Consider the following 57,671-nt stretch of genomic DNA (forward strand, 5'->3'; position numbering starts at 1 on the left):
TGACTTCGCAAATGTTTTGGTCTTGATTTAAAATCAAGACGCCCAGCACATTTGTTTAATCGAAATTTTGTTCAGTTTTCAAAGGTCTACCTTATTGTCTCAAACGCTTTGCAACGCCTTTTGACAACTATTTAAATATATCACCTTTTGATCTGTTCGTCAACTACTTTTTATTATTAATTTTACGAGCAATTGATGAAGCGAAGTAACTTGATCATTTGGCGCATGTATTAATATACCAACTCAATATACATAGGTCAACCTTTTTTTAATATTTTTTCCTGGCTATACTCACAATATAGCTATCATCATTGATATTACAACATTTATTTGAGCTATTTTATATAACACTAACAACTAGCATTCATTCATATTTTAATAAATATAAAAGTCACTCATTACTATAGAACATTGATAAACATCTAAAAATAACCTAATTTTTTATAAAGCTACTACTAGTTGGTCTATTGTTAATGTATTATGGGGTTACTTATATAGAGAAAGGAACTATTAATTTGGGAACTCTTATCGATTTTATTTTGCACATAGATCAACATCTAGTTAATATTGTAAACACATTTGGCAATTGGTCATACTTAATTTTATTCGCCATTATTTTTATAGAAACCGGCGCCGTTATCATGCCATTTCTTCCTGGCGATTCACTTTTGTTTGCAGCAGCAGCTTTATCTGCTAATCCAACCTATCATCTAGATATTTGGATTTTCATTGCTATCTTCTTAATTGCTTCAATCGCCGGAGATTCATTAAACTTCTTCTTTGGTCATAAATTAGGAAATGTATTAACTACTAATAAGTTTTTTGGTAAATTCATTAAAGAAAGTGATTTGAACAAAGCCCGGGGCTTCTTTGATAAGTATGGGGCCATGGCTATCTTCTTGGCCCGCTTTATGCCAATCATTAGAACCTTTGTCCCGTTCGTTGCAGCAACAAGTAATTTTTCATATTCTAAGTTTGTTCGTTATAATATTTCCGCTTGTATCACTTGGGTATTCATTTGCTGTGGCGCTGGTTACTTCTTCGGAAATATTCCATTTGTTAAAGAACACTTCTCACTGGTAATTATCGGCATCATCGTCATTTCATTGATTCCAGCTGTAGTTGGCTTTATTAAAGGTAAGTTAACTCCGAGTGGCGAAAAAACTAAGTAATTATTTTACAATTACCATTTTATTGGTATAATGAGAAAGGATTAAATTGGAGAGTTGGCAGAGTGGTAATGCACCGGACTCGAAATCCGGCGAACCGGTTAGTTCCGGCGCGCAGGTTCAAATCCTGTACTCTCCTTACTTTCTCAAATAAGAAACATTTCAAAATAACCTCAATCCTGTTATATCAAGGGTTGAGGTTATTTTTTTGTTTGCAGAAAGAATAAGGACACAAAAAGTACTTGCACATTAAAAATAAAAGCCCTCAACCATTTTCGGCTGAGAGCTTTTTATATTAATAATTAAGTAAACTCAAAACATCATAGTCCTTAAGCTTATCGCGACCATGTAACTCATCTAATTCCACAATAAAGGCACAGCCAACAACAACGCCGCCCAATTGTTCCACTAGTTTAATAGTAGCTTCAATAGTACCACCCGTTGCCAACAAATCATCAGTAACTAATACTCTTTGACCAGGTTTAACCGCATTTTTACGTAAAGATAATGATGACTGACCGTATTCCAAATCATAGGTTACAGTTTCAGTCTCACCTGGTAACTTACCTTCTTTACGGGCTGGAGAAAAGCCAGTACCTAATTCATAGGCCACTGGACATCCAACGATAAATCCCCGGGCTTCGGGTCCAACAACCATATCAACATCCCGTTGTCGAGCAAATTCAGCAATTTCATTAGTTGCCTGGGCATATGCTTCTCCGTCCTCTAATAATGGTGAGATATCACGAAATAATACTCCTGGTTCTGGATAATCATCATAAGTAGCAATATATTTGGACAAGTCTAATGACATATTTATCTTCCTTTCATCAATTGGCAATATTATTACTAATAAAGTCAATTAATTCCTTTGTGTCAGTATTTAATAACTCATTTTCCGTTTCAATTTGATGTAAACGCAGTTGATAACTGGGCGCCGACTCTAATTGTTGTTTTTGATAGCTTGGATTAACATTAACTATTTTATCATTTATAGTAATAAAGTTCAGTTCCCAAAATACTTGAATGATAAAAATTAATATGTTTTCTGAAATTTGTAACTGTTTGGCCAAAACGACTAAATCAGTCGTTAAGTTAATGTTTTGATGAGTTTTAATGAACTTAAACAGTGTAGCATACTGATTTCTATCTGGCATCCCTATCTTTGAAACTAATGTTTTTTTATAAAGATAAAAAGTTATTTGTTCGGGTTTATGATTATTTAAAACCATAGTTAAATCAGCAATAGTATCAGGACAATCTACCAAATATATCTGCGTATCATCCATTTCATGATCAAATTGATCAAACATAACGGCCGTAGAATGAGTATTAACATATGGCAGTAACTGCTTTTTAATCTTTTCATGGAAAAACACATAGGTACCGTTGGCCTGAAACATTTGTTGATGTAAACCACTTGTACGCAAATCAATCACAGGTGACTTAGTTTGCATAATATCTGTAATCATCAACTGCAGATTAGTTTTACCACGCCACGTATTAGTCCCTAATTGTCCTACTACTCTAGTTTGAAGCTTGCTATCTGTTAATTCACTAATAATATTACCTGTACCAAAATCGAGAGCACTGATAGTGCGATGTTGCCCTTTTAAATTAAATTTTAAATGATTTTTAGTCTTACCAATTAATTGCACGTCACTCATACCTTGGTAAATGATTTCTAAGTATGGTTTGGGATTATCTTCACCAAACGGCGCTAATCGTTGCAAATCATTGTAAAATTCAACAGTTAATTCATCAACGCTAACTTGAGCCGCAATTTGCAATTGGGGTTTAAGCAATAAATTAACCTGTTGTTCTTTTATTGCTTGATCCAGTTGTTGTTGCAAATGTTCAATTTGATCTACCTTAACAGACAATCCAACAGCAGAATGGTGTCCCCCAAAAGCAACCAAGTCATCACGAATTGGATCGATACCTTTAAATAAATCAAACTGTTCAATACTACGACCAGAACCCTTTGCAACGGCTTCGCCACTAGCATAACTCAAAACAACTACTGGTCGTTGATACCGTTCAACTAATCGACTGGCAGCAATACCTAACACCCCAGGATGCCAATCTTGTCCTACCACTACTAATACCTTATGGTTAGCGAACTGTTCGTTAGTGTTCACCGTTTCAATGGCTTGTTGAGTAACCTGATCAACTAATTCTTTACGTTGATCATTGGCGGCCTCCGTACTTTTAGCCAGTTGTTTAGCTTGATCTTCATCTAAAGTAGTTAATAATTCCACTCCAGGAGTAGCTTCATCCATCCTACCTAGTGAGTTTAGGCGAGGTGCAATCGTAAAACCAATATCTTCTTCATCTAAATTATCAATGTTGAGCTTAGCTTGTTTAAATAAAGCTAATAATCCTGGTCGTATCGTCTGGCGCAAGTATTGAATTCCCGCCTTAACGATGGCTCGATTTTCGCCAGTTAAGGACACAATATCAGCAACTGTTCCAATTGCCGCTAATTCAATTAGTTCCGCTGGAAACTCTTCAGTTAAAGCCCATACTAATTTAAAGGCTACCCCGGCCCCTGACAAGTAAGGGAAATGATAGCTATCACCAATTCTTGGATGAACTAACGCATAAGCCTCTGGTAACACCTCTGGCATTTCATGGTGATCCGTAACTATTACATCCACTCCTTGCGATTGAGCTAACTCAATCGATGAGTTACCGGCAATACCATTATCTACCGTAACAATTAACTTAGTACCTGCATCAATTAACTTCTGAAACGCTGCCTCATTGGGGCCATAACCTTCAGTAAAACGGTTGGGAATATAATAATTAACATTAGCCCCAATTGCACTTAGAGTTTCATAAACTATGGTTGTACTAGTGATACCATCCGCATCATAATCGCCATAGACTGTAATCAGTTCTTCTTGCATTACAGCGGTTTGAATACGTTCCACTGCCTTATCCATATCGTGCATCAACGTTGGATCGTTAAAGGCAGTCTCATCCGGATTTAAAAAAGCTTGAATATCTTCGTCATTATCGTAGCCGCGTTTAATTAAAATCTCAGCAACTAATGGACTGATATTAAATTGTTGTGAAATGGTTACGGCCTGCTCAGAGTATTTCTTTATCCCTGATTGCCAATCGTAACTTGAATTTATCATAGTTCGCCCCTTCGTTTCCCGGCTCAACTGTTGAATCCATTTTTTTAATTTTAAAAATCATGATTTAACGACATCATTTTTTAAAAGGAATATCGATAACATCAAAATCCTTTACTACTTTAGTATTAGCAAATACTTGTTTAGCTTGTTTTTCTAACTCGTAAGCCAACTTACCAGTGTAACGCGCTGAAATATGATTTAACAATAATAGTCCTACCTGAGCTTGATCAGCAATTTCAGCAGCTTGAATATTAGTACTATGATAATAATTACGAGCCAGTTTGTTTTCCCCCTTAGCGAAGGTACTTTCATGAACTAAAACATCGGCTCCTTTAGCTAAAGTTAAGGCGTTAGCCGTTCTACGAGAATCACCTAAAATAGTCACAATGCGACCTTTTTGGGCGGTACCAATAAAGTCTTGACCATTAATAACACGACCATCATTTAAGGTTACAGTTTCACCTGCTTTAATTTTGCCGTAAACTGGTCCTGATGGAATCTTCATTTCTCGTAATTTATCAACTTGTAATTCACCAGGATGATCATGTTCGGTTACCCGGTAGCCAAAACTTGCAATACGATGTTCTAGAGGCATAACTTCCACTGAGAAGGTATTATCTTCAAAAATTTTGCCAGCAAATTTAGGCTCAAATTCATGAAACCGAATTTTATAAGCTAGTCTAGTTTCTGAAACCTTCAAGCTGACATTCACAAAGTCTCGAATACCTCTTGGTCCATAAATGTCTAACGGTTCAGTTCCACCTTGAAACGAACGACTGCTTAATAAACCCGGTAATCCAAAGATATGATCACCATGTAAGTGAGTAATAAAAATTTTTTCGATTTTTCTGGGCCGAATGGTAGAACTTAAAATTTGATGTTGTGTACCCTCGCCTACATCAAATAACCAAACGGAATTTCGTTCATCTAGCAAGCGTAATGCTAAACTAGAAACGTTCCGAAATTTACCAGGAGAACCAGCTCCAGTACCTAAAAATTCAATTTGCATATTGCATCGTTTCCTAACTATTATATTTATCGTTCTAAAAAGACACTTATTAATTGTAGCATATTTGATAACAATTATCAGAAAGGAGTCACTATGAACATCGGTCAGTTTCGTGAGGCGACCATTGACTTATCCCCTAATTTATTGCTCTTATTACCTCAAAAAAATTACTTTATTCCCATCACCAATTTGAGGTTCAGTGAGAATAATTTAACTATGTTCAAAAGTGCCACCGCCAATCGTTCTCTATCATTACAACAATTTTTTAAACTTACTGAAAATCTGCCGCAAGTAACTAATCTTTTTATTCAACTAGATCAGTCGTCACCACCGCAACTAATGTTTGGTTTTCGCATGTTAGATCATGCCATTGTACCATATTAAAAAAGCAGCTGAAATTTCAGCTGCCTTTTTATTATTCCACATAAGTAAATGAGAAATCTAAAATAGTTACTGTGTCGCCATCTTTAGCTCCGGCATCCCGTAAAGCTTGGTCGACGCCCATGCCTCGCATTTGTCGAGCAAAGCGTAACATGCTTTGGTCATGAGTGGTATCCGTCATCTTGAAGAGTTTTTCAATTTGATTACCAGATAATACCCAACTTTGCCATTCTTCATCATAAGAAACAGTGAATGGTGCTTCTGTAGTATCGTCGAATTTATATTCTTGTTTACTATCTGAAACATTAGTATTTTCTAGTTCATTTCGTTTAGCTTCTGCCAATTTATTAGCAGTTTCATTAACTAGTTGATTTAAATTATCGTGAGTAACTGCAGATACAGCAATCACTTCTGGCGCATGATCCCCTAATTCTTTAGCCAAGTCCAACTTAAATTGTTCCAAGTTAGCAGCTGAATTAGGTAGATCCATTTTAGTAGCAACCACAATTTGTGGACGATTTAATAGCTCTGGATCATACTTTTTCAATTCATTATTAATAGTAACAAAATCATCATAAGGAACTCGGCCTTCTTCACCAGAAACATCCACAATATGAAGAATTACCCGTGTCCGTTCAACGTGTCTCAAGAATTGAATTCCTAATCCAACACCTTCAGACGCACCTTCAATCAATCCAGGTAAATCGGCCATTACAAAATCACGACCGTCATCCAAACGAACCATACCTAAGTTAGGAACCAAAGTAGTAAAGTGATAACCAGCTACTTTGGGTTTAGCACTAGTTAAGGTTGCCAACAATGTTGACTTTCCAGCTGATGGAAAGCCAACTAATCCGACGTCTGCTAAAACTTTCAATTCCAATTGCAAGGCGAATTCTTCACCAGGTTCGCCGTTTTCAGCGATTTCCGGAGCTGGATTAGTAGGGCTGGCAAAATGAATATTACCACGTCCACCGCGACCACCTTTAGCAACGACGTATTCTTCATCAGCATCCACCAAATCAGCCATAATTTCTCCGGTTTCACTATTATAAATAGTGGTTCCTTCAGGAACTGGAATAATCAAATCTTCAGCACTTCGGCCGGTCATTTGCTTACTTCCTCCATTACCACCATTGTCTGCCTTAAATTTACGATGGTAACGAAAATCCATTAAAGTATTCATCCCAGAATCTACTTTAAAAACAACGTTGGCACCACGACCACCATCCCCACCGGCTGGACCACCATTGGGAACGTACTTTTCACGTCTAAAGGCCACCATTCCGTTACCACCAGTACCAGCTTTGACATTAATTTTAACTTGATCTACAAACATATTATTATCACCATTTCAATTCTTTATTATTGACTATCATCTTAGTGCAGTATAACGGGGATTTTAACTGGGGTCAAAATAATTTCTAACTTTGAGTCCCATTACGCTTTGATTTGGTTCTATCTTTCTTCTCTGCTTCTATTTTACTCAACGACAACTTAATAGTTTGCGCCACTGTTTTAGAAACCCCCAATGCCTGTAATTCATCAATGGAAGCTTGACTAATTTTAGTAATTGAACCAAATTTGCGCAGTAACTTATTTCTAGTTTTAGGACCAACGCCCTTAATATCATCTAACCGGGAGCTTAATGAATTTTTAGCATGGACTTGCCGATGAAATGTAATTGCAAATCGATGTACTTCATCTTGAATTCGCTGTAATAAATAAAATCCCTGACTTTTAGGATCTAGGTACAAGTGTTCATCACTATCCCCAAACATTAAATCGGCCGTTTGGTGATGATCATTTTTAACCATACCGGCAACTGGAATATCCAATCCTAATTCATTTTCCAATACGTCCTTGGCCGCATCCATCTGAATAAAACCACCGTCCATTAAAATCAGGTCCGGTAATTCAGCATGTTCTTTTAATAATCGGGTATACCGGCGACGAATGACTTCTTTTGTACTAGCAACTTCATCAGCATGATCCACTGTCTTTAATTTGTATTTACGATATAAATTTTTATTAGGTTGACCATCCACAAAAACTACCATTGCCGATACCAAATCGGCCCCTTGGATGTGGGAATGGTCAAAAGCCTCAATTTTATTCCCTGGTGCTATTCCCATAGCATCAGTTAGTTCTTTCATTGCTCCGGTAGTTTTACGTTCATCTAGTTCCAACAGTCTGAACTTTTCTTCCAATACTAATTGTGCGTTTTTGCCAGCCATATTTAATAAATCCCGTTTAGTTCCACGCACCGGCGTTCTTACCGGTGTATTATCAGCTAACTGACTAATCAAATCGGTGGGTAACGACTTAGGAACTAAAATTTCTTTAGGTAAAATTTGATTTTTTTGTTGATAAAATTGGGCAATAAAACTTACCATTTCTTCTTCAGCATCATTAATAATGGGAAAAAGTCGTTTTTCTCGCTTAATTAATCGAGATTGCCGGATAAAAAAGATCTGAATGGATAACCAACCTTTATCAAGGTAATAATTAAAAATATCACGTGGTGTATTATCATTAGAAATAATTTTCTGTTTTTCTACCGTCATTTCAATGTACTTAATTTGATCGCGAATTTCGGCAGCTCGCTCATATTCCATCTGATCAGCCGCTTCATTCATTCGCTTGGTTAACATTTTTTTAGCAGCGGCAACGTTCCCATTTAAAAACGACTTAATATGGCGAATCTGTTTTTCGTACTCACTAGCAGGTACCTCTTTGAAACAAGCCCCCAAACACTGACCCATATGATAATAAAGACACGGGCGTCCCTGATATCCATTACAACGTCTAAGCGGATATACTTTTTGCAAAAAATTCACCGTTTCATCAGCAGCATAAACATTAGGGTATGGTCCAAAATAATAAGCACCATCTTTAGAAATCGTATTCACAATTTTAATTCGGGGATCTCGCTCTTTAGTAATTTTAATATAAGGATAACCACCATTACCCTGCTTTAACCGAATATTAAAATAAGGGCGATGTTTTTGAATCATCGTAATTTCAAGCAAGAAAGCTTCTTTATCGGTTGAAGTGATAATAGTTTCAAAATCAGCAATCGTTGAAACTAATTTAGCAGTTTTACCTTCATGACTACTCTTAAAATAAGAGCGCACTCGATTTTTTAAATTTTTGGCCTTACCAACATAAATAATTTTACCATTGATATCTTTCATCAAGTAAATACCTGGTAAATCTGGTAATAAGCTTAACTTATGTTCAATATATTCTGATGCCATCTTTTTCCCCCACTCGTTTGAAAAATGCTGCTATGATTATATACCGAATATGCGTTCGTTTCAATTTATTACTTCTAAACAACCCACTTCATAAAAAACACTAAGAAATGACAATAAGTTGGTTTTTTGCTAATATTAACGTGAGAGCTTAATAAGGAGATGAAAAACGTGGGCCTAACTGTTAAACGTAAAGACGATTTAAGCGCATCTTTCGGTAAATTTGCCGAAATGGATCCAATTGATAACCAACGAGATAAGTTTTTAAAACGTGACGACAAAAACAACAAGAAGAAGCCAGATAAAAAGAAAAAACATTCTTTTTTTGGCCGTAAAAAATAAATTTCCAATAAAAAAGAGGTTGATGCAAAACATTGTTTTGTTTCAACCTCTTTTTAGCTAATTTAATTAGATGGATAACGGACATTTAAACGATTAATATTATCATCGGCAACTTCATTAAGCGGAATATCAGCCCATTCAGCAACTTGAGATAAATACCACAAAACATCGCCCAACTCTTTAGTTAATTGATCTCGGTCCAACTTGTCGCCTTCAAACGTATAACGGCGAACTAAATTAGCAACCTCACCAGCTTCACAACTTAAGCCTAAGGCACAGTTAGTTAAAACTTGTTCTTCACCCATTAAAGTTCGATTAGCAGCCTTTTGATACTTGTTTAAGTCCATTATCTTATCCTTTCTTCAATCCAATGCCAAACATCATCTTTACCAGCTTTAGTTTCTGATGAAAATAAAACTAATGAATTATCATCAATGTCTAAAGCTTCTTTAATCACTTTAGCTTGATGGCTCCACTTACTTTTAGCAATTTTATCCATCTTGGTAGCTACTACTAACATATCAATATCATAATATTTTAGCCATTCGTGCATCGCAATATCATCTTCCGTGGGTTTATGCCGTCCATCCACTAGAGTAATCACACCTTTAAGTTGATCACGACTACTCAAATAGGTTTCGATCATTTTGCCCCATTTTTCACGTTCTGCTCTAGAAACCTTTGCATATCCATAACCAGGTACATCTACAAAATAGAGCTGATCTTCAATTTTATAAAAATTAAGTGTTTGGGTTTTACCAGGCTGACTAGACGTTCTAGCAAAACTACGTCGATTAATCAAAGTATTCGTTAGTGATGACTTACCAACATTTGAACGACCAACCAGAGCAATTTCAGGTAAATTGCCGGTGGGATACTGTTTAGGAGCAACAGCGCTTATAGTTAATTCTACGTTATGAACGTCCACTTTATCACCTTTTCTTTCATTTATAATACTAAATTACTATACCATATTCAGGAACCAAAAAAGAAGCCAATTAACCAATTACTTGATTAATCAGCTTCTTACATATTAATCTTTTTTCATGACTAGTTCTGGATCCGTTTGATCAGTTACTGTTTGTGGGGTAATAATAACCTTTTCCACATCACTGCGGCTAGGTAAATCAAACATAATATCTCGCATAACATCTTCAATGATCGAACGTAATCCCCGGGCACCAGTTTTACGAGCAATGGCCAATTTAGCCATTTCAGTTAGTGCATCCGGTTCAAACTCTAGTTGCACACCATCCAATGATAGTAATTTAGTATATTGCTTAACAAGAGCATTTTTAGGTTCCGTTAAAATTCTTACCAAATCAGCTTCAGTTAACTTATCTAAAGCCGTTAAAATTGGTAAACGACCGATAAATTCTGGAATTAAACCAAACTGAAGCAAATCTTCTGGTACTACTGATTGCATGATACTATCGTCATCCAAATCAGAGGTAGTATTAGAATCAGTGCCAAAACCGATTGTCTTGTCACCTAATCGATTTTTTACAATTCCTTCAATACCATCAAAGGCCCCACCAACGATAAATAAAATATTGGTGGTATCAATTTGAATTAATTCCTGTTGGGGATGCTTTCTTCCGCCCTGTGGTGGCACGCTGGCAACTGTTCCTTCTAGGATTTTCAGTAACGCCTGTTGAACGCCTTCACCAGAAACATCTCTAGTAATAGAAACGTTTTCTGCTTTTTTGGCGATTTTATCGATTTCGTCGATATACACAATTCCCTTTTGTGCACGTTCAACATCAAAATCAGCACTTTGAAGAAGTTTCAACAAAATATTTTCGACATCTTCACCAACATATCCAGCTTCAGTTAAGGTAGTAGCATCCGCAATGGCAAATGGTACGTTTAAAATCTTTGCAAGTGTTTGAGCCAAATACGTTTTACCAGAACCCGTAGGTCCAATCAAAGCGATATTACTCTTTTGTAACTCGACGTCACCATCTGCTTGCTCTGACATTTCGTTGACTCGTTTGTAGTGATTGTAAACAGCCACGGCTAAAGTTCTTTTAGCATTATTTTGACCAATAACAAATTGATCTAATTCTGCCAAAATTTCAGCTGGTGTTGGCACTACTAATGGAGCAACACTGTCTTTTCGTTCGTCAACTAATTCTTCATCAATAATTTCTTTGCAGAGATCGATACATTCATTACAAATATAGACCCCCGGTCCTGCAACAATTTTTTTAACTTGGTCCTGTGTTTTACCACAGAACGAACAAGTGATTGGACCATTCGTTTCATTATCTTCAAACACTTGGTTTTCCTCCATCTTTAAAAATCAGCATTAAACGCGATCTGCTTAATTGACTAGAGGTAACTCTATCACATTCGGAAACAAAAGCAACTATTAGGCTTAATCGCAAAAAGATCCGTTAATAATAACGGATCTTTTTGGAAAAATTAAAAATTACTTCTTGTCAGAGTCTTCTTTTGCCTTAGCATCTTGTTTTGCTGAATCATCAATAATATCAAGAGCCTTCTTAATAGCAATATCATGTTTCAACATGTCATCAGTTAAAGCATTGCGAATGGCAGTTTCTTCCATACCGTATTCTTGAGCAAGACCTTTAACTTCTTCAGCAACATCATCTTCTGAAGGTTCGATCTTTTCTGCTTCAACGATTGCTTCCAAAACAAGGTTAGTCTTAACTCGACGTTCTGCACCATCAACAAATTGCTTCTTCAAATCTTCTTCTGAAGTACCAGTTAATTGGTAGTACATGTCAGCATTGATCCCTTGTTGTTGCATACCGGCAAGGTATTGATCCATTTGACGTTGAACATCATCATCAAGCATTGCTTGTGGAATGTCTTTAACTTCGGCATTGTCGACTGCTTGAGTCAAGGCAGCATCTTCGATGGCATCATGAGCAGCGGCCTTTTTGTCTTCTTTAAGTTGTTCTTTGATTTTATCTTTTAATTCGTCAAGAGTGTCAACATCTTCATCAACATCCTTAGCGAAATCATCATCTAATTCTGGTAATTCTTTAGATTTAACTTCGTGGATTTGTACCTTGAAAGTAGCATCCTTACCAGCTAATTCCTTAGCTTGATAATCTTCTGGGAATGTAACCTTAACATCTACATCATCACCAGCTTTATGACCAACTAATTGATCTTCAAAACCAGGAATGAATGAACCAGAACCTAATTCAAGTGAGTAGTTATCAGCTTTACCACCGTCAAATTGATCACCATCAACGTAGCCATCAAAATCGATAACTACAGTGTCGCCATTTTCAGCAGCTTTGTCTTCTTTAAGAACTAATTCAGCTTGTTGTTCACGTTTCTTATCTAATTCAGCTTCAATATCTTTTTGGTAAACACGGGTATTTTGTTTTGGTACACTAAGACCCTTGTAATCACCAAGTTTGACTTCCGGTTTAACAGAAACAACTGCTTTGATTACCCATGGGTGATCTTTAGCCATTGATTCAACGTTAATTTCTGGTTGATCAACTGGTTCAATTGCAGCTTCTTGAATGGCACTTGAGTATGCTTCTGGAAGCAAGATGTTTAAAGCATCTTGATATAATGATTCTTCACCGTACATTTTGTTAAATACAGCTCGTGAAACTTTTCCTTTACGGAAACCTGGTACGTTAATATTCTTCTTTTGACGATTAAAGGCTTGATCTAGCCCTTCGTTAATTTTATCGGTACTGATTTCAAAAGTTAATTCTCCATCATTAGTACCTTTTTTTTCCCATTTTACAGACATTTTGTTCCCTCCGAGACGAAAAGATTATTTTGTACAATACTTGATTGCATAACAGTATTAGTTTAACGTAACCAGCGGTAAAAGTAAAATAATTATCAACTTTTCCGTTAAAAAAGCCCGTTTTACCATAAAAAAAAGAAGCAAGCCTTTAAGCCTGCTTCTTTTTAAAGAGTATTTAAAATTAGTCGTCGATTTCGCTAACGATACCGGCACCAACAGTGTGACCACCTTCACGGATAGTGAACTTAGTACCCTTTTCAATGGCAACTGGTTTTGATAATTCAACGTTAAATGTAACGTTATCACCAGGCATAACCATTTCAACACCTTCTGGCAATTCAATCACACCAGTAACATCGGTAGTGTGGAAGTAGAATTGTGGACGGTAGTTTGAGAAGAATGGAGTATGACGTCCACCTTCTTCTTTGCTCAAGATATAAACTTGACCAGAGAATTTTTCGTGAGTTTGAATTGAACCTGGTGCAGCAAGAACTTGACCACGAACAACTTGATCACGATCAACACCACGAAGAAGTACACCAACGTTATCGCCGGCTTGACCTTCGTCAAGTGTTTTACGGAACATTTCCAAACCAGTAACAGTAGTCTTAGTTGTGTCTTCAACAAGACCAACGATTTCTACTTCGTCACCGACTTTAACAACACCACGTTCGATACGACCAGATGCAACAGTACCACGACCAGTGATAGTGAAGACATCTTCAACAGGCATCATGAATGGCTTGCTGTCATCACGTTCTGGAGTTGGGATGTATTCATCAACAATATCCATCAAGTGAAGGATAACTTCTTCTTGTTCCTTGTCGCCTTCAAGAGCCTTGAGAGCTGAACCACGAACAACAGGAATATCATCTCCAGGATAATCGTATTCTGAAAGTAATTCACGAACTTCCATTTCAACCAAGTCAGTCAATTCATCATCATCAACTAAATCAGTCTTGTTCAAGAATACAACAATGTAGTCAACACCAACTTGGTGAGCAAGAAGGATATGTTCACGAGTTTGTGGCATAGGACCATCAGTTGCGGCAACAACCAAGATAGCACCGTCCATTTGAGCAGCACCAGTGATCATGTTCTTGATGTAATCAGCATGTCCTGGGGCATCGATATGAGCGTAGTGACGGTTTTCAGTTTCGTATTCAACGTGGGCAGTGTTGATAGTAATACCACGTTCACGTTCTTCTGGGGCTGCATCGATATCTGCATAATCTTCAGCTTTAGCTAAACCTTTGTCAGATAAAACTTTAGTGATTGCAGCAGTTAAAGTAGTCTTCCCATGATCGATATGGCCAATAGTACCAATGTTTACATGGGGTTTTGTTCTTTCATAATGTTCTTTTGCCATTAATGAAACCTCCTGTTATTTTCAAGAATTACACCAATTGACTCGATGCATTTCTATTTAAGATTATACTACATCTTCTCAAAAAGACCAAACGAAAGACTAAACGTTAGTCGTTTCCATTCGAAGAATTCCTACATATTATATTCAATATAAATGGGTTTGTAAACAATTTATTGAATATTTCCTTATATTATTTTTAATCATTAAAGATCATTAGTTATTACTTGATCTAATTTTTTAATTAGTGGAAGCATATCAGCACCGCCATCTACTTCAGCAATAACGTCTTGATCATCCATCCCATTCAAATGAGACAGTAAAACATGAGCAAATTTAATTGGGTTATCTATTTTTTTATCAATAAATGGATACAAGTAAACAGCGTACATCATAATGGTTTGTTGTAGCATTTGTAATTGAATAGGATCTTGATTACCGACTGCATTATAAACTTCTTTAAAAATAGTATTAACTGTATCGGTAACTGGATTAGGTGGCAATTCTCCCAAATTTAATTCATAACTACGATTATAAAGATCTTGGAAGTGAATTATCTCAGTTTCCCCAATTCCCTTTAAAGTCATTAACAATTCCGTTTTAATTAATTTTATAACGTCCGGATCTTGAAGTACTAATTTAGCACTGGTGACATAGCTATCCAAAGGCAAGCTATTAGCTTTTACCAACTCACCTGGTTGTAACTCGTGCTTTTTACCACCTAAATGAGCAAATGCTTTAGCAGTTTTAGCGATAGTATCAGCATGGCTAATAGTGTAATCAGCTTCCCGTTGGGTTAATTGATGCCAAACTTGAGTCATCTCTTCTCTAGGATCAATCAAATACAAAATTTTCCTAGCAGAAATAAAATCATCTCTATCTTGAGCTGCCTTTACCAAATCAACTGTCATTGCCTCATTTTGTTGATATTGCTCTGGATAATCTGACAAATATGAAATAACTGCTAAATAGTCTCCCGTTTCGGAAGCAGCGTGAACTAATAATCGATTAACCTCTTTGTTGGGATAATCTTCATAAAGTTCTGCGGCCATTTTTTGAGCTAATTCCGGTTCATTAGTTTTAATATTTTCCTGAATACGATCCAGTTTTTCGTAATATTTGTTGTTATATTTCATTACCATTAAATTACCCACTTTTTTAAAAACGGGCTCTTCATTTTTGAAGGGCCCGTGATCATTAATTTTTAGCCGGCTTATTTGCCTTAGCTTTATTGTTTTTTCGTTTTGGTGAACGCTTATGATGCTGATTAACTTCCATAATAACTGGCAGAATTACCGGACGACGCTTAGTTTGTTCATATAGATAATCGCTTAAACTATCACGAACATCTTGCTTTAAGTCGCCCCAATCAAATTCTTTGTTATTTAAATTATCAGTTACTGCTTTTTCAATAATATCTGATGCTTCCATCATCAGATCCTTGTTAGCTTTAACGTACACAAATCCTCGAGAAGTTAATTTGGGTTTGGCAATAATTTTTTTCTTCTTACGATCAATCGTAATCACCGCAACAAAGATGCCATCTTCAGAAAGGACCTTACGATCACGAAGAACGATATTACCAATATCGCCAACTCCAATTCCATCAATCATGGTATCAGATGCTGGTGCACTGCCAGAAACGTTCATATTATCATCGTTAATAGAAATGATGTCTCCCTTAGCAGGAATATAAACTTGTTCTGTCGTAAGGCCTACTTGATATGCCAAATTAGCATGTGCATCTAGTAAACGATATTCACCTTGAACCGGAATTAAATATTTAGGCTTTAATAGGTTCATTAATAATTGTAAGTCGCTTTGACTAGCATCTCCAGAAGAATTCATTTCGTCAGCAATCATTCGTACCTCTGCCCCTACTCGATAAATAATATCTCGAGTTTTAGCCACATTAGTTTCCATTGCTGTAGAAGGTGTTGTGGTGATAAAGACTAAATCATTTTCTTCAATATTGATATCAGCCTGTTCTTTGTTAGCCATTCGTTGTAAAGCTTTAATTGGTTCACCCATTTTACCGGTTTGAACAATTACAATTTTATCATGATCCATTTTCTTGAGTTCTTGTTTGGATTCAATCAAAAGATCTTCAGCAGGTAATGTTAGTGCGCCTAATCGAATAGAAGTACGCACAATTTTTTCTAAATCATGGCCAGCCAAGAATACTTTTCGATCAGTTTTAGCTGCTGCATCAAATACTTCTTGCATACGAGCAATATTAGATGCAACACTAGCCACGATGATACGACTATGATGATACTTGAAGGTATCGTAAATGTATTCACCAATCGTCTTTTCAGTAACACTTGGGGCCGTATTTTCGGCATTGCTAGAATCGCTTAAAAGAACTAAGACTCCCTCATCCCCCAACTTAGTAAGAGCAGAGTAATCTGTTTGATATGCTGGTAAGGCAGTTTGATCAAACTTAAAGTCTCCAGTATAAACAATTGCGCCATCAGCAGTATGAATAGCAATTCCCATCGAACCCGGAATCAAATGGGTCGTTTTGAAGAAGGTTACGCTAACATCATCAAAATCAATTTCACTTTGATCACTAATTTCGTGGAAATCATCATAATCAGCCACTTCACTACTATCAGCCACACTGATTTTGGCCAATTCAATCGTCATTTCAGAACCAAATACTGGAACATTAAATTCACTTAAAAAGTATGGTAAGGCTCCAATAGCATCAGCATGACCGTGGGTTAGAAATACCCCCACAATGCGATCTTTGTTTTCTTTTAAATAAGCAAAGTCGGGAATAACAACGTCAATTCCCAGTAGTTCATTTTCAGGATATTTTAAGCCGCAATCTAAGATATAGATACTGCCATTAATATCTGCAGCGTACATGTTCATTCCGTTTTCACGGACGCCACCTAAAGTAATTAATTTAATTTCGTCTTTCATGATTCACCTCAAAAAATGGTTTTCTTTTTTCCGATCATATTCAGCTCCTTACAGTGTACCATAGTTTGATTATTGTTCGAAAGTTTTCAACCAAATATCAGTGTAAAATAAAAAAGAACTGACAAAATGTCAGTTCTTTTTTTATAAATATTAACGACGAAGACCTAAGCTTTGGATAAGTTCACGGTAACGTTGAACGTCTTCACGACGTAAGTAAGCCAACAAGTTACGCCGGTGACCAATCTTCTTCATCAATCCACGTTGTGAATGGAAATCTTTTTTATGAGTACGCATATGTTCGTTAATTTCGTTAATGTCTGCAGTCAAAACAGCGATTTGAACTTCTGCTGAACCAGTATCGCCTTCGTGACGTGCATATTTTTTGATAATTTCATTTTTCTTTGTCTTTGTAAGAGCCATGATATAACCACCTTATTTTTTATTCTCCATTACTGAGTCAGCGGTAGTGGTATAAACCGACAAACTAAGTAATGGGATGTGCACAACGGCACTTTTATTATTATAGCCAATTACTATTTAAAATACAAGAACTAATTCAGGAGCCACCGGGATTTCTCTTGCAAACTATTCTTTCATTCTGTATAATAATGTTTGTTGAATTTTAATTTGTATTTGTAATACATCTTCGGGAGGTGAAATAAATGCCAATCATCAAATCAGCCATTGAACGGGTTAAGACTAACGAAAAAGCAAACGCACGTAACACTGCCGAAATGAGCACTATGCGTACTGCCATTAAGAAGTTTGAAAAAGCTGCTGATAATGGTGCCAGTGATGCTAACGAACTTTTCCGTGAAGCAGTTAGTGCCATTGATCACGCTAAATCAAAAGGATTAATCAAAACTAACAAAGCCAACCGTGATAAGTCACGTTTAAGCGCCAAGTTAGCTAAATAATAATGATGCAGTCGTTTTTAACGGCTGTTTTTATTTGTCTAAAAAAGCACTGTTATCTGAGATAACGGTGCTTTTTTAGACTTTTATTTGATTATTAACAAAATTAAGCAAGAATCGTTCAAACATAAACTCCGGATCTTCCTTAGTTGATTTAAGTTTTTGTTCTAATTCCACTAATCCCAAATATGCGGTTCGTAAATCTTCATATTCAAATTGATTAACTGATTGTAATGCTAATTTAATTCGATATGGATGTACCTTTAAACTAGCAGCTAAGTTACCTTGAGAATAGCCGTGACCTTTTAAAATAGCCACTTGTAATAATAAACGAAATTGTTGAATTAATACCGCATTTATTTTTAATGGCTCTTCACCATTTAACAAAAGTGTTTTATACAATTCAATTGCCTCTGTCACACGCCTTTTTAGAACGATATTGACCAAATCAAACACATTTTGCTCAATGGACTTACTAACCAAACTATCAATAGTTGTCGCCTCAATTTTTTTAGTATCTTGATAGTACAAAAACAATTTGGTTAATCCATTAACAATCAGAGTTAAGTTCCCGCCAGTTTGCTCAATGATTTGATTTACCGTAGTAGATTGTATTTGATAACCCTTTTCCTTAACAATCGTCATAATCAATTGCCGAATTTGAGATTCTGAAGGACGATTAATATCTATCAATTCAGCTGCCTTCTTTAAGGATTTAACTACCTTTTTTCGTGAATCAGTTTTTTCATAGGGAGCTAAAAAAACGACTATACTAGACGGTTCTGGATTTTCTGCATAGCTAATTAGATCATTCAAATCATGATCTACTTTAACTCGACTTTTTTGACCGGTTAAAAAATACGGTCGTTTAATCAATATTAACCGACGTTCACCAAAAAAAGGAATGGAACGAGCATCATCTAACGCCACACTAATGGGAGTTTCCTCCATATCATAGATACCAACATTCATTTCTCTTTCTTCTGCAGGAATTAGTTTTAAAAATTGACTCCTAATATTATCAATAAGATAGTCTTGATCTCCTAGTACTAAATAAATGGGTGCTGGTTGTGTTTGGTCAAACGTTTGGCTAAATTCTAAATAATTCATGTTTTGTTCCTTTCAAACCACCAATCTTAGTTTTAACGATTGTGATTCGTTCATCAGTATATTTAAATCTTACCATGCCCATGGTTTGCGTATTAAAATTTTTAATATTTTTGGTACTCAATATTTGCATTATTTCGGGGTTAGGATGTCCGTAATGATTATTTCTTCCCGCTGATATCAATGCATAAGACGGTTTCAAGCTCTCAATAAACTCTAACGCTGAAGCCGTCTTACTACCATGATGACCTATTTTTAAAATATCAGCCTGTAAATTAGGATACTTTTTGATTACCTGACATTCACTATTCCGATCTAGGTCACCGGTAAATAACCAATTTAGACCACCAAATTTGCCCCCTAAAACCAGGGAATCTTCATTCTTTCCTGATCCTACTTTAAAAGGATGATAGATTTGCAGTGGTAATTGTTTGATTTCATGAGCGTCAGTTACTGGTTGAATAATAGTATTAGAAATATTGGTTAGCCGCCGTTGAAAGTTAGGATTAATTTGAACGCCGTCGCCCACGACTACCATCTTAATGTTCATACTTTTTAGATAAGCTGGTAAGTCACCACAGTGGTCCGCATCTTGATGGCTGATACATAAATAGTCAATTGTTTTTATGCCCTGACTTTTTAAATAATTAATAGCTATTCTGTCGGCTTGATACTTACGTTGACGTTGTTGCCAATTTTGTGGACGGCCAAATTGAACCTTACCTCCCGTATCAATCAATGTGACTGAATGATTGTAAGGTTCCCTAATCAAAAAACTATCTCCCTGGCCAACATCAAACATAGCTATTTCACCCTCACGTGGTAAATGTATCTGAAAATAACTAAAACTATAAATAAATATTAGCCCACTAATCATCAAACGACGTCCTAAACGTTTTTTGGTAATGTATAAAAAGAGCACTAAGCCAAACATTATCATGCAACTCAACATACCTGGTTTACCAAAAGTTATCATCCCTGGTAAATTACCAAGGAGATTGATTAAATCATTAAAAATTTGTAGAACTAAATTTATCAAATTTCCCAGCTTTTTAGTAACTGGATAAATTAGCACTCCTAGAATCACCAAAGGAAAAACTATAATACTAAAAATAGGTAATAAAAGCAGATTAGCTAACAAACTTAAAAAATGCCATTCGTAAAAATGATATAAAATAATCGGTAAACTAATAAAATTTAACCCCAGCGTTCGCCGCCAGGCCGGAATTTTATTTAATAATACTAAACCAAACGATAATCCATAGCTTAGTTGACACGCCATTAAAAATAGACTGGCCGGAAATATCATTAAATTAAGTATTAAGCATAAGCTCCAACAATCTAGCCCAGATAGCTGCCGATCATTTAATCGTGCTAACAACCCCAAACTAGCAGCAATTATAGCGCGTAATAAACCTGCTGTTGCTCCAGCAAAAATAAAATAAAGCAATAACCAAATTAACTCTATGAATATTTTAATTTTGGTTGGTAACCAACCTAAACACCAGTCCAATATCCCTAAAAAATAATAAACGTGCATCCCAGAAATACTAAACAAGTGAAGTAATCCCAATTTACTTACTCCAGGGGTTAATTGATAAAAGCTATCATCTCGGTAACCACTAATTAATCCTAAAGCATATACTTTTAAATGCTTAGGTAATTGCTGACAATATTGATTAAATTTTGCTCGATACCAATGAATTCTATCTACTAACGTCATTTGCTTAACTGACTTAATACTGGTTACCGATTTAATCATTAATTGATTAGAAATCTTTTGACAACGATAATATTGCCTTAAATCAAATTGATTAAAATTGGTGGGACGTTCAATAGCGGCAACTTCACCTTGGACTGTCAGTTTTTGCGGTACCTTAATTTGCCGAAAGTGTATTTGTGCACCTTCATTAGGTAATCGATACAAAAATATCATTTTTTGGTTAGTAGCAGCTACGGTCGCAATACCACTTAAAGTATCACCATTAATCTTAACTTCATCTGCTTGAATTCTAATTACCGTATTTATGGATCTATTTACTTGTTTTTGTTGCTGTAAAGTGCAAACAAAATACCAACTAGCAACTGTAAATAACATCATAATAAACAAGCTAAGTACAATTATTCGTCGATTTTTAGTTAATAAAATTCGAATTATCCAAATAGATAAGCATATGGTACCTAACCAAAACGAACCAAAAAATACAATACTTCCTAAAGCAACCATAATTGCTGGAAACACCATCAAATTTTTAATCTAAATCAGTTAAATAGGATTGAAACTTAGCGTTGGTCAAATCTTCGGTCGATACTTTAACCTGATTGACCTCAACTTCCTTTAATTTCAATAATTTTTGAGCATAATCATCATTATGATAATTTCTTAAATAATTAATTTTGGTAATACCAGCTTGCAATAACATCTTAGTACACTGTAAACATGGAAAATCAGTTACATAAATTTCCGCACCATTAGTAGCCTCACCAAATTTAGCACACTGTAAAATGGCATTCATTTCAGCATGAATAGTGCGAACACAATGACCATCAACAATATAACAGCCTTCGTCGATACAATGCACATCACCTGCTACCGAACCATTGTATCCACCTGCAATAATTCGCTTATCTCGAACTAAGACAGCTCCCACTGATAAGCGGGTACAAGTACTTCTGGCGGCTAACAAAATAGCCTGTAACATAAAATATTGATCCCATTGAATTCTGCTATTCATTAGATTTGCTCCTTTTGATTGATTGAATATTATCATAGCGCAATTTAAAAATCATAGCTAGACACAAATGGAGTCCTTTAAATTTTGAAAAGTTTTCTCACCAAAACCCGAAACTTCTTGTAAATCTTCAATTTTCTTAAAATCGCCATGTTCTTGACGATAAGCAATTATTTGATCAGCCTTTTTGTCGCCAATTCCGTTTAGTTCTTGTAACTTAGCTTTATCAGCCGTGTTCAAATTGATTTGTTCACCATTATCGGTGGAGTCACTCTGTTTCTTATTAGTATTAGCCGTATCATTATTAGTAGCATTCTCAATTGACGCCGGTTCTTGCGGTGTCATTCCTTTGTCACTAATATTCCCCTTGATCTCACCTCTAATTGGCACATAAATGACTCCTTGATCCGCTACCCGTTGCGCTAAATTAATTTGCTTTTTATCTGCTGAGTTATTAAATCCTCCAGCCAGATTAATAGCATCTATAAATCGCATATCTGGATTTACTTGATAGACTCCCGGATGCTTAACTGCTCCCTTGACATCTACATATAGTTGACCATTAGCTACATTCACTTTTTTATCAGAACTGGAACTAGTATGGTCTGCTTTGGGCTTTTCAAGCTTAGAACTTAGCGCAATATCCTTGCTACCTTTATTAACAGATTGAGTCTTAAATGAAATACCTAAGGTTCCGATTAAACATATAATTATTACTGCCATGCCTAACAATACCTTATAGAGATTATCCTCAATGAAATTAAATATCCTATTCACCTGCTTACCTCCCTTCTTACTTTTAAATACGCAAAAAAAGACTGATAAATTCAGTCTTTTTGATTTTGTAGATATTTAATTGCCTGATTGAAATCACTAATTGGAACAACTTTCAAATTAGGTGCATATTTCTTAGCCGTTTGCTTGGCTAATTGGTAGTTAGTAATGTGATCTGGTTCATATCTTAAAACTGTTTTGGTAGGTTTGACATAGGGAGCTAAAAAGATGGTTGCTCCACTTTTTTTAGCAGCAATGATTTTTTTATCAATCCCCCCAATTTCGCCAACCTGACCATTATCATTAATAGTCCCCGTTCCGGCAATTTTTTTACCATGACGGATGTCTTGTTTAATCAACTGGCTATAAATTTGCAAAGAAAACATCAATCCACCAGATGGTCCCCCGACATCACCAGGATTAACTTTAATAGAAATTTCAGTTTTAACGGTCATATTATCCGTTAAAGTAATACCAATTCCTGCTCGATGCTTATCAATCTGCATAAGGGGCGCCGTTACTTGATGTCGCTTACCATTTCTAAGATATGTGACTTCAACTTGATCATTCTTTTTTTTACCTTGAATGTACTTTACAAAATTGTCTGACCGTTTAAAAGGATGACCGTCAATTTCAGTCACCACATCGCCCACCTTTAACTTATCCTTAAACTTAGATTGAGGCTGAACTTGGAGAACGTAAATACCATTATCAATCAGTTTAACTTGTTGATGAGCTGCTTTATACGCTGTATAGGTAGCTTGACTAATAGAACTACGCATATAAAAATCTTGGACTTTTTCATATTCTGTCATATTCTGTCCGCTAGTGACTGCTTCAGGATTTTCAATCGTATAGTACGGGAAAAATTTAGCTAGCAAATAAGTAACTGGACGTGCTTGCGTAATACCTACTGACGTTAGCATGAAATAGCCAGAATATTTATCAGGATGATTTTTAATTTTAACAAACTGATTAATAGCCGATGCTTCACCAGGGCCTTCTATATATTTTGGCAATGGCCAAAACAGGACAAAAGCAACTGTTGCCACAGCAACAATTAATAATAGCCATTGCTTGAATTCAGAGCGCTTTTTCATTAATATTACTTATCCCCTATTCCTCACTAAATTTGCTATGTAAGGCCTCAGCAACATTCATAGGCACAAACTTAGAAACATCTCCTCCAACTTTAGCAATTTCTTTAATCATGCTAGAAGAAATAGCCTGTGTTTCACCTGTTGCCGGAATAAGAATGGTATGAACTGCCTCTGCCATTGCATGGTTTAAATTAGCCATCGCCATTTCCATATCTAAATCACTACTGCCACGTACACCACGCACCAAAAAATTCGCCTGTAATTCTTGTGCCGTTTTAATCGTTAATGCATCAGAAGTAATAACTTCAACATTATAATAGTCTTTCAACGCAGTCTTGGCCAATGTTGCTCTTTCGGCTGGGGTAAATAATCCGGACTTATTAGAGTTATAGCTGATAACAACATATAATTTATTAAACAAGTGATGTGATTGTTTAATAATATCAATATGCCCAAGGGTAATTGGATCAAAGCTTCCTGCATACAAACCGTTTTCCATTATTTACCATTTCCCCCTTCCAACCGATAAACCCAAACAACGGTTAAACCATACTCTTTATGCTTTAATTGTTGATAAGAATTTAATTCTGCTGGTAACGAAACCGTATTATCAGTTTCACAAACGACGATTGCATCGTCATTTAATAAATTCAGTTCCAACAACTGGGCCATCGTTTCCATCATTTTTTGTTGCTTATATGGCGGATCTAGAAATACCATATCGAACTTAGCTTGATCTGCAGCTAGTTTCAATAAAACTTTTTCAGCAGAGCCTTTAATTACTGTGAATTGATTTGCAGCATTCACCTTAGCTACATTATCTTTAATAGTTTTAATAGCTTGAAATTGGCGATCTACTAAGGTAGCAGCATCAAAGCCACGTGAAACAGCTTCAATTCCTACTGCTCCTGAACCCGCAAATAAATCTAGAAAATTACCACCATCAAAATATTGACCCAGCATACTGAACAACGATTCCTTAACTTTGTCCGTTGTTGGCCTAGTCTTATCACTTTTAACTGATTCTAATCGTAATCCACCAAATTTACCAGAAATCACTCTCATGGTTGTTCCTCTTCTTCATTTACTATTTCTAAATCATTAACTTCATTTTTAACTTTTAATTGAGCTTGTAATACATTTAATTTAGATTTGACCACTTCTTTGACAAAGTTAAGATTTTCTAACTTAGTAATACTTTCATCCGCTGTGTTTTCATCAACATACATTACTGCATACCGCATTTTTTTGGAAAAATAATAAACTGTGCCATATTGTCGCAAGGTTTTTAATTGTCGCAAGGAATGTAAATAAACAACTAATCCTAATCGTTTAGTTTCTTCCATAGGTTTACTCCTTTATCGCTAGTTTTTGACCAGCTCGTTCTTTTCGTTGTTTGTCACTGATATTCAAAATAATACCAATACATAGTGATAACGTCATCGTACTAGAACCACCATAACTGATAAAAGGAAATGTTACCCCAGTGATAGGCAAAATACCCACAACTCCACCAATATTAAACAACGACTGTACGGTCAAATATGTGGCTACCCCGTAACATACTAGACTCTGATAAGTACTATTACTACGAGTACCCAGTAAAATACATCTGGTTACAATCACCATTAATAAAAATAAAATAAAGATGACCATAATAACTCCTAGTTCCTCACTCACAATTGCCATAATAAAATCTGTATTGGGCTCTGGTAAATATCCCGTTTTTTGAATACTGTTACCCAGGCCGGAGCCAAAGAGGCCACCATTACTAATGGCATAGTATGAATTAACTAGTTGTTGACCAGAACCGGTTGCGTGACCAAATGGATCAACAAAGGCTACAAATCGTTGAATTCGGTAAGAAGATTGTACCCAAGGTAAATGAGATAATGGCTCAACAGCAAATTTCAATACTAGTAAAATTACGGCAATAAATCCACCCAAAATGGTGATTGATTTTTTCCAAGAAATTCCACTAGCTAAGAGCATTACCATCACAATCATAAAATTAATGGCAAATCCCCCAGAATCCGGTTGCAATAAAACTAGCAGGAGCAAAATACCATTTTTAATCAACGTGACTTTCATAGTTGACCACCAATTTTCGGGAATGGCTAGCTCATCTTGACGTTCATCAATAATATTAGCCGTACGAATAATTAAAAAGAACTTTAAAAATTCAGCCGGTTGAATACTAATAGGTCCCAAATGAATCCAGCCTGATGCACCATTAACTGATTGACCAAAAAACAGTAATCCCGTTAAAACAATAAAAAAGCCTACTCCTACAATATTTAAAAATCGTTTATCACGTAATTTTTTTAAATTCAAAAACATCATAAAACCAACAATAAATAAACTAAGTACCACAAAAATCGATTGCCGAATCAAATAACTGGTTGGACTACCACCATTTTGCGTACCAATATTAGCACTAGCAGAATAAACCATAATAATTCCAATAATCGACATCACGAGGTACGGAAATACAATGAAATAATCCAATTTTTTCAAACGTTTCATTTTCCCACTCCAACTTGTGACTTACATAAAAAACAATCTAATTATATCATAGACACTTACTGTGATTTAACCAATAAAAAACGGAGAACTTAATAAAAAGTTCTCCGTTTAATAGTTTATTAACTTATTAGTTCTTTTTACGTTTTTTAGCTTCTTTTTCACGTGTATTCGTGTCAAGAGTCTTCTTACGAAGACGAACAAAGTGAGGAGTTACTTCACACAATTCATCTTCATTAAGGAATTCAAGTGATTCTTCAAGTGTCAAATGAGCTGGAGTTTTAATTTTGGCCATTTCATCTGAACCAGAAGCACGAACGTTAGTAAGGTTTTTACCTTTAGTGATATTAACCGTAATATCGTTTTCACGACTGTTTTCACCAACAATCATTCCTTCGTACACTTCTGTACCTGGATCAATCATCAATGTACCACGACTTTCGATTCCCATCATCGCATAGGTAGTAGCTTTACCAGCATTCATTGAAACTAAGGTACCCTTTTGACGACCAGGGTTCCAGTTTTTAATAACTGGCATGTACTTTTCGTAAGTATGGTTCATAATTCCGTAACCACGAGTAATTGAAAGGAATTCAGTTGAATAACCAATCAAACCACGTGATGGAGCGATAAATGTCAAACGAGTTTGACCGTTACCAACACTTTCCATATTTTGCATTTCTGCCTTACGACGTGACAAAGTATCAATGATTGAACCAGTATATTCATCAGGTGTATCAATTTGAACTGATTCAAATGGTTCACTCTTAACACCATCAATATCACGATAAATAACTTCTGGACGAGAAGCTTGTAATTCATAGCCTTCCCGACGAAGGTTTTCGATCAAGATTGACAAATGTAATTCACCACGACCAGAAACAGTCCAGGCACCTGGATCGTCAGTATCTTCAACTCGAAGAGAAACATCAGTATGAAGTTCATGCTTCAAACGATCTTCTAATTGACGAGATGTAACGAATTTACCATCTTGACCAGCAAATGGTGAAGTATTAGTTGCAAAAGTCATTTGCAAGGTTGGTTCATCAATTCGCAAAATTGGAAGTGGTTCTGGGTGTTGTGGGTCAGTAACCGTTTCCCCAACACTAATTTCTTCCATTCCAGAAACCGCAATTAAATCTCCGGCTTTAGCTGATTCGATATCGAGCTTCTTCAAACCGAAGAATCCCATCAATTTAGTAACTCGGAAGTTCTTCTTAGATCCATCAAGTTTAAGAACAGAAACGCTGTCACCAACTTTGATAGTACCACGGAACACACGACCAATTCCGATACGACCAACGAAATCATTATAATCTAATAAGGCCACTTGGAATTGAAGTGGTTCGTCAGAATTGTCGATTGGAGCAGGAATAGTCTCAACAATAGTATCAAAGATTGGTTTCATAGTATGTTCTTGAGTAGCTAAGTCAGAATCATAGCTTGAAGTGCCATTCATTGCGGATGCGTATACAACTGGGAAGTCCAATTGAGCTTCGTCAGCACCTAATTCGATAAATAGGTCAAGCACTTCATCAACAACTTCTTCTGGACGAGCACCTGGACGGTCAACCTTGTTAATAACAACGATTGGAGTCAAGTGTTGGTCTAAAGCTTTTTTCAAAACGAAACGAGTTTGTGGCATAGTACCTTCAAAGGCATCAACTACCAACAAAACACCGTCGACCATTCGCATGATACGTTCCACTTCACCACCGAAATCGGCATGTCCTGGGGTATCCAAAATGTTAATTTGACGGTCGCCATAACGAACGGCAGTGTTTTTTGACAAGATCGTGATTCCACGTTCTTTTTCAATTGCATTGGTATCCATCGCACGATCTTCAATTTGAACGTGTTCATCAAGGGTATCAGATTGCTTCAATAATTCATTAACTAACGTTGTCTTACCATGATCGACATGGGCGATAATGGCAATGTTTCTAATGTCATCTCTTGTTTTCAAGTTAATTGCTTCCTTCCAGCTATTATAAATTTGGATAGCTTTTCCAATAAAAAAGCTGTGACAGCCGTCACAGCATAACTATTGACTTACTATTGTAAGAATGTCTTTATGCGCACTTTTCGTTGCTATCAACACTATGCCTGATGATAGCATACCTAAGGGTTGTCCGTCAATAGTTGTGAATGACAATCCTATGGTATCTGCTAAAACTTTCCCCGCACCAAAGTCCCAAGGTCTCAAATAAGAAATATATCCAATAAGTTCCCCCGTTAAGACAGCCAGTATATCGATACCGGCACTACCATATATGCGAACACCTAAAGCCTCTTCTCCAATTGTTAACATCTGATGATCGTTACGAATTAATAACGGTCCGCTTAACCCAATTAACCCATCTCTAAGACCAGTATTATCTGGGGCCGAAATAGGATTACCATTTTCTGTAATTCCAATTTGTGGACCGCCTGAAATTAGTTGATTTTTCATAACATCTAAAATGTAACCCAGTACTGGTTGGCCATCATCATAAAGTCCGATCATTACTGCAAAATGTTCATGCTGCTTTACAAAATTCATCGTACCATCAATGGGATCGACTATCCAAACACGACCAGCTGTATCTTTAACACTGTCACCCAATCCCTCCTCACCTAAAATGCGATTATTAGGACCTAGGGATCTAATTTTATTAACTAAAAATTGTTCACTTTGTTTATCAACATTAGTAACTAAGTCTTTACGACTGTTTTTAGTATGCACCGTTAGTTGTGAATTTAATTCATTTAAAATTAATTGGCGATCTTCTTTTAACCATGTTTTAATTTGTTGATCTATTAATATTAATTCAGATTTATCAATCATGTTACATCACTACCCGACTATTTTTAGTTTCCTTGGCTTTTTTAAAAACTTGATAAGTATCATAAGAAGAACTTTTTTTAAACTCCCGTTCTAATTGTTTTTGTTCCATTTTACTTGGAACAATTTGAGTATACTGTCGATATAAATCCATAAATTGTTGTCGATTAACCCCGTCCTTCTTTTCATAAGCTTCTTCAACTGATTGAAAAAAGGTAATAACCGATATAATTTCTGATTGACTCCAAGAATCCATTAAAGGATAAGAATAATTATCACTCATTTGTAACTCCTCATTTTAGTTCCAGTATAATAGAAAAAAGAATTAAAAAAACAAAAAAGACGAATTAATTCGTCTTTTTTTAATGTGGCAATGTAATTTATTAAATATGCGTTGGGAATCCAAGCGCAATATCAGCAGCTTCTTGAATTGGTTCACTGAGCGTTGGGTGTGGATGAATAGTTAAAGCAATATCTTCTACATTCATTCTGCCATTAACTGCCAAACTTAATTCAGCAATCAAATCACTGGCACCAGGTCCCACAACTTCTCCACCAAGAATGGTTTTATCATCTTTAGTATAAATTAGCCGAACAAAACCTTCTGCTTCATCCAATGAAACCGCTCTAGCATTTCCGGCAAATGGGAATTTAGAAGTAGCAACTTCTAATCCTTGTTCCTTAGCTTGAGCTTCAGTCAAACCAACCGTTGCCAACTCTGGATCAGAGAAACAAACAGCAGGAACACCGATGTAATCATTAGCAGTTTTTTCGCCAGCAATTGCCCCAGCAGCAACTTTAGCTTGGAAAAAGGCCTTATGTGCTAACGCTGGCCCGGAAGCAATATCACCAATTGCAAAAATATGTTCTGAAGCAGTTCTTCCTTGTTCATCGGTTTGAACAATTCCCCGATCACTGACTTCCACCTTAGTGTATTCTAATCCAAGATCATCAGTATTAGGTTTTCGGCCAACTGTTACCATACAATAATCAGCGGTGATTTGTTGTTCTTTACCATCTACTTCATAAGTAACAGTGACATCCTTATCAGTTTGTGTTGATGATTTTGCCTTAGCAGAAGTAATAATATCAATGCCCTTTTTCTTCATTTCTTTAAGAACAACTGAAACCATATCTTTATCAAATCCAGCTAAGATAGAATCCGTTCCTTCAATAATTGTGACATGTGCTCCTAAATTAGCATATGCACCAGCTAATTCAGTTCCCACGTAACCACCACCAATGACAACAAACTCTTTAGGGATTTCAGGTAAATTAAGACCACCAGTAGAATCAACAACCCGGCCATCAAACTTAAATCCAGGAATTTCAATTGGGCGTGAACCACTAGCGATAATTAAATTATCAAATTCAATTAATTGACCAGTGTTAGCCGTCATAAATTGTTGTGGTCCCGTAGGCATTACTCGTAATTGAGTGTCACTATCTAAAACGGCTTCACCGTTAATCACTTCAACATTATGCTTTTTAAGCAACATTTGAACACCATTAGTCATTCGATCAACAACTTTATGTTGCTTCCAATCTTGCGTTTTAGCAAAATCAATCGTAGCTGGTTGAGTGGTAATTCCCCATGGTTCACCATGATCAGCTTCTTGTAGGCGATGTCCAGCAGCAATCAAAGCTTTAGATGGGACACAACCAACATTAAGGCAAACTCCACCAACAGTATCTGATTTTTCAATAATGGTTACTTTTTGGCCAAGTTCAGAAGCTCTAATAGCTGCGACATAACCACCAGGACCGGCTCCAATAATTACAGTTTCTTTTTTTTCAGCTTCAACCATTTTAAAATCACCCTTCCATCAATAACATATCTGGATCGTGGAGCAATTGACTCATTAAGTTCAATGCTCGTTGAGCTAGTGCACCATCGATTAAGCGGTGATCATAACTAAGTGATAATTTCAACATGTTACCAACTTTAATTTCGCCGTCTTCATCAACAAATGGCTCTTTAGCAATTTTACCAACACCAAGAATTGCTACTTCTGGTTGATTAATTACTGGTGTAAAGAACCCACCACCAATTGAACCAACATTACTAATAGTAATTGAACCACCACTCATTTGAGCAGCACTTAATTTATTATCGTAAGCGGCCTGACTATTTTCCGTAATTTCCTTTGCAATTGCAAACATGCCTTTAGAATCAGCATTTTTAATATTTGGAACATATAGACCATGATCAGTATCTGTAGCAATACCAATATTATAGTAGTGTTTGTAAACAATCTCTTCAGTACTATCATCAATAGAAGCATTAAATTCAGGATACTTCTTTAGTACTGCGACTAATGCCTTAACAATATAAGGTAAGAAAGTTAAATGAATATCTTGATCAGCAGCAATAGTCTTATATTTCTTTCTATTGGCCATTAAAGCTGTTACTTCAACATCTTGGAAGGAAGTTACATGTGGTGAAACATCCTTTGAAGTCCGCATTGCTTTGGCAATTACTTTGCGAACTGGTGACATTGGTTCTCTAGTCTCTAAGTCCGGTTGAGTAGATGAATATGGCTTAATAGCTTGTCCAGTTGTCTTAGCTTCAGTAGCTACTGGTGCTGAGACAGCCGTGTTACCTGCAGAATTACCATTAAAGTTATCAATATCCGCCTTTAGAACCTGACCATGATTACCGGTAGCAGGAACAACCGAAATATCAATTCCTTTATCTCGAGCATATTGCCGTACTGATGGCATAGCTAAAACTAATTTATTGGGATCTGCAGCTACAGGAATTGAAGAACTATTAGCTGGTGTTTCAGTTGCAGCAGCTGGGGCTTCGGTTTTCTCTGTAGTTGTGTCCGAGTTACTTGAAGTATCTGCAGCCGGTTCGTCATCAGTGTCTGGAGAACCATCATCAATAGTGACCAAAACATCACCAATTTCTGCAGTTTCTCCTTCTTGTTTATTAATTTCTTTAATCGTACCGTTTACTGGTGAAGGTAATTCTGAAACTGATTTATCATTTTGAATTTCAACAATTATGTCGTCTTCTTTAACAGTATCACCGGGTTTTACTAGCCATGAAGCTACTTCACCTTCGGCCATACCTTCTCCAAGTTCTGGGAGCTTAAACTTAAAAGCCATGAGTCCTACTTCCTTTCTACACTGTTTTAGTAGCTAACGATTTCACGCACTTTGGCTTCAATATCATCAGCATTTGGTAACCAGTCATTTTCAGCCATTGCAAATGGATAAACACTATCTGGAGCAGAAACGCGACCAATTGGTGCATCCAATGACATGATTTTATTTTCAGCAATTTCTGAAGCAACAGTAGCTCCGACTCCGGCCATCTTTTGAGCTTCTTGAACGACAACTACTTTATGCGTTTTTTCGATAGAAGCAAAGATTGTATCCGTATCAATTGGCGATAACGAACGTAAATCAATTACTTCTACAGAAATGTTTTCTTTGGCTAATTTATCAGCCACTTTCAATGATTCGTTAACTTCAGCACTATAAGTAACAATTGTTACATCACTACCTTCATGAACCACGTTAGCTTTATCTAGCGGAACAGTATAGTGTCCTTCTGGAATATCATCTTTCATTGAACGATATAATTTCAAGTTTTCCATAAATAGTACGGGATCATTATTTTCAACTGCTGAAATCACTAATCCTTTGGCATCGTATGGATTACTTGGCGTTACTACTCGTAATCCGGGAACCCCGGTAAAGAAGTTTTCCAATGAATCTGAATGCATTTCGGCCGTGTGTGTACCACCACCAAATGGAGTCCGAATAGTAATTGGCATTGAAACAGTCCCACCAAAACGGAAACGATTGCGGGCCATTTGTCCGGCAATAGAATCAACACCTTCAAAAGTAAATCCCATAAATTGAATTTCTGGAATTGGACGCCAACCAGTTAGTGCTAAACCGATGGATAATCCTAAAATTCCTGATTCAGCTAACGGGGTATCAAATACTCGATCTTCACCATACTTATCTTGTAGGCCTTCAGTTGTTCTAAAAACACCACCGTTTTTACCAACGTCTTCCCCAAAAATAAGGGTCTTAGGATCATCTTGTAAAACTTGATTCAAACCGTCTGTAATTGCTTTAATGTACGTCATTTTAGCCATGATTACTTGGACTCCTTTTCTTCAAATTTTTGGATGTCACGAGCTACATTAGGTGTTGGTACTTCAAACGTATTTTTAAGGAAGTCTGAAACTTTTTGTTTAGGAGCGGCTTCAGCTTTCTTCATTGATTCTTTAAAGTCAGCTTTATATTGATCAACTAATTTATCTTCTTTTTCTTGTGACCATAGTCCTTTTTCGGTTAAAACTTTTCTCATTCGGATTAACGGATCCTTGTCAAACCATGGTTGTTCTTCATCTTTAGTACGGTAACGACTAGGATCATCACCAGCAGAACTGTGAGGACCAAATCGGTAAGTTAAGGTTTCAACTAATGTTGGACCGTTACCACTAGCTGAATATTCTCTGGCTGATTTGGCTACTAAGTATGTAGCTAAAATATCCATCCCATCAACTTGAACTGATGGAACTCCCATTGCCACCGCTTTTTGAGCTAGTGTTTCAGCAGCTGTTTGTTTAAAACGTGGGACTGAAATAGCGTAACCATTGTTTTGAACAAAGAATACTGCGGGAGCTTTAAACGCACCTGCAAAGTTGACCCCTTCATAGAAATCACCTTGCGAAGTACCACCGTCACCGGTAAATGTATAAGCTACAGCATCTTCTTCATTATTTTTCTTGATTCCTAAGGCTGCTCCGGCTGCTTCAACGTATTGAGCACCGATAATAATTTGTGGAAACATTGCACGTACACCATCAGCATACATATTGCCGTTTACGTGACCTTTTGACCATAGAAAACCTTGTTCCACGGTCATTCCATGTTGAATCAACTGTGGTAAATCACGATATGCTGGAAAAATAAAGTCTTGTTTCTTCATCGCAGAGGCAATACCCATTTCACTGGCTTCTTCACCTAATGTTGGGGCATAAAATCCTAAACGTCCTTGACGAGAGAAACTCATAGTTTGTTCATGAAGAGTACGTTCCCAAACCATTTTATCCATGAAATTGACGAGTTCTTCGTCACTGAATTGATCAAACAATTGTTGATTGACAATTTCACCCTTATCATTAATAACTTGGATTGGTTTATTGTATGGATCGCTCATCGTTGATTTGATTTTTTCAAAATCAACAACCGAATTACTCTTTGTGGCCATAAAAAACACTTTCCTTTCCTAGTAGCAGAATTCGTGAAAATAACGAATTAATCATTCATTACACCCACAATTTAACATTTTTGCTTTTTCCTTGCAAGCCCTTTCATAAAGGCTGCATAAATGACTGAAAGGTTAATGCCCCTATTCTTTATAAACTTAATTTAGGATTTCAAAGCATAAAACATTGTGAATTTTTTAACGACGATTTTCATTTAAAATTTTCATTTGCTTTTTAAGCTTTTTTAGTTAATTTTTTCCCTTATTTAGGTTAAACTAAAAGTAATTGACTTTTTACTATGGAGGTTTACATCTTGTTTTTAATGAAAGATATTGTTCGTGACGGTGACCCCGTTTTACGTCAACAAGCACAACAAGTTTCTTTTCCGTTATCTGATGAAGATCGAAAGTTAGCTGATGATTTAATGGAATACTTGATTGTCAGTCAAGATCCTGAATTATGTAAAAAATATCAGCTTCGTGCCGGCGTTGGTTTAGCTGCCCCTCAAGTTGGTGTATCTAAAATGATGGCATCTGTTTTAGTACCAGCTGAAAACGAAGATGATAAACCGGTGTTTAAAGACGTTATCATCAATCCAGTAATTGTGTCCAGTTCAGTACAACGCGGCGCACTTACAGAAGGTGAAGGTTGCCTATCAGTTGATAAAGACGTTCCCGGTTACGTTCCTCGAGCTGCCAGAATTACTTTGAAGTATCAAGATGTTGATGGCAATGAACATAAAATTCGGTTAAAAAATTATCCAGCTATTGTTTGCCAACATGAAATTGATCATCTTCACGGATCATTATTTTATGATCACATTAATAAAGAAGATCCATTTCACCGAACTGGTGATGAAATTTTCATTTATTAACCGATTGTGATTTCATTCACTATATCTAATAAAATAAGGGCTAATATCTAATAGATATTAGCCCTTATTTATATATATTTTTTCATTAAATTACTGCTTTGATTGAAATAATTAATATTATAAATTAGTTATTTGTTAATCGATTAAGATCATCAACGTATTCGACAGTGATCTGATTAACCAAATAAGCGACATCAAATAAGATATCTTCATCCATTTGCCATAAATCGGTAATTACAAACGTTTGCGGTCCACGAGAATCTAACTTATGATCTTTGGCATATTGATTCAATCTTTGATTTAATTCCAGTCTAATTTTTTTAAAATCAGGATGTTCACTTTTTAATGGTACCCGGTATTCAAAGGTCATTACCCCTCGACCCCAAACATCCGCATTATAATTAGACATTACTTTGGAATGATCTTCAATGACCTCCATATCCTTAAGAACTGATATCACTGCCTTATCTGTCACCTGTTTGATTGTATTACTGTATTTTCTGGAAGGAACCGTTACCGCAAAATAATGCACCACAAAATACACTATCACTGCTATAACGATTCCAATTATAATTTCAATGAATAGCCCCATCGCAAATCACCTCGGCTTTTATTAGTTCTATTCTATCATGAAGTCTCGTAAAAGATTAGCCAGCTGATTTATATACTTATTTTCCACAATATGGTACAGTATTACTATCAGTTGTGTTTTCACAACCACTCGAACGAACTGAAGCATAAAGAATAATATTTAAGGAGTTTTTTTTATGATTTTTAAAGTTTTATATCAACCTAACCACAAGCAGACCCCTCGTCGGGAAACTACTTTAGCTCTATACATGGAAGCCGATACTGAAGTCGATGTACGGGCTATCTTGGATGATAAAACAGATTTTAACGTCGAATTTATCGAACCACTTCAAGGTGAACATTTAAAATATGAACAAGAATCACCAGATTTTAAACTAACGGAGTTTAACTAAAAATATGAAAAAATTAAACGTCAAGAATAACGAGGCAGCTATTTATGGTGTCGGCGGACTTGGCGAAATTGGAAAAAACACCTATGGAATTCAATTCCAAGATGAGATTATCCTTATTGATGCTGGAATTAAGTTCCCAGAAGATGAGTTACTTGGTGTTGATTATGTCATTCCTGACTATCAATATCTTGTTGACAATAAGGAAAAAATTAAGGCTTTGGTAATCACTCACGGTCACGAAGATCATATTGGTGGAGTTCCTTACCTATTGAAGGCTCTTAATGTCCCAATTTACGCTGGTCCACTTGCTATTGCTCTTATTAAAAACAAATTAGAAGAACATGGCCTTTTAAATACAACTGAACTACATGAAATTCAAGAAGACACTGTCTTGAAATTTAGAAAAACTAAGGTAACTTTCTTTAGAACTACTCATTCAATTCCAGATACTTTGGGAATTGCAGTTCATACTCCAGTTGGAGTGATCGTTGAGACTGGTGACTTTAAGTTTGACTTAACTCCAGTTACCAATCAGCCACCTGATCTTCAAGCGATGGCTAAACTTGGTGCTGAAGGCGTCTTATGCTTAATGTCTGATAGTACCAACGCTGAACGACCAATTTGGTCCAAATCCGAAAAATGGGTTGCCACTTCTATTGAAAGAATTTTTGATAAAGTAGAAGATCGCATTATTTTTGCTACTTTTGCTTCGAATATTTCTCGAATTAAAAGTGCCTGTGATAACGCCTTGGCCCATGGCCGTAAAATTGCCGTCTTTGGTCGCAGTATGGAAGCCGCTATTAACAATGGTTTGGAACTAGGTTACCTAGATATTCCGGGTGAAGCTTTTGTAGATGCTTCCGATTTACAATCATTGCCAGCAAATAAAACTATGATTTTATGTACTGGATCTCAAGGTGAACCAATGGCTGCCCTATCCAGAATTGCCAATGGTACTCATCGCCAAATTGCCATTCAACCTGGCGATACTGTTATTTTCTCAAGTAATCCTATTCCAGGAAATACTACCAGTGTTAACGCCGTTATCAACAAGTTAGAAGAAGCTGGCGCTAATGTTATTCATGGTAAAGTAAATAACATTCATACCTCTGGACACGGTGGTCAAGAAGAACAAAAATTAATGTTACGATTAATGAAGCCTAAATTCTTCATGCCAATTCACGGTGAATATCGTATGTTAAAAATCCATACTGAATTAGCAGCTCAATGTGGCGTTCCATTAGAAAATAGTTTTATTATGCAAAATGGTGATGTCTTAGCCCTTTCGAAGGATTCCGCTCGTTTAGCTGGTCACTTCCAAGCCGGAGATGTATATATTGATGGTAACGGAATTGGTGATATTGGTAATATCGTTCTTCGTGATCGCCAACTTCTTTCTGAAGAAGGAATTGTAATTGTAGTAGCTACTATTAATTTAACTAACGAAGAAATTCAATCAGGTCCAGATATTTTATCTCGTGGCTTTGTTTATATGCGAGAATCTGGTGAACTGCTTGATGAAGGTAGAAGACTAGTATTTAAAACTATTCGTAAGGAAATGCATACTAAAAAACCAACTGAATCGTCAATTAGAAAAGCGATTATTGATGATTTGCAAGAATTTTTATTTGATAAAACCGAACGTCATCCATTAATCTTGCCAATGTTAATCATGAATAATCAACCACAAAAATAATATTTATCATAATTTACAAAAGGCTGAAGGACATTAATGTTCCTCAGCCTTTATATTTTCGGAGGTTTTCTTAATGTCATCAATTAGGTACCATATCATTGTTAATGAAGCTGCTGGTGGTGGCAAGGTAAAGCAAGCTTGGCCAGCCATTCAAAATGAATTAGATCAGCAACAAGTTAACTATGAGTATAGAAAAACCCTTTTCCACAATCATGCTATTCAACTAGCAAAAGATTTTTGTGATCAAATTAAACAAAAAAGTACAATTGCTGATGTCATTTTGGCTATTGGTGGAGATGGTACCCTTCATGAAGCTTTAACTGGTTGTATGGAATTTAGACAATCTAATCCAATAACAGTACCGCTGGCCTATTTACCTATTGGCTCAGGTAATGATTTTGCTAGGGCCGCAAAACTTTCATTAAATTGGAAAATTGCTTTAAATGAAATCCTCCATCAAAGCCATCTCCAAGAAATCTATGTCGCTAAATATTATGATCAAATTAATGATAATAATGGTTATTTTGTTAATAATTTTGGAATTGGATTCGATGCTGCTATTGTAGCCAAAGCTAATCAGTCTTCTTTAAAACAAAATCGGTTTTTAGGACAGTTTAGCTATATTTCTGCTATATTTGGCATTCTGAAACACTTTAAGTCTTTTCCTTTAAACCTTAATATCAACAATCAAAACTATCATTTTAACAAAGCTTTTTTAGTAACCACCTCTAACCACCCTTTTTTCGGCGGTGGTGTTAAAATATTACCCCAAGCGGCGATTACGAAGCCTAATTTGGAATTAATCATCGTAGAAAAACCATCATTTTGGCAATTGATTTTATTCATAAGTATGTTACCGTTAGAAAAACACCTAAATTTAAAATTTGTTCATCACTATAAAAATAAACAAATTAACTTAACCACTAACAGTTTACAATTTGGACAAATAGATGGTGAAGAAACTGGTCATCGTATGTTTGATGTCCAATTTAATGTTGAAACTTATCCGTTTTGGCTAAAATAATTATTCGAGGTACAACTATGTATTCGACCAGATATTTACTTTTTCAGTCAATCACTGCAGTAGCTATTGGCGATGCCCTGGGTGTCCCCTTTCAGTTTAAAACACGGTCATTTTTTAAAAAGAATCCTGTTACTAAAATGTTAGGACACCAATCATTCAATGTACCAGCAGGAACATGGTCTGATGATACATCATTAACCATTGCTGCTTTAACTAGTTTAAGCGCAGGTATTAATTTCTCAGATATGCTTCGCCGCTTTTCACAGTGGTATCTATACGGCGATTACACCCCGTTTGGCCGTTCATTTGATATTGGCCGAACCACTCAAGAAGCTATTTCACGATTTCAAAAAGGAGTCTCTCCATTAGAATGTGGTGGTGCTGAAGAATCAGATAATGGTGCCTTAATGAGAATGGCTCCAATTGCTTTTTATATTATTGGCAACTACGATAACTATCGTTTTAATGATGAAATTGCAGAGCTCGTTCATAACTACTCAGCAATTACTCATCGACATCCGCGGAGTTTAGTAGCTGCTGGTATTTTAACTAATGCCATTGTTAGAGTTATTCAAAATCCCAACAAGTACACCATGCACATTTCAATTAGTGAGGCTTTGAATTACTATAAACAAAAAAAGCCGTTTAGTGATGAAGTTAAATATTTTCAACAACTAACCGACCTCAATTTTTATAAAGAAGATATCAATCAAATCCCTAGTTCTGGCTATGTGGTTGATACCTTAAACTGTGTTTTTTGGTGCTTAATGAATTCCGAACAATACTATCAAGCCGTTAAAAGAGCAGTTAACCTCGGTAATGATGCCGATACCATTGGTTCTATTACTTCTATGATGGCCTCCTTACTATATGCCCCAGTATCATTTCCGACTGATTGGTTAAATGATTTAAAGGGTCGTAATCAAATTAAAAGTGCTGTTTCCTACGCTTTATTATCAAAATACTTTTAAAAAAAGGGTTACCGAATAAATTCGGTAACCCTTTTAATTATTAATCTAATCCTCAGACGCATCCATAGCAGCTAAAATCATATTTAGCTGATCACACTTCCGCGTCAATTCATTCATTTCGCCGCCAAATTGAGGTTGAATTACAACCGTTTCTTTCGTACTAGGAGAACTATTTTCTGCCTCTTTACTTTTCAATTCATCCAGCTTATCACAAGCTGCCACAAATTCCTGTAAAATTTCAGATTTATTACTCATAATTATAAGCCCCTCTAAATAAATGAAGTTTCTCATCTAAAAGATAACACTTCTCATGGTTTTTGTGAATCATTTTCATCAAAGGAAAGTTAATTAATCATCCCGATAAATAACGAAAAGAATTATATCAGATAAATAAATTAAAACCAAGTTAATTATTTGTAAGTCTCATTAATTTTTTCAGCAGTGGGAATTGAAGGCAATGCTCCCATTGATTGTACAGTGATGGATGAAGCTTTTTGAGCATAAATCAATGCATCTTCAATATTACCAAAGTCTTGGTTTAGTTGAGAACTCAAAGCACCAATAAAAGTGTCACCGGCAGCAGTAGTATCCACTGCATCTACTTTAAAGGCTGGTACAAAGCCGTGAGTGCCATTTGCTGAGTAGTAAGCACCTTTATCACCAACAGTGATAATAATGTTCTTAGCTCCCATTTCTGCGAATTTAGCAGCATTAGCATCCATTGAAGCTACATCAGTTACTTCAATACCAGTTAAACTGCCACTTTCAGTTTCATTAGGAACAATTAAATCAGTGTAGTTTAATAATTCTGGAATAATTGTAGCTGCTGGAGCTGGGTTTAAAATAGTTTTAACCCCGTTTTCTTTGGCAATCTTAAATGCTTCCAAAGTTCGTTCTTGGGGAGTTTCAAATTGGGCAATAATAAAATCTGCATTGGCAATCAAGCTGTGAGCTTGTTCGATTACTTCTGAACCAATACTTTGATTAGCGCCACCATACACCATAATACTGTTTTGGCCGTTACCATCTAATAAAATAACTGCTGATCCAGTACCTTGATCTTCAACAACGTTAATATTGTCCGCATTAATATTATTGTTTTTCATGCATTTAATCATCATTTTACCAGAATCATCAGCCCCTACTTGGCCAATAAAACTAGCTTCAGCATTTGAACGGGCAGCTGCGACTGCTTGGTTAGCCCCTTTACCACCGGGAGAACTTGTTTTACTTTGAGCAGTAATAGTTTCTCCTGGCAATGGCATGTTTGCTACGTGTAACGTAGTATCAACATTTAGGCTTCCTAAAATAACGACCTTATTCTTCATTGTGAATTTCCTCTTTAATATAGATATATTTGTTTGCGTAAACGTTAAACTAAAACCTTATACATATGAAGTTTAACAGAGAAAAACAGGTTTCTCAACACTAATTAATCTTTTTTACACTATTTCTCTTTACTAGTCGAATCGGTAATGTAACTCGCTGTAAATCGCTATCACTATTTTCGATTCTATCAATGATTAATCTAGCCGCCGTTTCTCCCATTTCAAAAGCTGGTTGATTCATCGTAGTTAGTGAAGGAATGGTATAAGCAGCTAAATCAATATTATCATAACCAATTAACGAAACATCTTCTGGTACCCTTACATCGTGTTCCGCAAAGCCACGATTCAACCCTACCGCCAATTCATCGTTTAACGCAAAAACAGCCGTTGGTTGAGCAGCTAAAACTTTTTCAGTAATTTGATAACCACCAGCCATACTTAAATCTGTATGTACGATTTGATCATCAGAAAAATCTACTCCTAATTCCTTCATCTTTTCTTTAAAACCAGTAATACGCAGTTCCATGTTTAAAGTCAAGTCCTTAGGGGCCACTAAAATGATTTTGTGGTGCCCATTTTCATGTAAATAATCAGCGACAATTTGTCCTCCCTGTTTATTTTGGACATCTACTAAATCACCTTTAACGGGTGGATTGCGATCAATTAATAAATATGGTAATCCATTTTGCCGTAATAATTTATCAGTTTCATTCACATCTGATACCGCTGAAGCAATAATCATTCCATCAGCTGCACGGCGAATTGCTTCCACCAAGTAACGACTTTCAACTTGTGGACTATTGTTAGAACCAAAAATCAAGGGCGTATAACCTTTAGAAGCACTATAGGAATCAATTCCATGATTGAACTCAGCAAAAAAAGGATTATTAATACTAGGAACAATAACCCCAATCGTCTTTCCAGAACGGCTAATTAAGCTTTGGGCATTAAAATCAGGTACATAACCCATTTCTAGTTGGAGCGCTTTTATTTTAGCAACGGTTTTTTGACTAAAGCGTTGCTCCTTGCCGTTCAAGATTTGTGACACAGTGGTCACTGATACATTGGCTCGTTTAGCCAAATCAGTAATGGTTACTTTCTTTGTCATAAGACTTGCTCCTCAAATGAATTCTATTGCTAATTCATTATACCAAAATAAAAAGTAGCTGTAACATAAATCATGACAACAAGTAAAAGGTAGTACCTAAATTAGGCACTACCTTTTAAAGTATTATTTTACTGATTTACCAACAATTCGTTGAATTTCAGCTAATTCGTCCGCAGTAAAATCAATTTTATCAAGAGCTTTAATATTATCTTCTAGGTGATTTACTTTAGAAGCCCCAGTAACCACACTAGCAACGGTTGGATCATTTAGTAACCAAGAAATTGACATCTGAGCTAAGCTTTGACCACGATTCTGTGCAATCTGGTTAAGTTCATTTAGCTTAGCCACCAAAGTATCCTTACCATTAGCAAAAATACCATCATTGGTTGGATGAATTTTAATATTATCAGGAATTCCCTTCAAGTATTTATCGGTTAATAATCCTTCTGCTAAAGGTCCGTATGAAATAAGCGCATTATTTTCATTTCTCATTTCATCAAGTAAACCATCTTTTTTTACAGATTGATTTAACATATTATACGAAACTTGATTAACTACAAACGGTGTATGCATTTCTTTAAAGTAACGACTAATTTCAGCCGTTTGTGCCGCATCATAATTAGAAATACCAATGTATAAAGCCTTACCTGATTTAACTAAATCATTTAATGCACTAGCAGTTTCTTCTAATCTGGTATTGGGATCAAACCGGTGGCTATAATAAATATCAACATAATCCAAGTTCATTCTTTCCAGACTAATGTCTAGAGCCTGCATTAACGTCTTACGTGATGAAAATTCACCATATGGTCCAGGCCACATATGATAACCTGCTTTAGTGGTGATTACTAGTTCTGAACGATAAGGTTTTAAATCAGCCTTATAGACTTCACCAAACATCCGCTCAGCCGCACCCGACCCAGGACCATAATTATTAGCTAGATCAAAGCTAAAAATACCTTCATCAAATGCTTTTAGTATTACCTCACGGCTAGCAGCATAATTAGCATCATCGCCAAAACTATGCCACATCCCAAATGAAATTCCAGGTAATTGTAATCCGGAGTTTCCAGCTCTACGAATAGTTGCCTTTTCATAACGGTCATCACTTGCTTTATACATAACACGTTGCCTCCACTCTTATTTTATCTTTAGTCACGGCCAAATAATTTACCAACCGACTCACGGTTGTGGATTAATGAAATCGCCTCACCCATCAATGGTCCCACTGACATGATTTCTAAAGCAGCAAATTTTTTACGCTCCGGAATATCGATTGAATCAGTTACAATGGTTTTTTTAACTTCAGCTGCTTGTAATCTTAAAGCAGCATCACCAGAAAAGACTGCGTGAGTAGCCACAGCATATACTTCAGTGGCACCTGCTTCTTTTAATGTTTTGGCAGAGATCTGAATTTTAATGGCAGTATCAATCATATCATCCACTAAAATGGCTCGTTTTCCTTTGACATTACCAATAACTGATTCTGGAATGGTATTAATATCTTCTGGTGAACGATTATCAATAATCGCAATCGGTGCATCTAGACGCTCGGCAAAGCGACGCGCACGAGAAACACTGGCATGATCAGGAGAAACTACTACAACATCATCAGCTTCTTTAAAGCCGCGATCAATAAAGTAACTGGCCAATAAGCTCTCCGCTCTTAAATGATCGACTGGAATATCGAAAAATCCCTGAATTTGATCGGCATGTAAATCAAGAGCGACCACTCTGTCCACACCATCCATTTGAAGGAAGGTCGCAATTAGTTTAGCGGTAATTGGTTCTCGAGAACGAGCCTTTCGATCAGCTCGTGAATAACCATAGTAGGGAATTACTACATTAATTGAGCCAGCACTAGCGCGACGAAGCGCATCAACCATTATTAATAACTGCATTAAATTAGTATTAACGGGATCAGACACGGATTGAATAATATAAACTTCGTCTCCACGAATACTTTCATCCACACTAATTTTAATTTCATCATCACTAAACTGCTGCACGGTTGCTTTTCCGAGTTCAATGCCAACCGCTTTACTAATTTTCTCTGCTAACGGACGGTTTGAATTTAATGCAAATAATTTCAACCGTGATGTTGGTTTTTTATCGACCATTATTTCCTCCATAAAAGTTATTTCTATCAAAATAATACCATAAAACAAATTTAAAAAGCGGAAAAAGCCCACTTCTAAAATAATATTAAAAATCTGTCGGACTAATTCCAGCCATTCCAATCATCGGATCAATTTTTTCTCCTTGAATCAATTGCATAGTTAGAACAGTAGCTGACGACGATTCTACTGAATTGGGTGTCACCGTGGGTATTGTTTTAGTAACTGATTGTGTTGATTCTGCTTTTTCAGTTACCTTTTCAATAGCAACTGTTGAAACTTTTTCTTGGGTTTTATTTGATGACAACGTGTCCTCTAGTCTTAACACTAAAGTAGTTTGTCGATTAACCGATTCACTTTCAACACACATTTGGTAAGCCGCAGGGTCTCCAATTAATATTAAAAAGTCACTAGCTCTAGTCACTGCAGTATATAGTAAATTACGCTTTAACATTTTAGTATAGCCCTTGACTAAAGGTAAAATAACTAATTTAAATTCACTTCCTTGCGCCTTATGAATTGAGGTACAGTAAGCTAAAGTAAATTGATTCCAATTGCTACGATCATAAGTCACTTCGGTACTATCAAAAGCCACCACCACTTTATTAGCGGTAGTCGCCCCCTTGGGTTTTTCAATCGTAATAATTTCACCAATATCACCATTAAACACGTTTTCTTCTGGACTATTAATTAGTTGCAACACTTTATCTCCCACTCGATATTGTTGTTGCTTAATTGTAACCGTGTTTTGCGCATCTATCACCAGATTACTGGTATTTTGAATAACTTCATTTAGTTGATTAATGCCGGCCCGACCACGATACATAGGGGCCAGTACTTGCATATCCATTAAATCAAATTTTTGATTAGAGCGTTCCACTACCTGTTTGACCACCGAAGCCACTTGATTTTCATTACACTGAATAAAAGAACGATCGGCTTGATTGGTTAAAAAATCAGCTGGTAAATGTCCTTCATGAATAGCATGAGCTAGTTGTGTAATGGAAGAACCGGCTTCTTGTCGATAAATTTGACTTAATTCGATTTTAGGTAAACACTGCGATTGAATTAAATCATGAAATACCTGTCCAGGTCCCACAGATGGCAGCTGATCTTGATCACCTACCAAAATTAACTGCGTATGATTGGGTAAAGCTCGCAATAGTGTCTTAAATAAGTCAGTATCCACCATGGACATTTCATCAATAATTAACAATTGACCTTCAATATCCTTAACCCCTTCAAAATCAGCGGACTCAGAACCATTCAGCCCTAATAATCTGTGAATAGTGCTGGCAGGTAATCCCGTGGATTCACTCATATGTTTTGCTGCTCGACCCGTTGGAGCGGCTAACACAATCGGAAACGGTTTATCTTTATATGAATTAACGTCTAGAGAATAATCATTTAATTTAGCAAAGGTATGCACGATACCATTAATAATCGTGGTTTTACCCGTTCCCGGTCCACCCGTTAAAATGAAAACAGATGATTGTAACGCCTGAGTAATCGCCTTTTCTTGGGATTCATCATATAAAATATCGGCCTGTTTTTCTACCACTCTCATTTTTTTAGCAATAGCTTTATCTGAATATTTACTGTCATCATCTGCTTGGTTTTTAAGCAACCGATTTAAATGTTCAGCAATTTGGCGTTCAGCCCAGTAAAGCCGTGATAAATAAATTCGATCATCATCTCCCACTACCCGTTTAGAACGGGCTAGTTCGATTAATGCGGCAGCTAATTGATCCCCATTTACCACCCCGGGACGACTTTCGTTTAACACGTTAGTGGTTTCTAACAGTAACGGTCCTGAAGTAGTGTAAGTATCCCCATTTTTTTGACTAATTTGAGTTAAAGCAAATAATAATGCAGCTTCAATTCGCTGGCTGGCATCAACGTCTATTCCCAGTTCAGCTGCGATAGCATCCGCCTTTTTAAAACTAATGCCATCAATGTCTTCAATTAATTGATAGGGATTTTCTTGAATTATTTTAAGAGCATCTTCACGATATTTTTGATAAATTTTATCAGCTAATTGACTACTAAAGCCATAGCTATTCAATCCAATGATGATTTGATCAACATTACTACCCGTATCTATGTTATCGACAATAACATTTTGTAATTTTTTAGAGATTCCCAATCCTTCTAAAATTTGAGGATTTTGACTAATTTGGGCTAATGCATCTGCACCTAAAGCATTGGCAATTTTAGTGGCCGTTTTTTCTCCAATGCCGGGAAATTCATCGCTAGATAGATATTTAACAATGCCATTTTCAGTATTGACCATCAGACGCGAATAATTACTGGCTTGAAATTGAGTCCCATAGCGAGGATGAGTCACTATCTTACCTATAAAATGATAACTACCATCTTCAGTTAAGTTACCAAAGTTGCCGGTTACCACAATTTCGTCTTCATCCCAATTTAAGCTAGTTTCACTAACCTTAATTAAAACCACTTTATAAAAACTATCATTACCTTCAAAAAAGATGGCTTCAACGCGGCCGTCAACAAATTGTTCTGATTGCCGTTCTTCTGGTTCTGGATTAAATAAATTCATTGATTGGGCCATATTGAAGACCTCCTATCTTATTGTTTATTTTGTTTAACAAACTGTTCTATGTCCTTAAGCTTGTCAGCACTTTTTGCATAGTAATCTGGATCAAATTGCTTGGCTGTAACGAAATAATCTGAATATGGTTCCCCATTAATCATAGCTACCAAGCCTCGATTAAAATTAGCGGGACCATTATGATCATCATCCGCTAATACTTTGTCATAAAATTCACCAGCTTTAACAAATTCTCCCAAAGCTAATAAGTTATCACCAATCATCAAGTTAACTTGTGGATCATGCTTAACTTTACCTTGTGCTGATAACGCAAACGCCATGGAACGCTTATTGTCGCCTTTTGCCAAATAGCTTTGAGCCAACATAATATAAGCGTCACCTTGCAGTTGTTTGCTTTGAATTTTTGTAAACCAGTTAATCGCCTTATCAAACTCTTCAGCAGTGTAATAGACATTACCTAGTCCATAGGTCAACAAATCTCTGGCAGTTTCATTGCTATCGAATAAGCCTAAAGCCTTCATGAGTAATTCTTCTGCTTGCTCAAGGTCTTGGCCTTCCACTAAAACAGCGGCTAAATCATAATAATTTTGATATTGATCAGGATTTTGATCGATCTTAGTGATTAATTCATGCACTGTTTGTTTCATTTCCGCTTCTTGTTGTTGTCGTGTTGATTCTGAGTTAGCATTATTTTCTGTCATTTTATATCACCTAAATTGTGTCCGAATCAGTTAATTGGCGTTTCAAGTAACTAACATCGTTCCATTTTAATAATTTATATGAATTACCATCATCAGTTTCCAAGATGGTGGTGCTAGTATTAGCTAAGCCACCCCGTTTACGTAAATCAGCAATGGGAATTCCTAATAGAGCATTAATTTCTGCATTCAAAGCTGCTCCATGACTAACAATTAACACATTAGCATCTGCAGACGAACGATTCACAATTGTTTGAATTCCAGGAGTCATTCGCTGAATTAGTTCGGGGAAACTTTCACCATTAAGTTGCTGATGCGGATCATAGCGTTCCGGATGATTTCGAAATGCGTCAAATTCTAGCGGAAATTCTTTTTGCACATCAGCAAACTTCATGCCTTCCATCTTACCAAGATTAAATTCCTCTAATCTACTCATTAATGTTAACGGTACTTCGTAAGGTAGCTGTTTAATTAAAGTTGTAGCTGTAACACGGGCCCGTTTGATGGGACTGGAATACACATGTTCAAACTTCACATTTTGAAGTGCAGAAGCCAGATCATTAATTTCTGTAAAACTACTAGTTAAAAGTGGTGAATCACCACCAGCTCCTTGATATCGTCCTTCCAAGTTCCACTCGGTTTTTCCATGTCGAACAAAATAAAGTTTCACCATGTGTCTTCCCTCCTTATTCCTCTATATATTATGACAGGTTCATGGACCAAATTCAAAACAATCTCCAAATAAAAAAGACCGACATAAAGCCGGTCTTTTGAAACAATTTATACGTATTGAAGCACTTTATCTTGCTTGTAAGCCGCATCAATAATTGCGGAGCCCAAGCATTCTTTACCATCATAAAAGACAACGGCTTGACCAGGAGTGATTGCTCGAACGGGTTCATCAAAAATAACTCGAACCGACTTACCATCATCACTTAACTTAACGGTCACACCACTATCAACTTGACGATAGCGGAACTTAGCGGTGCAGTGGAATTCTTGACCACGATCTAGATTATTTACCCAATAAATATCTGAAGCATCTAAATAATCGGCATACAAGAGATCATTTTCATATCCCTTACCAACATACAAGATGTTTTGTTTCAAATCTTTACCGATAACAAACCAGGGTTGGTTATCAACGCCATCGCCACCAATTCCAAGTCCACGACGTTGACCAATGGTGTAATACATCAAGCCAGCATGCTGACCTTTCACTTCACCATCAACCGTCATCATCTTACCAGGTGTAGCTGGTAAATAATGTCCCAAGAATTCTTTAAAGTTCTTTTCGCCGATAAAACAAATTCCCACAGAATCTTTCTTTTCAGCGGTAGCTAATCCGGCTTTTTTGGCGATTTGCCGTACTTCTGGCTTAGTCATGTTACCAATAGGAAACATAACGCGGTCTAGTTGATCAGCAGATAGTTGGCTTAAGAAATAAGTCTGATCCTTATTCAAATCAACGGAACGAAGTAAATGGTTATGACCATTCTCATCACGAGTTAATTGAGCATAATGACCAGTGGCAATGTAATCTGCCCCCAAATCAAGTGCATAGTCTAAAAAGGCCTTGAACTTAATTTCCTTGTTACAAATTACATCTGGGTCTGGTGTTCTTCCTTTCTTATACTCATCCAAGAAATAAGTAAAGACTCGGTCCCAGTACTCTTTTTCGAAGTTAACAGAATAATATGGAATCCCGATTTGAGCGGCTACCTTAGCAACATCTTTATAATCTTCAGTTGCGGTACAAACACCATTTTCATCAGTGTCATCCCAGTTTTTCATGAAAACTCCAACAACATCATAGCCTTGCTGCTTAAGTTGGTACGCTACCACGGAAGAATCAACCCCGCCGCTCATACCAACAACAACTCGCGTTTGACTGTTGTCTTGCATAAAATCACCATCATTTCAATTAGATTCTGGATAAATCTACGAGTGAAGGTCGCAATTTCCAGTAATGACTATGATACAACAATTTACTCAAAAACGCCAATAGTCATTATTACGATTTAGTCGTTATCTAAACGAGCCAAAATCTCTCTACTAACTAAATTATCCATAATAAAATTATATTGTGTTACACTATCTTCTTTTTTGGGATTATTAAAGATATTAATAGCTTGCAAGCCATTAGCAGTTGTCACCGCCATTTTAAATTCAGTCATGTCTTTAGAGATAGTAATTTTTAGCAAATCACCCTTGGAATAAGGTGAAGTGGGGTCTAAGCTACGTTCGTAATAAAAATTACCGGGCTTAGTGGTTTGAAATCCCACATCTTTTAGTGAATAACGTTTAATTTGTGGGTTAATGCCATAAGTATGTTGGTCACCCTTTAAAGTTACTTCTTTGCTAAATGCCATGATTACTTCTCCTCTTTTTGTTTTAGTCGACTAACGGTCTTTACGATTACATCGATTAATTGATTAACCTCAGCTTCAGTATTGTAACGACCAAAGCTAATTCGGATGGATTCACTAATTCTAGGACTACCTTCACCATACATTGCCGTTAATACGTGTGATGGTTCAATACTACCAGCTGTACATGCTGAACCACCAGACACAGCAATTCCCGCTAAATCTAAGTTAGTTTGCATGACATAGGTAGAAATTCCCTTCAACCAGATATTTAATACATGATTTAAGTTATCAGGACAAATTTCACCGTTGATAGCAAAATCAATATTATTTTCTTTTAGTCGATTCACTATTTGTTGTTTAAAGCCATAATACTTGGTTTGACGAGCTTGTTTTTCAGTAGCAGAAACATCTTTTACTGCTTGAGCGAAACCAGCAATACCGGGAACATTTTCAGTTCCAGCACGTCTTTTTTCCTCTTGTTCGCCACCCTTAATAAAGCTAGGGAAATTAACACCAGTTCGTTTATACAAAAAGCCCATCATTTTAGGTCCATTCAACTTATGCGCTGAAGTGGATAACATATCAATATGATCTCGTTTAACATCAATATCTAATAAGCCATATGCTTGAACTGCATCGGTATGAAACCAAGCTTGATGATCCTTTAAGATTTCACCAATTTCATGAATGGGCATTACTGAACCAACTTCATTATTACCACTCATGATGGTTACCAAGATGGTATCTGGACGCAATGCTGCTTTAAAATCAGCCAATTTAATATTACCATTTTCATCTACCGGTAAATAAGTCACTTCAAAGCCCTCATTTTCCTCAAGATATTTTAATGGTTGCAAGATGGCCTGATGTTCAATCGCAGTTGTGATAATGTGTTTACCTAATTTTTTTCTAGCAATTGCCGTTTGCATGATGGCCGTATTATCACCTTCAGTGCCCCCACTGGTAAAGACAATTTCGTCGGGATCAGCATTAATACTCTTAGCAATTATCGTCCGTGAATCTTCTAGTAACGTGTGTGATTCGCGTCCTAATGCATATAAAGTGGATGCATTACCATAGACATTTTTAAACTTATCCAGCATCACTTCATAAACTGAGTCAGAAACTCTCGTGGTAGCTGCATTATCAAAATAGATCTCGTTCAACCTAATTCACTCCAATATTAGTTTGCCTGAAAGAAATTCAATAACATTGCTGCAGATTTTTTACCAGCAGCAATAATAAAATCATCAAAATTATTGTTAGCATCTTCATCGCCAACATCTGACATCGCCCGAATGACTACGTATGGTACATCAAAATCATAGGCTACTTGGCCAATAGCGGCTCCTTCCATTTCAACGCATAAAGCATCTGGAAAATTAGTTTTAATGGTTGCAATTACATCAGAACTAGCCACAAATTGGTCACCTGACACGATCAAACCAGAATGGGTTTCTAACTTAGCTGCCTCAGCTGCTTTGGTAATGGCTTCTTCTAAACTACGAGCAGCGGGAAAACGAGCGGGACAGTTAGGTAATTGTCCAATTTCATAGCCAGCGGCTGTAACGTCAACATCATGATATGCCGTTTCAGTAGAAATAACGACATCCCCAATTTCTAAATCTGTTCCAATTCCACCAGCCGAACCAGTATTAATTAGGTAATCAACAGCAAAGGTAGTAATTAATAATGCTGCGGTAATTCCTGCTTGTACTTTACCAATTCCTGATTTAACTAACACCACATCGCTGCCTTCGATTTGACCTTCAAAAAATTCTATTGCACCAATTTTATGGGTAGTTTCATTTTGTAAGTTATCTTTTAAGATTGCGATTTCTTCGTCCATCGCACAAATAATTCCGTATTTCATTTGAAATCTCCTTAATTAACAAAAAACAAGACTAAATAAACAATTACGATTAATATAATCAACGCTAAAATAGTCCAATTAAGTTTTTTTCTAGTTTGTTGCCACTTTTCCGTCTGCGGATTAGCAGACTGGCGACTTGCTGTTGGTTGTTCATCCTGATCGGATTGAGAGCGTCTAGTCTGATGAGTTTTAGCATAGTCTCGTTCAACTTGGACACGCTTTTTATCCCGTTCCTGAAATTCTTTATCAGCCTGTTGCTGTTGCTTACGATACTCTTCACGAGTTAATGTTTGCTTTTCATCTTCGTTTTCAGGCACAGCTTTTCACCTACTTTGTTTTAAGTTGCCAGTACCAAATGGCCATAATCGTCTTTGCATCTTCGATTTCGCCACTTTTAACCATGGCCATCGCTTCTGGTAAAGTTTTGGCTTGAATTTCTAAAAACTCTCCTTGATCTCGTGGTAATTCACTGGAAACAGGAGTTAATCCAGTAGCTAAATATAATTCCATATATTCATCAGTAAAACCAACAGAAGAATAAAATCCAGTAATTCGTTCCACTTGTTCAGCACGATACCTGGTTTCTTCATTTAGTTCTCGCACCACTGCATCTTTAAAATTAGCATCCCGGCGATCTAATTTACCAGCTGGTATTTCAATCGTAGTCGCCTTAATCGGTGCTCGCCATTGTTTTTCTAAGATAATTTTGTTATCAGTAGTGATTGCTAAAATACCAACTGCATTAGCATGATGAACAATTTCTCGGTGAGCAGTGTCTTTATCAGGTAATTCTACTAATTGCCGCTCTACGTCAATAATTGCACCATTATAGATTGGCTCTGATTTTAATACTTTTTCTTCAAACTCCATTTTTTCACATCCAAATCAACTAGATAGACCTATTTTACCGGTCTTGTCCTCGCTTTGCAATTTTGCTTGTTAATCCACAAACTCTACTTTAGCTGCCTGTGGTCCTTTTTGCCCAGTTACAACCACGTACTGTACTACTTGTCCGGGAACAATATCACCACTGGAGACAACTGCCGTTTTAAAAAAGAATAGGTCGTCTCCACTAGTTTGTTCAATAAACCCAAACGCATTTTTATCACTATAAGACTTAATTTGTCCCTTTAACATAAATATTTTCTCCTATCGAAATAACTCCCATGGAGTCCCATGAGAGTTATTAATTACTATTATTTTTCTTCGAAACCTTCAGTAGCTGTTTCTGGGAAATTAGTTCGTACAATTTGGGCACATGATGCACAGAAAGTTGGATAATCTGAATCACTGCCTACATCTTCACGAATTAAACGACAACGTTCACAAGTATCACCAGTAGCGTGAGTTACTTTAATGGCCAATTCATCACCAAATGATTCTGCTTCACTAGCACTGGCAATATCTTCAATACTTAAAGCTGATACCATTAATACTGTAGGTAAATCAGCGTGGAGACTAGCCAACATATCTCTAGTTTTTTCATCAGCATATAAAGTTAATGCTGCTTCTGAAGATTTACCAATAATCTTATTATCACGAGCAGTTTCCATAGCCTTTAAAACATCACTTCTAAGGTCTAAGAATTCTTGCCATTTGCTCAAAATCATTGCTTCATCAGTAAAATGAGCCACCGTTGGCATTTCAGTTAACTGAACAAATTCTTCGGGTTCATTTAAGAAGCTCCAAATTTCTTCCGTAGTGTGTGGCAAAATTGGTGTCATTAATTTAGTCAACCCGACCACCATTTCATACATAACTGTTTGCATAGAACGACGTTTATGCCCATCTTCGGCGTCAATATAAACAACATCCTTAGCAAAATCCAAATAAAAGGCTGACAAGTCATTAGTAATAAAGCTAATGAGTCGCTTGTTAAGTTCCAAGAAGTTGTATTGATTATAAAGTGTTAAGGCTTCTTCTAGGAATTGATTCCAACGAACTAGCATATATTGATCAACTGCTTCTAATTGATCAAAGGTTAATGCATTGTCCTTAGGTTCAAAATCACTAGTATTAGCAAGTAAGTAACGCATTGTGTTTCGAATCTTCTTATACATATCTGAAACTTTAGTAAAGCTTTCCATTGAAACCCGCACATCAGCAGATGTATCAACAGAAGTAACCCAAAGTCGGACAATTTCTGCTCCCATTTGTTTGATAACATCTTCTGGGGCAATGGTATTACCAAGAGACTTACTCATCTTATGACCTTTACCATCTAAGGTAAATCCTTGAGAAATAACTTCCTTGTATGGGGCATGACCAGAAACGGCCACACTAGTAATTAAACTAGAGTTAAACCAACCACGATATTGATCAGATCCTTCTAATTCCAAATCGGCTGGATAAGTTAAGTAGTCTCGTTGAGCTAATACTCCTTGATGTGAAGTACCAGAATCAAACCAAACATCCATAATGTCATTTTCTTTAGTAAATTCACCATTAGGAGAATGTTCACTAGTAAAGCCATCTGGCAGTAATTCCTTAGCCGTTTTTTCAAACCAAATATCTGAACCGTGTTCGGCAAACAATTGAGCGACATGTTCAATGGTTTCTGGTGTGATGATTGGCGTGCCATCTTCTGCGTAGAAAATTGGCAATGGTACTCCCCAAACTCGTTGACGAGAAATAACCCAGTCACCACGATCTTTAATCATATTAGAAAGACGATGATTCCCCCATTCTGGATGGAACTTAACATCTTTTAATGATTCCAAAATTGGTTCTTTAATTTTATCAACTGAAGCAAACCATTGTGGCGTTGCCCGGAAAATAATTGGTTTTTTAGTCCGCCAATCAAATGGGTAGCTGTGTTCATAAGGCATGTAATCTAGTAAAGCTCCTGAAGCTTTTAACTTATCTAGCGCTACTTGATTAGCGTCTTCATAAAAGACTCCCGCAAAGTCAGGACCAGCTTCTTCAGTTAAATAACCGCGCTCATCAACTGGTGCAAAAATTGGCAAGTTGTATTTACGACCAATATTATAATCATCTTCACCAAAACCAGGTGCAGTATGAACCAAACCAGTTCCGGCATCCAAAGTAACGTAATTAGCTAACATTGTAACTAATTTACGAGATTCATCAAATGGATGTTGGGCAATCACGTTTTCAAGTTCACGACCACGCACTTCTTTAACCGTCTTAAAATCAGTCCAACCAAAACGTTCAGCATCTTTATTTAATAATTCAGTAGCAATGACAAACTGACGTTCATCGCCGGCTACTTGAACAACCGAATAATTATATTGTGGGTTAACCGCAATACCCTCTGAACCAGGAATGGTCCATGGAGTTGTTGTCCAAACCACCATGTAGGTATTATCGTTATCCAATATACCCTTACCATCAATCACTTTTTCACCATAAAAGGCAGATGGTGACGTAACATCATGATATTCTACTTCGGCTTCAGCCAAAGCAGATTCAGATGACCATGACCAATAAATTGGTTTTTGTCCGCGATAAATTAAGCCTTGATCCGCCATAGCACCAAAAGCTCTAATTTGAGCAGCTTCAAAATCATGGTTCAAGGTCAAATATGGATTATCCCATTCAGCTGCAATTCCTAACCGCATAAATTCTTTCTTCTGCTTATCAACTTGTTCTAGGGCATAGTCATGACATAACTTTCGAAATTCATTAGTTGACATTTCTTTTCGGTTATAACCAGCCTTAGTTAATTGTTGTTCAATTGGTAAGCCATGAGTATCCCATCCAGGTACAAATGGTGATCTAAATCCAGACATTGACTTAAAGCGCACAATGATATCTTTAGAAATCTTATTCATTGCATGCCCCATATGAATATCACCATTAGCGTATGGAGGGCCATCATGTAAAACAAATGATGGTTTACCTTCATTTAATTTTTGTCGTTGTTCATACAACTTATTTTCGCGCCAAATCTGTTCACGTTCGCCTTCTTTGACCGGCAAATTACCGCGCATTTTAAACTTAGTTTTACCTAAATTTAACGTGTCTTTTACTCGCATATTAACATCCTTTCTAATAAAAAAAGGCCCCGTCACAAGGGACGAAGTCTTCGTGGTACCACCCAATTTTAGAATTTAGAAATTCTCTCGTTAAATAGATTTATACTGAGCTGATAGCAATTTAATCGTTAACTACTAGTCTTTCACCATCACTAGCTCGCTTAAGTCATAATTAAACTGTTGTTGTTCTCAAAATCTGTATATTATTTTTGTTCATCATCTGGATAAATAATAACCGTTTCAGCATTATTATTTACCGCTGGAGTGTCTTCAACTAAATCAGCAGCTGAAGCATCACTTTCGTCTGATTTTACGCCACCATCTTTTTGGTTGTCAAGAGAAGATACTACGTTTTCGATTTCTTCATAGTCAGCAGTTGGTGCTTCATCTAGAAGTTTATCCCATTCAGATGCTTTAATAACTTCTAACTGACTTTCCAACATAACTTGAAGTCTTTGCCGAAAAACACGCGTATTTTTCTTCAAGTCATCAGTTTCAACAGCTAATTTTTTAGCCTTCTTTGATGTTTCTTGAACAATACGGTTAGCCTTTTCGTTAGCAGCATTCACAATATCAGAAGCTTGTTTTTGCGCCTCTTTATTAGTAATTTCGGCTTCTTTTTTAGAATTAGATTTAACCTTATCAGCTGCTTCTTGAGCAACGATAATTGATTGGTTGAGTGAATCTTTCAAATCATTAAAATACTTTAATTTGTCTTCTGATTCATTTAACTTACTGTTTAAATCTTTATTTTCTTGTAAAACGATTTGATAGTCCTTAATAATTTGGTCTAAAAAATCATTAACTTCATCCACGCTATATCCGCGCATTTTTTGCGAAAATTCTTTATTGTGAATGTCTTGTGGACTTAATACCATTTCTAATCCTCCTATTTATTGGGCTTTATTAGTTTTAATTCTAATCTAATTTTATCTTTTTTGGTAACCCCATTGATTGCGGTAATTATAGAGCGACCAAACCCACGAACCGAAATCACGTCATGAATCGCCAGCTCATAATCAGGATGCGTATTTTCAGTCCAGTTTACCTTCACCATACCGCCATCAACTAATTCTTTCGCATGATGACGAGAGATATGAAAGCTTTCAGAAATCACGGCATCTAATCGGAGTGACGCCACTGTAGTGTTAGTCGTTTCAAACTCTTCTCGAGGCTCTAATAATTGGTCTGGGTTCAATTCTTTTAATCGAACCTTCGTGCGACCAATATGATCAATTTGAGTTTTGATATAATCGGCCATTTCTTGCTTAACGATGAATTCCCAATTAGAACCATCGGTAATAATATCGCCAATGACATCTCGATCGATACCACTACCCATCAAAGTTCCTAAAATTTGACCATGCGTTAGAGTGGCAAATTTTTGGGGATAATCAATCAAAAAAGCGGTAAGTAAAAAGTCAGATGGAACCGGTTCATAATAATCAGGATAAATTAAGACCCGTTTCATCTCACTATCAGAATTACCGC

57 protein-coding genes and 1 tRNA gene (1 of these 58 running past the window's edge) are annotated in these 57,671 nt (G+C 36.4%); 10 read left to right on the plus strand and 48 right to left on the minus strand.

All coding sequences use genetic code 11. The annotated features are described in order from the left end of the window. The first annotated feature begins 515 nt into the window (after positions 1 to 515). Positions 516 to 1,172: a VTT domain-containing protein gene (locus tag HII32_RS00005; RefSeq protein ID WP_172188713.1), complete on the plus strand. Its 657-nt coding sequence runs from the start codon at positions 516 to 518 to the stop codon at positions 1,170 to 1,172. Between the two features lie 48 nt (positions 1,173 to 1,220). Continuing rightward, positions 1,221 to 1,308 (plus strand) — tRNA-Ser (locus HII32_RS00010). A gap of 156 nt (positions 1,309 to 1,464) precedes the next feature. On the opposite strand, the gene HII32_RS00015 is transcribed toward HII32_RS00010, so the two are convergent. The 3 genes from HII32_RS00015 to rnz form a co-directional block, all read right to left on the minus strand. Further along, on the minus strand, positions 1,465 to 1,983 hold the full coding sequence (locus HII32_RS00015) for an adenine phosphoribosyltransferase (RefSeq protein ID WP_172187112.1): 519 nt from the start codon (positions 1,981 to 1,983) through the stop codon (positions 1,465 to 1,467). Positions 1,984 to 1,999: 16 nt separating this feature from the next. After that, positions 2,000 to 4,315: a single-stranded-DNA-specific exonuclease RecJ gene (gene recJ, locus HII32_RS00020; RefSeq protein WP_172187114.1), complete on the minus strand. Its 2,316-nt coding sequence runs from the start codon at positions 4,313 to 4,315 to the stop codon at positions 2,000 to 2,002. Between the two features lie 73 nt (positions 4,316 to 4,388). Then, positions 4,389 to 5,324 (minus strand): ribonuclease Z, encoded by a 936-nt coding sequence (rnz, locus tag HII32_RS00025; protein WP_172187116.1) that lies wholly within the window; start codon positions 5,322 to 5,324, stop codon positions 4,389 to 4,391. Between the two features lie 93 nt (positions 5,325 to 5,417). Between rnz and HII32_RS00030 the strand changes: the two genes are divergently transcribed. Next, the gene (locus tag HII32_RS00030; protein ID WP_172187118.1) at positions 5,418 to 5,708 is read left to right on the plus strand and encodes a hypothetical protein; all 291 of its coding nucleotides are present in this window, start codon (positions 5,418 to 5,420) and stop codon (positions 5,706 to 5,708) included. Between the two features lie 31 nt (positions 5,709 to 5,739). On the opposite strand, the gene obgE is transcribed toward HII32_RS00030, so the two are convergent. Next, positions 5,740 to 7,044, minus strand: a complete 1,305-nt coding sequence (obgE, locus tag HII32_RS00035; protein ID WP_172187120.1) for a GTPase ObgE — start codon at positions 7,042 to 7,044, stop codon at positions 5,740 to 5,742. A gap of 85 nt (positions 7,045 to 7,129) precedes the next feature. Beyond that, positions 7,130 to 8,965: an excinuclease ABC subunit UvrC gene (uvrC, locus tag HII32_RS00040; RefSeq protein ID WP_172187122.1), complete on the minus strand. Its 1,836-nt coding sequence runs from the start codon at positions 8,963 to 8,965 to the stop codon at positions 7,130 to 7,132. 159 nt (positions 8,966 to 9,124) lie between these two features. Here uvrC and HII32_RS00045 point away from each other — a divergent pair, with 159 nt between their 5' ends. Continuing rightward, positions 9,125 to 9,304, plus strand: a complete 180-nt coding sequence (locus tag HII32_RS00045) for a hypothetical protein (protein WP_172187110.1) — start codon at positions 9,125 to 9,127, stop codon at positions 9,302 to 9,304. Between the two features lie 62 nt (positions 9,305 to 9,366). Here HII32_RS00045 and HII32_RS00050 read toward each other — a convergent pair whose 3' ends face one another. The 8 genes from HII32_RS00050 to rpsO form a co-directional block, all read right to left on the minus strand. Further along, positions 9,367 to 9,651, minus strand: coding sequence for a nucleoside triphosphate pyrophosphohydrolase family protein (locus tag HII32_RS00050; protein ID WP_172187124.1), 285 nt, complete (start codon positions 9,649 to 9,651; stop codon positions 9,367 to 9,369). After that, on the minus strand, positions 9,651 to 10,232 hold the full coding sequence (gene yihA, locus HII32_RS00055; protein ID WP_172187126.1) for a ribosome biogenesis GTP-binding protein YihA/YsxC: 582 nt from the start codon (positions 10,230 to 10,232) through the stop codon (positions 9,651 to 9,653). Before yihA ends, HII32_RS00050 begins: the two co-directional genes overlap by 1 nt. 105 nt (positions 10,233 to 10,337) lie before the next feature. Further along, positions 10,338 to 11,585, minus strand: coding sequence for an ATP-dependent Clp protease ATP-binding subunit ClpX (gene clpX / locus HII32_RS00060; protein ID WP_172187128.1), 1,248 nt, complete (start codon positions 11,583 to 11,585; stop codon positions 10,338 to 10,340). A gap of 153 nt (positions 11,586 to 11,738) precedes the next feature. Further along, the gene (gene tig, locus HII32_RS00065) at positions 11,739 to 13,052 is read right to left on the minus strand and encodes a trigger factor (RefSeq protein WP_172187130.1); all 1,314 of its coding nucleotides are present in this window, start codon (positions 13,050 to 13,052) and stop codon (positions 11,739 to 11,741) included. A 181-nt stretch (positions 13,053 to 13,233) separates the two neighbouring features. Beyond that, the gene (gene tuf, locus HII32_RS00070; protein WP_172187132.1) at positions 13,234 to 14,421 is read right to left on the minus strand and encodes an elongation factor Tu; all 1,188 of its coding nucleotides are present in this window, start codon (positions 14,419 to 14,421) and stop codon (positions 13,234 to 13,236) included. Positions 14,422 to 14,624: 203 nt separating this feature from the next. After that, entirely contained in the window at positions 14,625 to 15,560 is a 936-nt protein-coding gene (locus tag HII32_RS00075; protein ID WP_172187134.1) for a hypothetical protein, read from the minus strand. Between the two features lie 55 nt (positions 15,561 to 15,615). Next, positions 15,616 to 17,349 carry a ribonuclease J gene (locus HII32_RS00080; RefSeq protein ID WP_172187136.1) on the minus strand — a complete coding sequence of 578 codons (1,734 nt, stop codon included), beginning with the start codon at positions 17,347 to 17,349 and terminating at the stop codon, positions 15,616 to 15,618. Between the two features lie 150 nt (positions 17,350 to 17,499). Continuing rightward, positions 17,500 to 17,769, minus strand: a complete 270-nt coding sequence (gene rpsO / locus HII32_RS00085; RefSeq protein WP_172187145.1) for a 30S ribosomal protein S15 — start codon at positions 17,767 to 17,769, stop codon at positions 17,500 to 17,502. Positions 17,770 to 18,011: 242 nt separating this feature from the next. On the opposite strand from rpsO, the gene rpsT reads away from it, so the two are divergent. Beyond that, positions 18,012 to 18,266 (plus strand): 30S ribosomal protein S20, encoded by a 255-nt coding sequence (gene rpsT / locus HII32_RS00090; RefSeq protein WP_172187147.1) that lies wholly within the window; start codon positions 18,012 to 18,014, stop codon positions 18,264 to 18,266. Between the two features lie 75 nt (positions 18,267 to 18,341). Here the strand turns inward: rpsT and holA are convergent, their stop codons facing one another. The 16 genes from holA to pdhA form a co-directional block, all read right to left on the minus strand. After that, positions 18,342 to 19,373 (minus strand): DNA polymerase III subunit delta, encoded by a 1,032-nt coding sequence (gene holA, locus HII32_RS00095; protein ID WP_172187149.1) that lies wholly within the window; start codon positions 19,371 to 19,373, stop codon positions 18,342 to 18,344. Further along, a complete protein-coding gene (locus tag HII32_RS00100) occupies positions 19,354 to 21,615 on the minus strand; it encodes a DNA internalization-related competence protein ComEC/Rec2 (RefSeq protein WP_343034626.1) in 2,262 nt (753 codons plus the stop codon). Before HII32_RS00100 ends, holA begins: the two co-directional genes overlap by 20 nt. Positions 21,616 to 21,622: 7 nt before the next feature. Continuing rightward, positions 21,623 to 22,105, minus strand: a complete 483-nt coding sequence (locus tag HII32_RS00105; RefSeq protein WP_172187153.1) for a ComE operon protein 2 — start codon at positions 22,103 to 22,105, stop codon at positions 21,623 to 21,625. Between the two features lie 57 nt (positions 22,106 to 22,162). Beyond that, complete coding sequence (locus tag HII32_RS00110; RefSeq protein ID WP_172187155.1) at positions 22,163 to 22,879, minus strand: helix-hairpin-helix domain-containing protein; 717 nt, start codon at positions 22,877 to 22,879, stop codon at positions 22,163 to 22,165. Positions 22,880 to 22,929: 50 nt separating this feature from the next. Next, on the minus strand, positions 22,930 to 23,976 hold the full coding sequence (locus HII32_RS00115; RefSeq protein WP_172187157.1) for a SepM family pheromone-processing serine protease: 1,047 nt from the start codon (positions 23,974 to 23,976) through the stop codon (positions 22,930 to 22,932). Positions 23,977 to 23,992: 16 nt separating this feature from the next. Continuing rightward, entirely contained in the window at positions 23,993 to 24,475 is a 483-nt protein-coding gene (coaD, locus tag HII32_RS00120; protein WP_172187159.1) for a pantetheine-phosphate adenylyltransferase, read from the minus strand. Beyond that, entirely contained in the window at positions 24,475 to 25,041 is a 567-nt protein-coding gene (rsmD, locus tag HII32_RS00125; RefSeq protein ID WP_172187161.1) for a 16S rRNA (guanine(966)-N(2))-methyltransferase RsmD, read from the minus strand. Before rsmD ends, coaD begins: the two co-directional genes overlap by 1 nt. Next, on the minus strand, positions 25,038 to 25,322 hold the full coding sequence (locus HII32_RS00130) for a YlbG family protein (RefSeq protein WP_172187163.1): 285 nt from the start codon (positions 25,320 to 25,322) through the stop codon (positions 25,038 to 25,040). Before HII32_RS00130 ends, rsmD begins: the two co-directional genes overlap by 4 nt. 4 nt (positions 25,323 to 25,326) lie before the next feature. Further along, positions 25,327 to 26,502 (minus strand): FtsW/RodA/SpoVE family cell cycle protein, encoded by a 1,176-nt coding sequence (locus tag HII32_RS00135; protein ID WP_172187165.1) that lies wholly within the window; start codon positions 26,500 to 26,502, stop codon positions 25,327 to 25,329. Between the two features lie 127 nt (positions 26,503 to 26,629). Further along, positions 26,630 to 28,465: a translational GTPase TypA gene (gene typA, locus HII32_RS00140; RefSeq protein WP_172187167.1), complete on the minus strand. Its 1,836-nt coding sequence runs from the start codon at positions 28,463 to 28,465 to the stop codon at positions 26,630 to 26,632. 78 nt (positions 28,466 to 28,543) lie between these two features. Then, a complete protein-coding gene (locus HII32_RS00145) occupies positions 28,544 to 29,326 on the minus strand; it encodes an inositol monophosphatase family protein (RefSeq protein WP_172187169.1) in 783 nt (260 codons plus the stop codon). A 1-nt stretch (position 29,327) separates the two neighbouring features. Continuing rightward, positions 29,328 to 29,606 carry a UPF0223 family protein gene (locus HII32_RS00150; RefSeq protein ID WP_172187171.1) on the minus strand — a complete coding sequence of 93 codons (279 nt, stop codon included), beginning with the start codon at positions 29,604 to 29,606 and terminating at the stop codon, positions 29,328 to 29,330. 100 nt (positions 29,607 to 29,706) lie between these two features. Further along, positions 29,707 to 31,131, minus strand: a complete 1,425-nt coding sequence (gene lpdA, locus HII32_RS00155) for a dihydrolipoyl dehydrogenase (RefSeq protein ID WP_172187173.1) — start codon at positions 31,129 to 31,131, stop codon at positions 29,707 to 29,709. Positions 31,132 to 31,138: 7 nt separating this feature from the next. Beyond that, positions 31,139 to 32,437 carry a 2-oxo acid dehydrogenase subunit E2 gene (locus HII32_RS00160; protein WP_172187175.1) on the minus strand — a complete coding sequence of 433 codons (1,299 nt, stop codon included), beginning with the start codon at positions 32,435 to 32,437 and terminating at the stop codon, positions 31,139 to 31,141. A gap of 26 nt (positions 32,438 to 32,463) precedes the next feature. Beyond that, positions 32,464 to 33,441: an alpha-ketoacid dehydrogenase subunit beta gene (locus HII32_RS00165; RefSeq protein WP_172187177.1), complete on the minus strand. Its 978-nt coding sequence runs from the start codon at positions 33,439 to 33,441 to the stop codon at positions 32,464 to 32,466. Between the two features lie 2 nt (positions 33,442 to 33,443). Next, complete coding sequence (gene pdhA, locus HII32_RS00170; RefSeq protein WP_172187179.1) at positions 33,444 to 34,562, minus strand: pyruvate dehydrogenase (acetyl-transferring) E1 component subunit alpha; 1,119 nt, start codon at positions 34,560 to 34,562, stop codon at positions 33,444 to 33,446. Between the two features lie 311 nt (positions 34,563 to 34,873). Between pdhA and def the strand changes: the two genes are divergently transcribed. Continuing rightward, entirely contained in the window at positions 34,874 to 35,434 is a 561-nt protein-coding gene (gene def / locus HII32_RS00175; RefSeq protein ID WP_172187181.1) for a peptide deformylase, read from the plus strand. Positions 35,435 to 35,558: 124 nt separating this feature from the next. On the opposite strand, the gene HII32_RS00180 is transcribed toward def, so the two are convergent. Continuing rightward, positions 35,559 to 36,026, minus strand: a complete 468-nt coding sequence (locus HII32_RS00180; RefSeq protein WP_172187183.1) for a hypothetical protein — start codon at positions 36,024 to 36,026, stop codon at positions 35,559 to 35,561. Positions 36,027 to 36,201: 175 nt separating this feature from the next. On the opposite strand from HII32_RS00180, the gene HII32_RS00185 reads away from it, so the two are divergent. The 4 genes from HII32_RS00185 to HII32_RS00200 all read left to right on the plus strand — a co-directional run bounded on the left by HII32_RS00185 (position 36,202) and on the right by HII32_RS00200 (position 40,108). Further along, positions 36,202 to 36,417 carry a DNA-directed RNA polymerase subunit epsilon gene (locus tag HII32_RS00185; protein WP_172187185.1) on the plus strand — a complete coding sequence of 72 codons (216 nt, stop codon included), beginning with the start codon at positions 36,202 to 36,204 and terminating at the stop codon, positions 36,415 to 36,417. Positions 36,418 to 36,421: 4 nt separating this feature from the next. After that, on the plus strand, positions 36,422 to 38,113 hold the full coding sequence (rnjA, locus tag HII32_RS00190) for a ribonuclease J1 (RefSeq protein ID WP_172187187.1): 1,692 nt from the start codon (positions 36,422 to 36,424) through the stop codon (positions 38,111 to 38,113). Between the two features lie 73 nt (positions 38,114 to 38,186). Further along, positions 38,187 to 39,137: a diacylglycerol/lipid kinase family protein gene (locus HII32_RS00195; protein ID WP_172187189.1), complete on the plus strand. Its 951-nt coding sequence runs from the start codon at positions 38,187 to 38,189 to the stop codon at positions 39,135 to 39,137. Between the two features lie 17 nt (positions 39,138 to 39,154). Continuing rightward, positions 39,155 to 40,108 (plus strand): ADP-ribosylglycohydrolase family protein, encoded by a 954-nt coding sequence (locus HII32_RS00200; protein WP_172187191.1) that lies wholly within the window; start codon positions 39,155 to 39,157, stop codon positions 40,106 to 40,108. Between the two features lie 45 nt (positions 40,109 to 40,153). On the opposite strand, the gene HII32_RS00205 is transcribed toward HII32_RS00200, so the two are convergent. The 18 genes from HII32_RS00205 to HII32_RS00290 form a co-directional block, all read right to left on the minus strand. After that, the gene (locus HII32_RS00205; protein WP_172187193.1) at positions 40,154 to 40,363 is read right to left on the minus strand and encodes a hypothetical protein; all 210 of its coding nucleotides are present in this window, start codon (positions 40,361 to 40,363) and stop codon (positions 40,154 to 40,156) included. A 155-nt stretch (positions 40,364 to 40,518) separates the two neighbouring features. Then, a complete protein-coding gene (rbsK, locus tag HII32_RS00210; RefSeq protein ID WP_172187195.1) occupies positions 40,519 to 41,436 on the minus strand; it encodes a ribokinase in 918 nt (305 codons plus the stop codon). 100 nt (positions 41,437 to 41,536) lie between these two features. Then, positions 41,537 to 42,544, minus strand: a complete 1,008-nt coding sequence (gene rbsR / locus HII32_RS00215; protein ID WP_172187197.1) for a ribose utilization transcriptional repressor RbsR — start codon at positions 42,542 to 42,544, stop codon at positions 41,537 to 41,539. Between the two features lie 123 nt (positions 42,545 to 42,667). Then, positions 42,668 to 43,666, minus strand: coding sequence for an aldo/keto reductase (locus HII32_RS00220; RefSeq protein WP_172187199.1), 999 nt, complete (start codon positions 43,664 to 43,666; stop codon positions 42,668 to 42,670). A 29-nt stretch (positions 43,667 to 43,695) separates the two neighbouring features. Continuing rightward, positions 43,696 to 44,664 carry a ribose-phosphate diphosphokinase gene (locus HII32_RS00225; protein ID WP_172187201.1) on the minus strand — a complete coding sequence of 323 codons (969 nt, stop codon included), beginning with the start codon at positions 44,662 to 44,664 and terminating at the stop codon, positions 43,696 to 43,698. Positions 44,665 to 44,749: 85 nt separating this feature from the next. Then, the gene (gene recD2, locus HII32_RS00230; protein WP_172187203.1) at positions 44,750 to 47,239 is read right to left on the minus strand and encodes an SF1B family DNA helicase RecD2; all 2,490 of its coding nucleotides are present in this window, start codon (positions 47,237 to 47,239) and stop codon (positions 44,750 to 44,752) included. A 17-nt stretch (positions 47,240 to 47,256) separates the two neighbouring features. Continuing rightward, positions 47,257 to 47,940, minus strand: coding sequence for a tetratricopeptide repeat protein (locus HII32_RS00235; RefSeq protein WP_172187205.1), 684 nt, complete (start codon positions 47,938 to 47,940; stop codon positions 47,257 to 47,259). 10 nt (positions 47,941 to 47,950) lie between these two features. Beyond that, positions 47,951 to 48,610: a histidine phosphatase family protein gene (locus HII32_RS00240; protein ID WP_172187207.1), complete on the minus strand. Its 660-nt coding sequence runs from the start codon at positions 48,608 to 48,610 to the stop codon at positions 47,951 to 47,953. Positions 48,611 to 48,717: 107 nt separating this feature from the next. Further along, positions 48,718 to 49,842: a tRNA 2-thiouridine(34) synthase MnmA gene (mnmA, locus tag HII32_RS00245; RefSeq protein ID WP_172187209.1), complete on the minus strand. Its 1,125-nt coding sequence runs from the start codon at positions 49,840 to 49,842 to the stop codon at positions 48,718 to 48,720. A 116-nt stretch (positions 49,843 to 49,958) separates the two neighbouring features. Then, positions 49,959 to 50,309, minus strand: coding sequence for a DUF1831 domain-containing protein (locus tag HII32_RS00250; protein ID WP_172187211.1), 351 nt, complete (start codon positions 50,307 to 50,309; stop codon positions 49,959 to 49,961). Between the two features lie 2 nt (positions 50,310 to 50,311). After that, positions 50,312 to 51,475 (minus strand): cysteine desulfurase family protein, encoded by a 1,164-nt coding sequence (locus HII32_RS00255; RefSeq protein ID WP_172187213.1) that lies wholly within the window; start codon positions 51,473 to 51,475, stop codon positions 50,312 to 50,314. A 17-nt stretch (positions 51,476 to 51,492) separates the two neighbouring features. After that, positions 51,493 to 52,182, minus strand: a complete 690-nt coding sequence (locus HII32_RS00260; RefSeq protein WP_172187215.1) for a 5'-methylthioadenosine/adenosylhomocysteine nucleosidase — start codon at positions 52,180 to 52,182, stop codon at positions 51,493 to 51,495. A gap of 11 nt (positions 52,183 to 52,193) precedes the next feature. Then, positions 52,194 to 52,499, minus strand: coding sequence for a hypothetical protein (locus HII32_RS00265; RefSeq protein WP_172187217.1), 306 nt, complete (start codon positions 52,497 to 52,499; stop codon positions 52,194 to 52,196). A gap of 10 nt (positions 52,500 to 52,509) precedes the next feature. Continuing rightward, positions 52,510 to 53,052, minus strand: coding sequence for an NUDIX hydrolase (locus tag HII32_RS00270; RefSeq protein ID WP_172187219.1), 543 nt, complete (start codon positions 53,050 to 53,052; stop codon positions 52,510 to 52,512). Positions 53,053 to 53,121: 69 nt separating this feature from the next. Continuing rightward, complete coding sequence (locus HII32_RS00275; RefSeq protein WP_172187221.1) at positions 53,122 to 53,319, minus strand: cold-shock protein; 198 nt, start codon at positions 53,317 to 53,319, stop codon at positions 53,122 to 53,124. Positions 53,320 to 53,378: 59 nt separating this feature from the next. Further along, on the minus strand, positions 53,379 to 56,180 hold the full coding sequence (ileS, locus tag HII32_RS00280) for an isoleucine--tRNA ligase (protein ID WP_172187223.1): 2,802 nt from the start codon (positions 56,178 to 56,180) through the stop codon (positions 53,379 to 53,381). Between the two features lie 203 nt (positions 56,181 to 56,383). Continuing rightward, the gene (locus tag HII32_RS00285; RefSeq protein WP_172187225.1) at positions 56,384 to 57,058 is read right to left on the minus strand and encodes a DivIVA domain-containing protein; all 675 of its coding nucleotides are present in this window, start codon (positions 57,056 to 57,058) and stop codon (positions 56,384 to 56,386) included. A gap of 11 nt (positions 57,059 to 57,069) precedes the next feature. Then, positions 57,070 to 57,671: the 3' portion of a YlmH family RNA-binding protein gene (locus tag HII32_RS00290; RefSeq protein ID WP_172187227.1), read on the minus strand. Its footprint extends 187 nt past the window's final position; only the last 602 of its 789 coding nucleotides appear in the window; its start codon lies beyond the right edge, outside the window; its stop codon occupies positions 57,070 to 57,072.

This window comes from Lentilactobacillus kribbianus, assembly GCF_013184075.1.
Lineage (GTDB): Bacteria > Bacillota > Bacilli > Lactobacillales > Lactobacillaceae > Lentilactobacillus > Lentilactobacillus kribbianus.

Coding starts and splice junctions, on each gene's coding strand:
- HII32_RS00225 (WP_172187201.1), bottom strand. CDS start 44,664: ATGGTCGATAAAAAACCAACATCACGGTTGAAATTATTTGCATTAAAT.
- HII32_RS00180 (WP_172187183.1), bottom strand. CDS start 36,026: ATGGGGCTATTCATTGAAATTATAATTGGAATCGTTATAGCAGTGATA.
- HII32_RS00200 (WP_172187191.1), top strand. CDS start 39,155: ATGTATTCGACCAGATATTTACTTTTTCAGTCAATCACTGCAGTAGCT.
- holA (WP_172187149.1), bottom strand. CDS start 19,373: ATGAATTATTTAGAATTTAGCCAAACGTTTGACCAAACACAACCAGCA.
- HII32_RS00075 (WP_172187134.1), bottom strand. CDS start 15,560: ATGGTAATGAAATATAACAACAAATATTACGAAAAACTGGATCGTATT.
- mnmA (WP_172187209.1), bottom strand. CDS start 49,842: ATGCAAGACAACAGTCAAACGCGAGTTGTTGTTGGTATGAGCGGCGGG.
- HII32_RS00235 (WP_172187205.1), bottom strand. CDS start 47,940: ATGACAGAAAATAATGCTAACTCAGAATCAACACGACAACAACAAGAA.
- uvrC (WP_172187122.1), bottom strand. CDS start 8,965: ATGGCATCAGAATATATTGAACATAAGTTAAGCTTATTACCAGATTTA.
- HII32_RS00275 (WP_172187221.1), bottom strand. CDS start 53,319: ATGTTAAAGGGACAAATTAAGTCTTATAGTGATAAAAATGCGTTTGGG.
- HII32_RS00240 (WP_172187207.1), bottom strand. CDS start 48,610: ATGGTGAAACTTTATTTTGTTCGACATGGAAAAACCGAGTGGAACTTG.
- pdhA (WP_172187179.1), bottom strand. CDS start 34,562: ATGGCCACAAAGAGTAATTCGGTTGTTGATTTTGAAAAAATCAAATCA.
- HII32_RS00145 (WP_172187169.1), bottom strand. CDS start 29,326: ATGATTGATAAATCTGAATTAATATTAATAGATCAACAAATTAAAACA.
- HII32_RS00015 (WP_172187112.1), bottom strand. CDS start 1,983: ATGTCATTAGACTTGTCCAAATATATTGCTACTTATGATGATTATCCA.
- recD2 (WP_172187203.1), bottom strand. CDS start 47,239: ATGGCCCAATCAATGAATTTATTTAATCCAGAACCAGAAGAACGGCAA.
- HII32_RS00105 (WP_172187153.1), bottom strand. CDS start 22,105: ATGAATAGCAGAATTCAATGGGATCAATATTTTATGTTACAGGCTATT.
- HII32_RS00030 (WP_172187118.1), top strand. CDS start 5,418: ATGAACATCGGTCAGTTTCGTGAGGCGACCATTGACTTATCCCCTAAT.
- HII32_RS00165 (WP_172187177.1), bottom strand. CDS start 33,441: ATGGCTAAAATGACGTACATTAAAGCAATTACAGACGGTTTGAATCAA.
- rsmD (WP_172187161.1), bottom strand. CDS start 25,041: ATGAGAGTGATTTCTGGTAAATTTGGTGGATTACGATTAGAATCAGTT.
- ileS (WP_172187223.1), bottom strand. CDS start 56,180: ATGCGAGTAAAAGACACGTTAAATTTAGGTAAAACTAAGTTTAAAATG.
- rnz (WP_172187116.1), bottom strand. CDS start 5,324: ATGCAAATTGAATTTTTAGGTACTGGAGCTGGTTCTCCTGGTAAATTT.
- obgE (WP_172187120.1), bottom strand. CDS start 7,044: ATGTTTGTAGATCAAGTTAAAATTAATGTCAAAGCTGGTACTGGTGGT.
- HII32_RS00220 (WP_172187199.1), bottom strand. CDS start 43,666: ATGTATAAAGCAAGTGATGACCGTTATGAAAAGGCAACTATTCGTAGA.
- HII32_RS00195 (WP_172187189.1), top strand. CDS start 38,187: ATGTCATCAATTAGGTACCATATCATTGTTAATGAAGCTGCTGGTGGT.
- HII32_RS00260 (WP_172187215.1), bottom strand. CDS start 52,182: ATGAAATACGGAATTATTTGTGCGATGGACGAAGAAATCGCAATCTTA.
- rpsT (WP_172187147.1), top strand. CDS start 18,012: ATGCCAATCATCAAATCAGCCATTGAACGGGTTAAGACTAACGAAAAA.
- HII32_RS00160 (WP_172187175.1), bottom strand. CDS start 32,437: ATGGCTTTTAAGTTTAAGCTCCCAGAACTTGGAGAAGGTATGGCCGAA.
- tuf (WP_172187132.1), bottom strand. CDS start 14,421: ATGGCAAAAGAACATTATGAAAGAACAAAACCCCATGTAAACATTGGT.
- rbsR (WP_172187197.1), bottom strand. CDS start 42,544: ATGACAAAGAAAGTAACCATTACTGATTTGGCTAAACGAGCCAATGTA.
- recJ (WP_172187114.1), bottom strand. CDS start 4,315: ATGATAAATTCAAGTTACGATTGGCAATCAGGGATAAAGAAATACTCT.
- HII32_RS00270 (WP_172187219.1), bottom strand. CDS start 53,052: ATGGAGTTTGAAGAAAAAGTATTAAAATCAGAGCCAATCTATAATGGT.
- HII32_RS00050 (WP_172187124.1), bottom strand. CDS start 9,651: ATGGACTTAAACAAGTATCAAAAGGCTGCTAATCGAACTTTAATGGGT.
- HII32_RS00115 (WP_172187157.1), bottom strand. CDS start 23,976: ATGAAAAAGCGCTCTGAATTCAAGCAATGGCTATTATTAATTGTTGCT.
- HII32_RS00250 (WP_172187211.1), bottom strand. CDS start 50,309: ATGGCATTTAGCAAAGAAGTAACTTTAAAGGGTGACCAACATACTTAT.
- HII32_RS00150 (WP_172187171.1), bottom strand. CDS start 29,606: ATGAGTGATAATTATTCTTATCCTTTAATGGATTCTTGGAGTCAATCA.
- rnjA (WP_172187187.1), top strand. CDS start 36,422: ATGAAAAAATTAAACGTCAAGAATAACGAGGCAGCTATTTATGGTGTC.
- HII32_RS00130 (WP_172187163.1), bottom strand. CDS start 25,322: ATGGAAGAAACTAAACGATTAGGATTAGTTGTTTATTTACATTCCTTG.
- HII32_RS00185 (WP_172187185.1), top strand. CDS start 36,202: ATGATTTTTAAAGTTTTATATCAACCTAACCACAAGCAGACCCCTCGT.
- HII32_RS00080 (WP_172187136.1), bottom strand. CDS start 17,349: ATGAAAGACGAAATTAAATTAATTACTTTAGGTGGCGTCCGTGAAAAC.
- rpsO (WP_172187145.1), bottom strand. CDS start 17,769: ATGGCTCTTACAAAGACAAAGAAAAATGAAATTATCAAAAAATATGCA.
- lpdA (WP_172187173.1), bottom strand. CDS start 31,131: ATGGTTGAAGCTGAAAAAAAAGAAACTGTAATTATTGGAGCCGGTCCT.
- HII32_RS00285 (WP_172187225.1), bottom strand. CDS start 57,058: ATGGTATTAAGTCCACAAGACATTCACAATAAAGAATTTTCGCAAAAA.
- coaD (WP_172187159.1), bottom strand. CDS start 24,475: ATGGAAAACGGTTTGTATGCAGGAAGCTTTGATCCAATTACCCTTGGG.
- HII32_RS00205 (WP_172187193.1), bottom strand. CDS start 40,363: ATGAGTAATAAATCTGAAATTTTACAGGAATTTGTGGCAGCTTGTGAT.
- HII32_RS00100 (WP_343034626.1), bottom strand. CDS start 21,615: ATGGTGTTTCCAGCAATTATGGTTGCTTTAGGAAGTATTGTATTTTTT.
- HII32_RS00135 (WP_172187165.1), bottom strand. CDS start 26,502: ATGAAACGTTTGAAAAAATTGGATTATTTCATTGTATTTCCGTACCTC.
- tig (WP_172187130.1), bottom strand. CDS start 13,052: ATGTCTGTAAAATGGGAAAAAAAAGGTACTAATGATGGAGAATTAACT.
- HII32_RS00045 (WP_172187110.1), top strand. CDS start 9,125: ATGAAAAACGTGGGCCTAACTGTTAAACGTAAAGACGATTTAAGCGCA.
- rbsK (WP_172187195.1), bottom strand. CDS start 41,436: ATGAAGAATAAGGTCGTTATTTTAGGAAGCCTAAATGTTGATACTACG.